The sequence below is a fragment of the Gottschalkia acidurici 9a genome (assembly GCF_000299355.1).
Lineage (GTDB): Bacteria > Bacillota > Clostridia > Tissierellales > Gottschalkiaceae > Gottschalkia > Gottschalkia acidurici.
This window is the reverse complement of record NC_018664.1, coordinates 2,133,842-2,191,512: the sequence shown is the minus strand read 5'-3', so window position 1 is coordinate 2,191,512 and position 57,671 is coordinate 2,133,842. Positions and strand designations below refer to the sequence as shown.

The window sequence follows — 57,671 nt, the reverse complement described above, 5'->3', positions numbered from 1 at the left end:
GAAGTGGCTAAAAGATACGGTGTAATAGTGGTTTTAAAAGGAAGTGGGACTGTAGTTTGTGACGGAAAAGATATATATATAAATACTACAGGAAATCCTGGTATGTCTACATCAGGAAGTGGAGATGTTTTAACAGGGGTTATAGCTAGTTTGCTAGGGCAAGGAATAGGTGCTCTTGATGCTGCTAAACTAGGAGCATATTTGCATGGATTAGCAGGAGACATAGCAAAAGAGGAAAAAGGGGAGTATGGGATTATAGCCTCTGACATAATTGATTATATACCTACGGCTATTAAAAAAATAACTTAATAACTTTAGGAGGTAATAATGAAACGTATATTGTTGGTAATTCTTTCTGTTATGATTGCGCTATACTTGAGTGGATGTAGAGAAAAAACTAAAGAAGAAGAGTTCAATGATATACAAAAAACTTTAAACAGTGTAATGACTTATACATGTGAAGCAGATATAACTGTAAAAGGTAACAAAAGTTCTAAGAGCTTTAAAGCTAAGCATATGTTTAAAAATCCTAATAAATATATTGCAGAAATAATAGAACCTAAAGAAAATGAAGGAAATAAAACCGTATATAATGGGAAACAAGCATATCTTCATAATAAACAAATAAATCAACATACTATACTAAAAGACTTTGAAATATCTGGAGAAGAAATGCTTTTTATAGGATACTTTCTTAAAAACTTAAATACAACAGAAGAAGTAACAATAGGAATTGACAAGATTGATGAAAAAGACTATTTAACTATAGAGGTTGATATACCAGGTAACAATAAACATAGAAAGTATGAAAGACTATGGGTAGATAAAAAGACTCATATTCCGTATAAGCTAGTAATTTTTGATGACAAAAATAATGAAGTTGTAAAAGTTATATATAAAGATGTAGAATATAATGTAGATATACAAGATGAAAAATTCACTATAAAGTAAAGAAGGTAATGATTATGAATACTTTAGAAGAGATTAGACCAGCATGGGCAGAAATTGATTTAGATAATTTATCTTATAATTTGAGTCAAATAAAAAAACTAGTTAGTGATTCAACTGAAATTATGGCAGTGGTTAAAGCAAATGCATATGGACATGGAGCTATAGAAATTAGTAAAGTTTTTTTAGAAGAGGGGGTAAATAAGTTAGCTGTTGCTACTCTCTCGGAAGCAATTGAACTTAGAAATGCTGGTATAGATGCAGAAATACTAATACTAGGTTATACTCCCAAAAGTCAACTTCGATCTATAATAAAATACAATATTACACAAACTATATATAACTATGAAGCTGCATATGAATTATCTGAAATTGCGAAAGAAATGAATAAAATTTGCAATATTCATATTAAAATAGATACAGGAATGAGTAGATTAGGGTATAGAACAGAAGATGAAGATATAAAAAATATTATAAAGATAAGTAAACTATCGAACATATTTATTGAAGGTATATTTTCCCACTTTTCTACTGCTGATGAAAGTGATAAGCTATTTGTTGAGCAACAATATAGAGAATTTATGTTAATGATTAATAATCTAGAAAAAAACAATATATATATACCAATAAAGCATATATCCAATAGTGCTAGTATAATAGATTTACCAGAATACAACTTAAATTTAGTAAGACCAGGTATTATACTTTATGGACTTTATCCATCTAATGAAGTTAAGAAAGACAACATTAAGTTAAAGCCAGTAATGACATTGAAAGCCAAGATATCTAATGTGAAAATAATTCCAAAGGAAACAGGAGTAAGCTATGGGAGGACATATATTACAGATAAAGAAACAACTATAGCGACTATTCCAATAGGCTATGCAGATGGATTTACAAGAATGCTTATAGATAAAGGAAGTATGTTAATTAATGGGAAGAAAGCTAAAGTGGTAGGTAGAGTTTGTATGGATCAGTGTATGCTAGATGTTACAGGTATAGAAGATGTATATATAGGTCAAGAGGTTATCATATTTGGAAATGATGAAAAAGCAAATAGTGTAGATGAAATAGCAGATGAATTAAAAACTATAAATTATGAAATTCTATGTATGGTTAGCAGAAGAATTCCAAGAGTATATAAAAAGCATAATGAAATAGTAAAGATTGTAGACTATTTAGTGCATTCTTAGGGCTATAATATCATATATATTGAAACTCTTATTTTAAATGATATAATGGTTGGTATATACTCAAAAAATAGGAATATAATATTAGTAATATGAAATAAATCTGGAGGTGAACTAATGGCCGAAACAAAAAAAATAATAATAAGTTTGCCCAACAGCTTGCTAGAAGAGGTAGACGATTTAGTGTCTATAGAAGAGGAAAATAGAAGTGAATTTATACGAGAGGCCATGAAATTATATTTAAGAGAACGAAAGAAAATCCAGGTAAAGGAGAGTATGAAAAAGGGATATTTAGAAATGAGTCAAATAAATGTTTCTTTATCTGAAATGGGTCTAGCAGAAGATATAAGAGAGCTATGTATTTATGAGACAACTTTGACGGGGTGTGAGAAACTGTGATAGTAAAAAGAGGAGATGTTTTTTATGCAGACCTAAGTCCTGTTATTGGCTCAGAGCAGGGTGGTGTAAGACCTGTACTAGTTGTACAAAATGATATAGGTAATAAGTATAGCCCGACCATAATAATATCAGCAATTACATCTCAGATAAATAAAGCTAAGTTGCCAACGCATGTAGAAATAACTGCACCAGAATATGGATTGCCTAAAGACTCAGTCGTATTACTTGAACAAATACGCACTATAGATAAGAAGCGATTGAGAGAAAAAATAGGACATTTTGATGATGGAATGATGGGAAAAGTAGATTGCTGTTTAAAAATAAGCATAGGATTGACAGATGTCTAAGATGGTTTATCGGAATAACCATCTTTTTTGTGTTTAAAAATATAAGGTTTTTCATATGATTTTATGATAATATAATACTATATGTCTATATATAAGAAGAATATAGCACTTAAATAAATTTGCTAAAGCTTAAGGAGGATGAAAGATGTTAAAAAAAGAGTAAAGTATACGTTGCTATTGCTTCAGTTGTTTTAATTACTACGTCACTGATAAGTACAACCAAGGCAAGTTTTTTGGACCTGGATCAGAAGAAGATCCTGTAGTATCAAAAAGTTATGTAGATAAAAAATATGAAGAATTAAAATCGTATATAGATACAGAATTAAAAGGCACTAGTGGGCCTTCAGACAATAAAGGCAGTGGTGATTTTGTAATTGTAGAGTTACAAAAAGGTCAAAAGATTATTGGTGGATCGAGTGCAGAGATTATAGTAAGATCCGGAATTGCAAAAGCTATAGTAAGTGATTTAGGAGGATTATCAGACTTAACACTAGGAAGAGATTTAACACAAGGCGAAAGAGTTGTAAGTAATCACTTAATACTTGTACCTAGAAATGATGGTAGAGGAATATATGCAGAAGCAAATGGAACATTTGTTATGGTAAGAGGAGACTATAGTATAGAGTAAATGTAAAAAGATACATAATAGCTTAAAGGATGTGAACTTATGAAAAAAAATAGAATATTAATTATATTTATATTAATAGGAATATTAGCCTCTTCTGTCTTATCTTTTAATAGGATGAGTGTTGAAGCTAAAAACAAAAATATAGATATAACTTTAGACTTAAAAGAGATTGAAAAGCTTTCAGAACAATCTAATCAAGATGTAAGTTGGTGGCTTAAAAACTTCAAAAAGTGGGGAGTAAATTCTGTTGCCCTTAATGAAGAATCTTTTGAACAAATGGTAGATGAGAACAAACCTATAGAAATAAAAGTTGTTGGAGATATAATAAAAGATATACACTGGAAAGATAAATATCCTAAAGAGTTAGTTAGTTATTTAGAAGAAAAAGATATGGATAGATACGACTTAGTTGCTACAACTAACTCAGAGTCACTTTACAAATTTATAGAGAAAGGTCTAGAAGAAAGATATAATCCTAAGAAGTACAAGATAATAGAATCCGGAGATGAGTATATCTTTGTATTAGATGGAACATCAAAAGAAGCTTTATATGAAAAAGGTTTAGTGTTAATAGATAGTAAAGGTAAACCATATGTAGAGCAAAAAGAGTTAGCAGGATCTAAATTAATGAAACTAGGACTTGGATATGACCCTGAAAAAGTAAAGATGATAAAAGACTCAGGTTTAGATGTAATAATAAGACCATTTAATTATAACCCAGGCTGGACTGGAAAAAAACATGTAGAGGCAAGTTTAAATGAATATAAAAAATTAAATGTAGAGCCTAAATACATGTTATTCACTGGAGAAGAAGTTTTAGGATATCCTAATAATATTGATATAGTCAAAAAATTTGTAAAAGATAATAATACGAAGATTGGATTAATCGAATCAGGAGTACAAAGAGGACATGTAAAGCAAAAAGGAATAGAAGATTTTACAAGAGAACTAAGTTATAACGCAGTGAGAACATTCAGTGTAGAACCATATATACAAGAACGATATAAGTATTATAACTATGAAGGTGCAGAGGAGATAGAAAATACATTATATAGAGCTGTAACGGAAAGAAATATAAGACTTATATATTTTAGACCATTTAAACATGATAGCACTACTTATGTAACAGATTATAAAGAATATGAAAAAACATTTAATGATTTTAAAAATAGAATAGCAGAACATGGAATGACACTAGGTGAAAGTAGTGTAATGGAACCTAATGTTACAAACTCTATACTAAAAATGCTTATAGCCTTAGGTGTTCTTGGTGGAGGAATATTATTAGTACAATATATTTTAAATATAAATGATAAATTCAAAACAATAAAAATAGTACTAGGAATACCATTTATAATAGCAATGTACTTGTTAATGCCTAGCTTTAGTGAAAAAATATTTGCTCTTTTAGCGGCAATAGTATTTCCATCATTGAGTATGGTTTACTTTTGTAGTAGACTAAAAACAGATTATCTAGATGAAAGTAAAAAAGGAACTTTGAAAAATAGCATAATATCAGGAATAAGAGATTTAATAGTTATGGTTTTAATATCTTCTATAGGGGCACTATTCGTAGCATCTACTCTTTCGAGCATAGAATATTTATTAGAAATGGGTATCTTTAGAGGTGTTAAACCTGCTCAATTAATGCCTATAGTAATCTACTTGATATTATTCTTAGGTTATTTTGGTTATAAAAAAGATAAGGATAAAAACAATAATAAAGTTACTATATCAGATTTAAAAGAACTGCTAATGGACAATATAAAGATACTATACGTGATATTAGGTGTGGGATTACTGGGTGTAGGTTATGTATATTTAGCTAGAACTGGTCATGAGACTAATATACAACCAAGTAATATAGAAATGATAGGAAGAAACTTTTTAGAGTTTAAGTTAATAGCTAGACCTAGAACCAAAGAGTTTCTTATGGCCTTTCCTGCAGTTATTATAGCTTGTGATATGGCGTTTAACAAAAGAAAACTAGGAGTATTTATAACTGGTCTTATGATAGTTCTTGGGCAAACTTCTATAGTAAATACATTTAGTCATTTAAGAACTCCTATGTATTTATCTATAATTAGAACTGGCTATGGATTATTGTTTGGAGTAGCTGTAGGTATTATTTACTTAATAATACTAAAAGCAATAGTTAAGACATTAGACACTCTGAGAGGAGAATTTTTTAATGAATAAAATAGTCATTTCAGGATATTATGGATTTAATAATATTGGAGATGAATCTATACTAACAGCGATTATTTCTAATTTAAAAGACAATATTGATGATATAGATATAACAGTGCTATCAAAAAATCCAGAATTGACTTATAATAAGCATAATGTAAATGCTATAGATAGAAAAAACATTTTTCAAATAATAAAGGAAATAAGAAAATGTGATATCTTAATAAGTGGAGGGGGAAGCCTACTACAAGATGTCACAAGTGCCAGAAATGTGATATACTATCTATCCATAATGATAATAGGAATATTATTTAGAAAAAAAGTTATGATTTACAGTCAAGGAATAGGACCTATAAATCGACCTATAAATAGATACTTAACAAAGATCGTTTTAAATAAAGTAGATGTTATAACTTTAAGAGATCATAAATCTGAAAAAATTCTTAGAGAAATAAACATTAAAAATAAGAATATAAATGTAACAGCAGATCCTGTAATAGGTTTAAAGAAAAGAGATACGAAACTAGGAAGAGAAATGCTAGTTAAATCGGGTATGAAAGACACAAACAAACCTATAATAGGATTTGCTATAAGAGGAAGAGATAGAGATCAAAATTTAATTGATGTTATGTCTAGTGTTTCAGATAAAATCATAGATGAAATGGGAGTAAATGTTGTATTTATTCCCTTTCATTATGGTGAAGATATGAAAGTATTGAGTGAGATAGAGCAAAATATGAAAAATAAAGCTATATTTCTTAAAGGCAAATATGATATAAATGAAATGCTAAGCATTATAGGAAATTTAGATTTATTGATTGGAATAAGATTACATTCACTCATATTTGGAGCTGTAATGAATATACCTATGATAGCAGTATCTTATGACCCTAAAATAAATAATTTTATGGAGTACTTAGATGAAGATGTATTTTGTAATGTTAGTGAGCTAGATGAAGATTCTCTTGTGTCAGAGATAAGAGATAAAATAAGTCATGAGGAAGAATATAAGCGTAAACTTTATGATAAGGTCGAATATTTAAAAGAAAGATTACATCAAAATGAAGAAATAATCTCTAAACTTCTAAAAAAAAGCAAGAAGTGAATTGTGAGGAGCTAAGAAAATGCGAGAAACTATAAGAATATTCGGAGTAAAAATAGACAAACTAACTTTAAATGAAGTAGTAAAAAAGGTTAAAGAACTTTTAGATGGTGATGAAACTAAAACTAGAACTATATATACTCCTAATACAGAAATAATAATGGAAGCTAGAAAAGATAGTAAGCTAAAAGATATACTAAATGATGGAGATCTAGTTATACCCGATGGAATAGGACTTATACATGCTTCTAGAATAAAAAAGAAACCACTGCCTGAGAGAGTCACAGGTTTTGACTTATCATTAAAATTAATAGAGTTATCAAATAAATTTGGATATAGCATATACTTTCTAGGAGGAAAAGAAGGTGTAGCATTAGAAGCAAAGAAAAAAGTAGAAGAGAAATATCCTAATATTAATATAGTTGGAATACAAAGTGGGTATTTTAAAGGAACTCACACTGGAAATGCTAATCATCCAGAGGAACAACAAATAATAGAGAATATAAACAATTCAAAGGCAGACATATTATTTGTAGGTTTTGGAGCGCCTAAACAAGAAAATTGGATATATGAAAATAAAGATAAGTTAAATTGTAAGATTATAATTGGAAATGGTGGAACAATAGATGTATTAGCAGAGAAAGTAAAGCGTGCTCCGGAAATATATCAGAAATTGGGAATAGAGTGGCTATATAGATTAATGAAGGATCCTAAAAGATTAAAAAGACAAATGTCACTCCCAATATTCGTACTTATAGTGCTTTTTTCCAGGGAAAAAGTAGTAGAATAATGGAGGAATGGTTTTGGAAAATAAAGTTTGGTATAAAAGTGTACTAGAATATATAGGAATAACATTAGGAACTGTAATTATAGCAGCTTCTATTAACCTCTTTATACAGCCTCATAACTTTGCACCAGGAGGAGTTACTGGTATAGGTATTATAGTAAAAGAAATGACAAATGGACTTATACCACTCTGGGTTACTAACTTGTGTATAGACTTACCACTATTTATAACAGGATTGATATTAGTAGGAAGAGTATTTGGTGCTAAGACTCTTTATGGTATATTATCTTTAGCATTTTTTATATGGTTACTTCCTATAGAGGACGTTACTAATGACTTACTACTTGCAGCTATTTTTGGTGGAGTACTTACAGGTACAGGTGTAGGTATAGTTTTTAAGTTTGGGGGAACAACAGGAGGAACTGATCTAGCAGGATTTATGCTAAACAAGTATTTTCCAGGAGTTAGTATATCTAGCTTTATGATGGCTATAGATAGTTTAGTAGTTATCGCATCTGGGATAGTTACTAGAGATTTAAAAATACCTTTGTATTCTATTATTTCATTATATATATCAACAAAAGTAATAGACTTATTATTAAATGGATTTAGTTATGCCAAAGCATTCTTTATTATATCGGAGTTTCCAGAGGAAATTGGTCAGCTCATACTAAAAGAACTAGATAGAGGAGTGACTGTACTAAAAGGAAGAGGATTCTATACAGGTAAAGATAAAGATATACTTTTATGTATAGTTAACAGATCACAAATAACTAGATTAAAAGAAACAGTACATTCTGTAGATAATAAAGCATTTGTAATGGTTACAGATGCAAATGAAGTTTTAGGAGAAGGATTTAAAGAATTGAAAAAAAGTTAGGAGGAATAAATTGTGGGAAATAATTGCGAATTTAAGAAAATAGCAACTACAATTAGAAAAGACATTATAAAAATGTTAAATGAATCAAAATCAGGACATCCAGGAGGATCACTATCTGCTGCTGAGATTTTAACAGCTCTATATTTTAAAGAGATGAATATAGATCCTAAAAATCCAAAGTGGGAAGATAGAGATAGATTTGTACTATCAAAAGGACATGCTTCACCAGTATTGTATTCTGTACTAGCCGAGAGAGGATATTTTCCAAAAGAAGAACTTATGAAGTTCAGAAAAGTAGGATCTATGCTTCAAGGACATCCAGATATGAAAGGAACTCCTGGAGTAGATATGTCTACAGGTTCACTTGGACAAGGGCTTTCTGCAGCTAGTGGAATGGCTCTAGCTGGAAAGATAGATAATAAAGAGTATAGAGTGTATGCATTAGTGGGAGATGGAGAAGTTCAAGAAGGAATCATCTGGGAAGCAGCTATGCTTGCAGCTCACTATAAGCTAGATAACCTAACTGTATTCTTAGATCATAATGGATTACAAATAGATGGGGAAAACACAGTAGTAATGAATGTAGAACCACTAGATAAAAAGTTTGAAGCATTTGGATGGAACGTTTTAAAAGTAGATGGTCATTGTTTTGATGAAATATTCAATGCATTAGAGGAAAGTAAAAAAACTAAAGAAAAGCCAACTATAATAATAGCTAAAACTATAAAAGGTAAGTGCGTATCTTTTATGGAAAATAAAGCAGAATGGCATGGAAATGCTCCAAATGATGAACAATGTAAAATTGCATTAGAAGAACTTGGAGGTGAAAACTAATGAGTATGGCAACTAGAGACGCATATGGAGAAGCGCTAAAGGAATTAGGAAAAACAAACAAGGATGTTGTAGTTCTAGATGCAGACCTTTCTGGATCTACAAAGACATCAGTATTTGCAAAAGAATATCCAGAAAGATTTATAAATGTAGGAATAGCAGAGCAGAACTTAATAGGAACTGCAGCTGGACTTGCTACGGCAGGTAAAATACCTTTTGCTAGCTCTTTTGCTATGTTTGCTACAGGAAGAGCTTTCGAAATAATTAGAAACTCTGTAGCATACCCTAAGTTAAATGTAAAAGTAGCAGCTACTCACGCAGGATTAACTGTAGGAGAAGACGGAGCATCACATCAAGCATTAGAAGATATAAGCGTAATGAGAACTATACCTAACATGGTTGTTATATGTCCGGCAGATGGAGTAGAAGCTAAAAATGCAGTATTAGCAGCAGCAGAATATGAGGGACCAGTATATATAAGATTAGGAAGAAGTAAAGTTCCTACTGTATTTAATGAAGAGAATTATAAATTTGAGCTAGGAAAAGGAATAGAATTAAGTGATGGTAATGATGTGACTATTATAGCTACTGGAGTAATGGTTTCAAAAGCACTAGAAGCAAAGGAAGAATTACTAAAGCAAGGTGTAAATGCTAGAGTTATAAATATTCATACAATTAAGCCTATAGATAGTGAAATAATAATAAAGGCAGCTAAAGAAACAGGAGCTATAGTTACTGCTGAAGAACATAATATTATAGGCGGATTAGGAAGTGCAGTTGCAGAAGTATTAGTAGAAAATAGTCCGGCTCCACTAGAAAGAGTAGGAGTTAAAGATACTTTTGGAGAATCAGGAAGTGGAGATTCATTACTTGAAAAATACGGATTAACTAAGGAAAACATAGTAGAATCTGCTAAGAAAGCTATAAGTAGAAAATAATATATAGGTACATGAAATAAAAAGTCTATTAGAAATTATATTTTAACTATAAATTCTAATGGACTTTTTTTATTTCAAGAACCTTTAAAGTCTATGTACATAAAATATAGTATAAAATATTAAGGAAAATAAATGAATTTCAAAACTTTTATTTTAAAGCATAAACTCCTCTATAATAGAGTAGTAATATATAAGGTGAGAATTGGGTTCTGAGAGGAGGTATTTAGTGAAAAAATTAGGCATAATATCTATAGTAATCTTAATGATTTTAGGAATAATTTTAATACCCAAAATAATAAAAAATGAAGGTGATCGACAAGTGAAGTTTAAAAGCATTGAAGTTAGCGAAGCACCAGAAAAAATACAAGAACTTATTCCAAGATACTTATCCGAAGAAAGAGCTCTAGCATGTAAGATAGATAATAGTATATATATAATATTAACAAGAGGCGAAAAAAGTACAGCAGGATATTCAGCAGGCTTAGAAAGAATAGAGCAAGTGAAAAATGACAAAAATTACAACTTAGTAGTTCATGCTAAATACACAGATCCAAAGCCTGATGAGATGGTAGCACAAGTCATTACCTATCCTGTTGTAGTGGTAAAGACTGAATTAGAAGGACTGCCAGATAAGATAAAATTAGAAGTTGATTATGAAGAGTAAATCACCAGTAATATTACTGGTGATTTTATTTTTTTTGAAAATAGCAGTCAATTTTTTTAGCGTTTGGAATATAGTAACAATAACAAAAGAAACAATCTCAGGAGGTGATTATTTGGGAGAAAAATTAAAAGTGCCATTGTACAAACTAAAAAGGAGATCTGACTTATCAAAGTACAAAATAGAAACCACCAAAGATGTAGCGATTTCTAGTAATATAATAGGTCAGAATCGTGGAGTTAACTCGTTGGAATTTGGACTTTCTGTTAATAAGAAAGGATATAATATATATGTTTCAGGCATCACAGGAACAGGAAGAACCAGTCACTCATATTCATTAGCACTAAGGCATTCAAAGAATAAAGAAACTCCAGATGACTGGTGTTATGTATATAATTTCATAAATCCTGAAACTCCTAAATCAATTAGATTAAAGGCTGGAGATGGTAAACGCTTTAAATATGAAGTAGAAAATTCAATAGAAAAAATAAAAGAATCCATCGAAGAATCTCTTTCATCTAAGGATTATGAGGATAATAGGGAATTAATATATAAATATTTTAAAAAGAAAACAGAAGAGGTTATAATTGAGTTAAATGAAAAAGCTAAAGAATATAACTTTACTTTTAAAAAAACAGAAGGTGGGCTAGTAAGTATTCCTCTAATCGATGGTAAACAGCTAGAAGATGAGGAAATAGAAAAACTACCAAAAAGAGAACTGTATTTAATACGAGAGAATTCTAATAGACTAGAAGCTAAAACTATAGAAATAGTAAAGAAAATTATAGAAATAGAACAATTATTGGAAGATAAATTAATAGAATTAGAGGAGCGAACAGTTTCAACTTTAATAGAGACTCACTTTAACCCTATATTAGATACATTCGGATATAATAAAAAAATAAAGAAATATTTAACTGAGATGAAAGAAGATATAATCTTAAATATAAACGAATTTATAGCAGATGATGAAAATAGTGAAGAAGTGAAAAAGATTTTAATTAGAAATAAAATAACAGATGACTTTTTTAAAAGATATCAAGTGAATCTTTTTATAGATAATAGTGAAAATAAAGGAGCACCTGTAATAAAGGAGATAAATCCAACATATTACAATTTGCTTGGTAAAATAGAATATTTTAATGAAATGGGATTTTTAAAAACAGATCATACAAGAATAAAACCAGGAGCTATACACTTAGCAAATGGAGGATATTTACTATTAAGCGCTAAAGATATACTATCCAATCTTTTGACTTGGGAAGGACTTAAGAAGTGTCTTATGACGAAACTAGGAAAGATAGAAAACATATCTAAAGATAGTGTAGTAGCAGAAAGCATAAAGCCAGAGGCAATACCATTAGATATTAAGATAATATTAATAGGTGATTACTATACCTACCAATTATTATATAATTATGATGAAGATTTTAAAAAGCTCTTTAGAATAAAAGCAGATTTTGACATAGAAATGGAAAGAAATGATGGAAATATAGAAAAGCTGCTTTCATTTGTAGCCAGCCATTGTAAAAGAGAAAACTTAAAACCATTTGATAGAGGAGCAATAGAAGAAATAATAGAATATAGCTCAAGGATAGTAGAACATCAAGACAAACTGACCACTCAATTTAATGAAATATTAGAGGTAATGTATGAGGGAGATGCTTGGGCGAGATATATGGGTTCAGATATAGTAAAAAGGGAAGATATAAGAAAAGCAATAGATGAAAAGATATATAGAAATAATAGATATGAAGAAAAAATACAACAAATGATTAAAGATGACAGTCTAATAATAGACACAGCTAGTCAGAAAATAGGAGAAATAAACGGTTTAGCAGTAATAGATATGGGAGAATACTCATTTGGAAAACCAAATAAAATAACAGCATCAACTTTTGCAGGTAGAGATGGTATAATAAACATCGAAAGAGAAGTCAATAAAAGTGGAAGTAATCATGATAAAGGAGTACTAATATTAAGTGGATTCATGGGAGAAGAGTTTGCTAAGAAAAAACCACTATCACTTTCAGCAAGCATAACGTTTGAACAATGCTATAGTGTAGTAGACGGAGATAGTGCATCGAGTACAGAGCTTTACGCACTTTTATCTAGCTTATCTGACTTACCTATAAATCAGGGGATATCTACAACTGGATCTATAAATCAAAAAGGCATAGTTCAGACTATAGGCGGAGTTAATGAGAAAATTGAAGGGTTTTTTAAGATATGTAAAGCAAAAGGTTTAACAGGAAATCAAGGGGTAATAATTCCTTACCAAAATGTAGAGAATCTTATGTTAAGAGATGAGGTATTGGAAGCTGTCAATGAAGGAAACTTCAACATATATGCTATAAAAAACGTAAAAGAAGGAATAGAAATATTAACTGGAGTTCCATATGGAACTAGAGATGATGATGGAAATTTCGAAGTAGGTACAGTGGGATACTTTGTTCAAAGAAAGTTAGAGGAATATAGTAAAAATACTTCTGAATATAGTTAAAATTAAGGGTGCAGACATTATAATATGCACCCTTAACAAATACTATCTTTCACAGTTAATTATTTCGTTTTCAGTTATAACTATATCTACAGGAACATCATGAGAATCAGGATAAGCATGATCTACCATTTGAAGATCGAAAGAAAGAGCTATTTTAGAAACATCTGGTCTTACTCTTTCAAGGAATCTATCATAGTATCCTGCTCCATATCCTATTCTAAAGCCTTTCTTATCAAAAGCAACCCCAGGTATTAAAACTAAATCAACTAATTTTGGATCTGTTTCTCTTATGAATTCTTTTTTAGGCTCTAGAATACCATATGCTCCAGACTCAAGTTCATTATCATAGTCTATTAGCTCTGATAAGATTAATTGTCTAGTCTCCACTACACTAATAGGAATAACTATCTTTTTACCATCTTTAACAGCTCTTTTAATAAGATTTTCAGTTTTAACTTCATTTCTAAAGTCAATATATGCCATTATAGTATTTGCATTTTTATAAGCATCTGTAGATACTAGGTAGTCAGTAACTTTATCACTTTTTAGAGAAACTTCATCTAAAGGCATAGATTTTCTTTTTTCTAAAGTTTCTTTTCTTACGCTATTTTTATCCATAAAAATCCCTCCATGAAATTATGTAAGTATTAAAATTTTATTGATACTAAAAATTACAACGTATTCATTATATCATTAAAAACTACTTTTATATTAATTTGTATTAAAAGTTTTTTAAATTAGAGACTTTTATTAATTTTCATAAAGAATTTAAATAAAATTGATATAATATATTGGGGTGAAAAATATGAAAAATATTTTAATCATTGAAGATGAGGAAAGTGTATCAGAAGTTTTAAAAGCCTATCTTGAAAAAGAGAAGTATAAAGTACATTGTGCTAAAAGAGGATTAGATGGAATAAAACTTTTTAAATCAATAGATTTTAAATTAGTAATACTTGACTTGATGTTACCAGATATTAGTGGGGAGGATATATGCAAAAAAATACGTGAGAGTTCAGGTGTACATATATTTATGTTAACTGCAAAAGGAACATTAGATGAAAGAATAGAGGGTTTAAATATGGGAGCAGATGAATACTTGGTTAAGCCATTCAGTCCAAGGGAATTAACGGCAAGAGTGAATGCTCTTTTTAGAAGATTAGACATGAATGCAAGATCAGATTCAATTTCTCATGATGGAAGACTGACTATTGATTATAATGAGAGAACAGTAAAGATAAATAATAAAGAGATACCATTTACACCTAGTGAATTTGATATACTATATGAACTTAAAAGAAATAAAGGTAGAGTTTTAACAAGAGAGCAATTAATAGAGCAAGTCTTCGGAATGGACTTTGATGGATATGATAGAACGATTGATGTACATATAAAAAACATACGTAAAAAGATAGAAGAAGATACTAAAAATCCTAAATATATTATTACTGTTATGAAAGTAGGATACAAATTTGGTGGTGAGGATTAATTGCAAACAATTAGAAAGAAACTTAGTATTATATTTTTCACATGTTCAATTATAGCAATACTCTTAATTATATTGTTCGTAAATATAACAATAAATAATAAGTTTAATAGGTATATGATTGAGAATCAGAATAAAAGATATGAAAGAATAGTTTCTTATTTTGAGGAAGTGTATAAAAGAGAAGGGAAATGGACTAATGATTCTGGAGTAGAGCTAGCACATGAAGCTTATATGGGTAATTATTGTTTAACACTCATGGATATAGATAAAAACTTTATATGGGGAATGGATCCTAAAGATATAAAAAATAATAAGCACCTAAATACTATGGTAGTGAAAGATAAGGGTATTTACAATGTAAAAACATTTGAGATTAAATCAGATGGAAAGATAGTGGGATATGTGGATGTTGGACAGTACTCGCCTATACTGTTATCAGAAGAGGATATAAATTTTAAAGTCTCTATAAATAAAAGTATTATTATAAGTGGATTTCTAGCTTTAATAATAATTACTATAGTAAGCCTTTATTTTTCAAGACAACTATCGATTCCCATGAGTGATGTTATTAATATGTCTGTAAATTTATCCAAAGGCGAATTTTATACACAGTCTAATGTAAAGAGTAATATTAAAGAATTAGAAGACTTAAGGAATAGTATTAATATACTAGCTGAGAAACTAAGATGTCAGGATATGCTAAGAAGACAGTTAGTTTCTGATATTTCACATGAGATAAGAACACCTCTAAATATACTCCAAAATAATCTCGAAGCTATGATAGATGGAATATTTCCTGTAACATCAGAAAGATTAAACTATCTCAATGAAGAGGTAGTTAGATTTGGTAAACTATTAAATAATTTAAATGAACTAAAAGAGTTTGAATCTGAAAGTATTAATCTTCATTTTGAAAAAATATCATTATCTGAACTAATGATGGATATATATAATGAATTCTATATGATAGCAAAAAGTGGAGATGTAGAACTAGACTATAAGATAGAGAACCAAATGAATAATTATATTATAACTGGAGATAGAGATAAATTGAAACAAGTCTTTATAAACCTTCTATCTAATGCTTTAAAGTTTACTGAAAAAAATGGGAAAGTAATGATAGATTTATATGAAAGTGATAAAAACATTATTGTAAAAGTTAAAGACAATGGCATTGGAATTAAGAAAGAAGATAGTCCTTTTATATTTGAAAGACTTTATAGAGGCGATAAAAGTAGAAATCAAATAGAGGGCAGTGGTATAGGATTAACTGTTGTAAAAAGCATATTACAACTTCACTATGCAAGAATAGAAATGGAAAGCGGAGAAGGAGAAGGAACAGTTTTTAAAGTTTACTTTAAAAAGGAGTAAACTTTAAAAACTGCTGTGATAATAAATATTAAATTATTAAAAGTATATTATTGAAAATGTCATATTAATACCTATCATAATAAGGATTTATTAATTAGAGGTTATTAATTTTAATAAAAGGCTCCGCTTTAAATCAATGTTAATATATGAGCATACTAAAAGTGGACAGATTAACTTGTCCACTTTTTTAAACACCATATAATATTTGCAATTAGTAAACCAAATATTAGACCAAAACCTGTACCACTTATTGCAAAGAAAGTGTTATTTCTCATAATTATCGAAAAAACAACACCTACAAATAAACCAATTATCATTCCAATGACAAGATATTTAGAAAGGTCATTATCTTTATTATTGTTCAAGTAAATACCTCCTATTATATAAATCATCAACAAATAATTAGAATACAATTATTCATTAGTTTATATTCTTATTATACATAGTATGTGGATTATAACTCCATTGAAAATATAAATTAAATATATAGACTGCTTTGGTTCCTTTATATGAATAGGCAAAAAATACTTCACATTTGCAATAAGGATATACTTTATCTTTAGAGAACCTTATTTCTTTAACTTCCATAACTGCTTATACCTACATCACAACCTAACTTTCAGAAAGTAATCAAATATCAACACTAAATTAAAGCAAAGCTTAATAAAAGATAAATTAACACAGCAGTTTAAATTATCTCCTTTATAGCACCCATAAGAAAAGGATGTATTTGATCAAAGAAAGTCTCAATTGGAACTTTTTTATTTTCGTTAATCCATAAACACGAAGCACTGCAAATAGAAGAAGCAAGCATAGTTGCAATCATTATATTTTGTTCTCTGTCCTTAGACTTTAAAAAGGTTACGATTATATTAACGACTATACGTTTAACTCTTTCTTCTGTTAAGGCAATTACAGTATTATAATTATGTTTAAAAGTTTCTTTTGATTCATCAGCAAAGTCACAAAATGAATAAACTAAAAGTCTAAGGGTATCTGAATCCAGATCTTCTTTATCTACAACTTGCTCAAATTTTTTATGGAACATCATTTGATCTACTATTTTTTCAAGTAGAATATACTTATCTGAGAAATGACTATAAAAGGTGGAACGGTTAATATTGGCTAAATTTGTTATATCTTTTATGGATATGCTATGAAAATCTTTCTCTTTTACTAGAGAAATAAAAGCATCTATAATAAGTTTTTTTGTTCTAAGAATACGGGGATCTTCTTTTAAGACAGCCACTTAGTTATCACTCCTTTTTATACAAATGTTATGATATGTTGTTTAAACAACACTATATACTTTTTAACCATTGTAAATAATAAAATAATTATATATATTTATTATAAACAACATGTGTTGTTTATTCAACTAATAGTTTACACTATTTAAATGAAGAAAAGTATTTAATTTTACTAAGGAGATGGTTGTATGAAGTGTGTAGCGACATATAAAGATGGACTAACAGTCCAATCTATATCAAGAGATCACAATCTAATTATGGATGTGTCAAAAGAAGATAGAGGTATGACACCTGGAGAAATGTTAATAAATGCATTAGCAGGATGTAAGCTGTTATCTTTTGTTTCTCTATCTAGATTTAGAAATATAAATTTTGAAAACTTATCTATAGAAATTAGTGCAGAAGCTGAAGATAAAGGATTTGTAGGAGAAACTAAAATTCCAGCAAAGTCTGTCAAAAGTATTCATATAATTTATAAAATAAAAACTACAAATACAAAAGAAGAAATAAGAGAATATTTAAAATTAGTTGATGAGCTTTGTGCAGTAGGAAATGCTTTGAGAGAAGATATTGAAAAAACAGAAGAAATAGTTATATTAGATTAAATCTCTAATAAAAACTATCTTATAGTTAATAGAGCATGATTAGAAGTAAAGAGAAGAAATGTTATATATGATTCTTCTCTTTATGACTTTTCATTTACATATTTGTTTCACAAAACGATTAGAAGTTCTCATAGATGATAACTCCTTTCTATTGAAATCTTTATATTTAACTTTTCCACAAATAATTAAATTTAGTTAATACAGTGAGTTAAACTAATTAATAATTCTACATACTATCTACATAACATTTATGTATAATATATATGAAGAAGTATAGATATTTCAAAATAAGTTTCAAAAGGGGAATATACTATGAAAAAAATAAAACAATTTTTAAAAAATTTCTTAAAAAAAATTGAAGAGCAAAATAACCAGTCTTTTGGTACTGGTAGACTTGATTGTTGCGATTTAAATAAGTCACCTAACGTTAACAAGAAGACAGTTAATAAAAATAAATAACTAAAGAATAATAAAAGAGAAGTCTTTATGATTTTTATCATATTCTTCTCTTTTATTATATTTAATATCTATTTCTTAATATATTTATCCCTCATTTCTTCTAAATCAACTGTACTTAAATCATCAACAACTTCAATTATGCCTAGAATACCGTTAGGGTTTAATACAGCATAAACACCAGCCTTGTCAGGAGTAAGTTCTATCTCGCTTACTTTATTTTCAGAATTAAAGGAATTAACCTCTTCCCCAGTGACTGTATCTACAATTAAGTACTCTCCTCCAATATTATCAAAATCATCTAAATTGAAAAAAAGTTTTGTCTTTAACTTATAGTCAGTAACTATTAATAGTGGCTGAAATTCATATCCAATACCCTTAAATTCAGCACTATAATATTTCCCAAGAGTGGAAGCTTTACTAATAAATTTTTCAGTTGGAACCTGAGATGTATCATCACCATAAATACTAGGTTCATTAGAAGGTTCAGAATCAGAGCTTTCGTCAACAGGACTTGCACAACAGCTTGGGCTTTTACTCGCAGGAGGTAGTGACGGATCTGGTTTTGATATATCAATAGCATCAAGATCATCTACAACTTTTATTACTCCTCTTAACATACCCATCCAACAGCTGAAATTTATATCTTTATCACCTGGATTGAACTCTATAATATTTTCTCCACTCTTTATTTTTTGTTCTTTATTTAAGGATTGTATCACAATAGCATTATTACACGAAGTAAGTTCCTTACCATCTATTATCCACTTAACGGGAATTCCTTTCTGAACATAAAAAGCATTAGGAGAAAAACCATTATTATCAGCAGTCATATTTATAATTTGAACACCATTTTCTATAGTAGCCTTAGCTACGTCTGAACTAGAAGAATTATTAGGATTTCCAAATAGAAGGTTACCAGATTTACTTCTAATTGATGACAAAGGATTGATATCTATACCTGCTAGAACAAATCCTCTATTGCCCATAATTAAGCCAAGAATGATTATAAGAACACCACTAAATTTAAGAATTTTTTTAGTATTTCCTTTACTTAAAAGACCTGAAAGTGCACCAAATGTTAACATGAGAGGCACGGTTCCCATGGAAAAAATGAACATCGATAAAGCACCTTTTGCTGCACTGCCTGTACCTAAAACGAAAAGCTGCATAGTTTGAAGTGGACCACAAGGCATGAGACCATTAAAAAAACCAACAATAAATGGAGATGTAGAATTAGTTTTAGTTCTGCATAAAAAATTTGGTAGTTTGATATGAAATCTTCTGAACATACTAAACCCTGACATGTTTAATCCCATAATAATCATGAATATACCAGCAAATATTTGTATAGCAGCTTTTGTTACAATTGAAAAAGAAAAAACTGAACCAAGAGCACCTATTATTCCACCAATAATAGTATAAGATATAACTCTTCCTAGATTATATAAAAGAGATGGCTTAATAGCTTCAAATTTGTTTGTACTTTCTGTTGACAAACTTTGAGAAATCATAATACCACCGCACATTCCTATACAGTGAATTGAAGTGAGGACTCCGATCGCGAAAATCACCACAAAGGAGGCATTACTAAGTTTCTCTTCCATGTCAAACCCACTAGTATTTAATCCAAGGAGTGCTATAGCAGCTACTATTACAAGAATTCCAACAAATTTGTAACTACCCGAATTTTGTGTAGTATATCCAGCATTCTCGATATAAGTTTTAATTTGCTCTAACCTACATAGTCCATCAACATATTCAACTTCAACAAATTGATAACTATAACTAGCTTTTACACTTAAGACTCCATCTAGCTTTTTTATAACTTTTTCAATCCTATTTTCGCAAGATGGACATGTCATTCCATAAACCTTAATCTTTTCTACCTTAATATCCATAAAATTCCCCCTATATATTTAGAAATAAAAGTTGACTTGTTGAATAACTAAATCTAGGTAAAATAAAGCAGGAAAGTATTAATATTTTATGTATTATAAACTTCTTGAAAGTTTTATAGTAAATTAAAATAAGCTTTTATCTCAATATTGGTAAAAATAGTTATTCAACAATTTAATAAAATTATATAAAAAATATATGTTAATTGTATGAAGATACTATAGTCTAATTAAAGTCATATTAATTAATTCTATTCTCTATAGAATGAGTAAATAACTATAAAAGATGATATAAATTATTAGATTTTAAGAGTTAACAATTACATAAAACTTAAGTAAAAATTTAAAAAATAGGAAGATATCTTTAGTTAAATTATTATCTCAGTTAAACCTTAGGAGTGTTTTAAATATCATATTAATGATTTAGTAATTTGAATTAAGATAGATATATTCATAATTCCTCCACAAACTCAGAGTATCATATAAATAGATAATGAAATAAATTGGGAAAAGGAGAGATTGTAAATGAAAAAAAGACTTTTAGCAATAATGACTATAGCTATATTAACTATAGGATCGGTAACTGCTGTATATGCAAATAAAAATAATACAAATGAAAATAATAACTTTTATAAAAATTGCAATTTTGAAAATAGCTCTAAAGTTACAGGGAGTAGGGACTTTAATGAAATGAATAAATTTATGAACAATATGACTGATGAGCAATATGAAAATATGATAGAAGGTATGAGAAATAGAGGATACAAAGATAGGGCTAATATGATGAACTCTATAAGCAGAGAAGAAATGATTAAAATGCATAATTCTATGATGGGAAGATAATTCAAAAAACCAGAACTAATGTATTTTACATTAGTTCTGGTTTTTTAATTAAGACAATATATCTGGAATTTCAACTGTAAAAGTGGTACCATGGTTTATCTTACTTTCCACATATATTTTTCCACCATGAGCTTCAACAAAAGCTTTTGTAATAGTAAGCCCTATACCAGAACCACCAGTGTTTTTATTACGAGACAAATCACTTCTATAAAAACGTTCAAATATAAAGGGTAAGTCATCTTCAGAAATTCCTATGCCATTATCAACAACTTTAATTACAATATTTTGTTTTTCTTTTTTTAGTATAACTTCTACTTTTCCATTTGGCTTTAGATAATTATAAGAATTAATAATTAGGTTATACATAATTTGCTTAAACTTATCTCGATCTACTATTGATTCTAAACTAGGCTCTATAAAGCTAATTAATTTATAATTCTTTTTAACATATAGAGGTTTAAAAGTATCAATAATATTTTCTAATTCACTAGAAATATTGATTTTACTCTTATTTAAATTTAGGTTAGCCTGCTCTAGCTTTGCTAGATTACGAATATTATCTACCATTTTTGTTAGCCTTTCTATTTCTTCATAAAAGGCTTCAAACCTTTCAGGAGTAGGACTCCATACGCCATCAATAAAAGCTTCGATATGCGTTTTTAGTGTGGTTAATGGAGTTCTTAACTCATGAGCCATATCAGAAGTTAGCTTTTTTCTAAGCATTTCTTGCTTATTTAAAGTTTCAGCTAGATAATTAATAGAATTAGATAGCTCATATATTTCTTTGGTATTTGTGTTGAATATAGCTCTAACTTCAAGATTTCCAGATCTCACTTTATTTGCTGTTTCAGTTATCTTAACGAGTGGTTTTGAAATCTGTCTTGAAATAACTATACTGATTATGAGACCGAAGATTAAAGCTATGATACCAGATAATATAAAAGAATTATTTAAGGTACTCATGAAAGTAACTGAAGCAGAAGATAAGTAAGAAGTTCCAAAATAACCGATGATTATAGAACCTACTTTCTTATTGGCTATGAGTAGTGGATACTTATCTTCTGTATAGTTACCAACTTCCATCTTAGATGATCCGTGCATCATAGGATTCATCATATCTCCCATCATTTTTTTATGACGCAAGTGAGCACTACCTGAAGAGTAGATAATGTTGTTGCTCGAGTCTATAACTTGAATATATAAATCTTGTAACTGTGCATATCTTTGTACCTCTTCTTTGCTCATATCAGAAAATCCACTTTGACTATCGTATAAATCATTAATGATTTTTACTGCATTCTTTATTTTGGTGTTATGTTCATCTATTAAGTAATCTTTGAATTTTCTATCTACTATATAATTTGATATAAAGCTTGTTAAGATGATAGAACCTAAAACTGCTAGAAGAAATCCTAAGGATAATTTTTTCATTAAAGATATTTTCATTACTTGACCTCATTAGGGCTTGAAATAAATTTATATCCAATTCCATAAACCGTTAGTATATACTTTGGATCTTTTGGATTATCTTCTATCTTGTGACGGATATTTTTAATATATGTGTCTACTGTTCTATCAAAAGCTTCATAATCAACTCCAAAAGCTTTATCTATCAATTGCTCTCTTGAAAGTACCTGATTAGGATTTGTAAGTAGAACTGTTAGAACTTTAAACTCATTTGTCGTTAAACTTATAAATTCTCCATGTTTTTTTGCTACCATACTTTTCACATCAAATTCTAGATTTCCATGATCAAATGTTAAAATATCAGCCATAGGCAAAGTGTTTTTATATGTTCTTCGTATTAAAGCTCGTATTCTTACTATAAGTTCTCTTACACTAAAAGGTTTAGTTAAGTAGTCATCAGCGCCGATAGATATTCCCTCTATTCGTTCATCTTCATCAACTTTAGCAGTGAGCATAATGATCGGAACACTGGAAGAAGAGCGTATGTTACGACATACTTCTTCACCAGATAGCTCTGGAAGCATTAGGTCAAGAATTATGATATGAATAGTTTCTTTATTAAATATATTAAGTGCGGTTTTACCGTCCATTGCAGTAAGTACTTCAAAATTTTCTTTTTCAAGATATGCTTTAACTACATCTAATATCTTTGGTTCATCATCTACCACTAAAACTTTAAATTTATTACCCAAATATATCACCTCATAATATTATAATTACAAAATTATCAAAATTTATTAAATATTAAAAAAACTAGGGCATATAAATCCCTAGTCTTTTTGAGAAAGAATTGATTTTCTCTTTAAATATTCTTCTTCGCTTATTTCTCCACTAGCAAACTTTTCATCAAGTATTTTCATTGTATGATTAGAGTTATCAGTATATTTTTTAAACAGTTTAAAAGAAAGAAAAACTAAACCTACAAACGCTAACAGCCTAATTCCCATAGCAAAAAACATCCATGAGCCACCTAAGCCTGAAGGGCCAAAACCGCTACAAAACATAAAAGACTCCTCCTTTATTATTTCTTTACAATATAATTATACAAAGTATTTATGAACGAATTATGAAGAAAGGAAAAAAATATAATAAATATAAAAAAAGAAGCTAAAGAGCAACACTTTGTTTAGAATATTAACCAATAATAAACAGATAAAATCAATATAGGACTATGATTTTCAAAGTTATCTTATGAATATATATTTGATTCAGTATAGAAGGAAACATATTTGCTTTAAGATTTTATAAATTGCAAAAATATACTAAAAAAGTAATATGTCATGTAGTTGAGTTTTTGTTAATGATATAATATGCTCGATTATTCTCATAATTATAGAAAAACAAGAGGATTCTATAGCAAAAGGAAGAATATAAACTGTAACTGGTTATATAGTGTGAATTTAAAGTTACAAAACTGTAACAAAAAAGTATTATAATAATGTATAATGATATTTAGAGATTAAACTTGAGATAGGTGATGTTGAATAGGAGATGAAATAGTGATAGAATATATAAACGTCAATAAAGAGTATAAAAATGGTGTTCATGCACTATCAAATATAAATGTAAGAGTAAAAAAAGGTGAATTTGTTTTCGTAGTAGGGTCAAGTGGAGCTGGAAAGTCTACACTTATTAAACTACTGATGAAAGAAGAAGAACCTACAAAGGGTAAAATAAAATTAAATAATATTGATATAACTAAAGTAAAAGGTAGAAATATACCATACATACGAAGAAATTTAGGAGTTATATTTCAGGATTTTAGATTGCTACCAAATAAAACAGTATTTGAAAATGTAGCATTTGCAAAAGAAATTATAGGAGCGTCTCCAAGAGAAATAAGAAGACAAGTTCCAGCTGTACTGAGCATGGTTGGGCTAGAAGGGAAGGAGAAAAGTTATCCTAACCAATTATCAGGAGGAGAACAACAAAGAGTTTCAATAGCTAGGGCTATAGTGAATAATCCCTCTATACTTATTGCTGATGAACCTACAGGAAATTTGGATCCAGATACAGCATGGGAGATTATGAAATTAATAAAAGACATAAATATAAAAGGAACTACCGTGATAATGGCCACTCATGCTAAAGAGATAGTAAACTTTATGAAAAGAAGGGTTATAGCGTTAGATGGAGGAAAGATTGTAAGAGACGAAGAGAAGGGTGTGTACGGTTATGATTCTTAGACTGTTTAAGACTATGACTAAGCAAAGTATTCAGAGCATTTGTCGTAGTAAAAACATGAGCATTGCATCTGTTGGATCAGTTAGCGCCACCTTGGTAATACTTGGAATGATACTTATATTGATATTAAATATAAATAATATGGCTAATACAACGAAAGAACAGTTTGATCAAATTCAGATATATCTTTCGGATGATTTAAATCAAAAGCAGATACAAAGTTTAGGACAAGCAATAGAAAAAATAGATGGAATATCAGAAGTACAATTAGAAACTAAAGATAAAGCACTTGAAAATATGAAAGAAAGACTTGAGGAGAAAGGCGATATGCTTGATGGGTTAGACAAAAACCCATTTCAAAATTCATATATCGTATATTTAGACGAGCTAGAGAAAGCAGATAGTGCAGTTAAAGAAATAAAGAACTTAAATGGAATTGACGATGTAATATACTATAAAGATATAATGGATAAGCTTATTAGCGTTGCTAGTTCTGTTAGAATAGGTGGTATTATCCTTATAGTAATACTACTTCTGATATCAGTATTTATAATATCTAATACTATAAAAATTACAGTTGCGGCTCGACAAAGAGAAATAAGTATAATGAAATATGTTGGAGCAACAAATGGATTTATAAGGGGTCCATTTATAATAGAAGGTGTACTATTAGGATTTGTAGGATCTGTATTATCCATATTTATGGTTATATACGGATATAAATATATATTCTCGGCTGTAAATAATAACCTATATGATATATTTACAATATATATGATATCTCCAAAACTATTGACTATAGATATAATAATCATATTTATATCAATGGGAGTGGGTATAGGAATGCTTGGAAGTATATTATCACTTAGAAAGTTCTTAAAGGTATAAAATAAATGAGGATAAAATAGCAAAGGAGAAAACTATATGAAGAAAAGAATAGTATGCTCGCTGCTAGCTTTTTCAGTATTTGCTGGTAGTGCAATATCGTATGCAAATAATGAACAACAAAAACTTAACGATACAAATAAGCAAAAAAAAGCTATACAGACGGAGATAGATAAAAATAAAAAGCAAATGAATACTGTTGCTCAGGAAATAGAGCAATTAAGTGGACAGATAACTAAGACTAATACTGAGCTCTCTAAAGTAGAAGCAGAGCTTAATAATCTGAATAATGATATAGCAATTACTAAGACAGAATTAAAAAAGTCAGAAGAAAATTTAGCTAAAAAGAATGAAGCATTTGGAACTAGATTAAGGGTTATGTATAAAAATGGAAACATAGGATACATAGAAGTTCTATTAGGATCTGAAGATATAAGAGATTTTTTCACAAGGCTAGACATGGTTAAAACCATAGTGAAAAATGATACTGAATTATTAGAATATATGAAGGCTGAAAGAGATAATATAGAGGAAAAAAAGAAAAAGTTAGAAGTTCAGCAAATAAACGTGGCATCAGTAAAAAGAGAAGTAGAAGCTAAGAAAAGTGAATTAACTGTTGCTACAAGAGCTAAAGAAGGTCTGATGAGTAAATTAGAATCAGACACTGCTAGAATGGAACAAGAATATGATGAACTAACAAATCAGGCAAATAATTTAACTAATATAATAGCACAGAAGCAAAGAGAAGCTGCAGCAGCACGAGGAAGTAGTGGTGGTGGAAGTGTAGCAAGTGGAGATGTAACAGTTTCTGCGAGTGGTATGGTTTGGCCAGTACCAGGATATAGTACAATAAGTTCACCTTTTGGAACTAGAGTCCATCCTATATTTGGAACTCAAAAAATGCATACGGGTATAGATATACCTGCTCCAACAGGAACACCTATAGTAGCTGCTTCAGATGGAGTAGTACAACATTCAGGAAGTTTAGGTGGATATGGAAACGCAGTAATAATCGACCATGATGGAGTAATAGCAACTTTATATGCTCATAACTCCACGTTACTAGTAAGTGTAGGGCAAAAAGTAACTAAAGGACAAGTAATAGCAAAGGCAGGAAGTACAGGATATTCAACAGGACCACATCTTCACTTCGAAGTGAGAAAAAATGGTGCTTATGTAAATCCAGTACCTTGGGTTAGATAAAAATAAGGGTATATACCCTTATTTTTTTGTCAACAATTATAATGTTAGAATATGTTTTTTATGATATTAACAAGAAGAATATTGACTGGTATTTTAATTGGTATAATGATAATATGAAATTAATATAATAGACTACAGACTACTACTGAGGTGAAAAAATGATATCTAAAAGAAAAGTCGCACTAGGAGCGGCCACACTAGTATTGGTAACCAGTGTATCAACATTTATGATTAGTAATGCTATTCAAATACCTATAAAAGATAAATTAATAGTTAGTAGAAAAGAATATGAGGCTTTAGTGGATGTATATGAGAAGCAGTCAAAGGCAGTTGCACTAGAAGAATTCATAGAAGAAAATTATATAGAAAAGATAGATGAAAAAAAGTTAGAAGATGGTCAACTGAAAGGAATGTTTGAAGCTATAAAAGATCCTTATTCAGTATATATGAATAAAGAAGAGTTCAAAAGTTTCATGGAGCATACAGAAGGAACTTTTGGAGGTATAGGTATAGTAGTTAAACTAGGTGAAGATAATCTTTTAACAATAGAAAAGACAATAGAGGGAGGCCCTTCTGAAAAAGCAGGACTTAAAAGAGGAGATAAGATTGTAAAGGTAAATGAAAAAGAATATAAGCCTAGCGACTATAGCAATCCTATGATTATGAGAGAAGAAATTGTAAAAGCAATGAGAGGGGAACCTGGAACTACAGTAAAAGTCACAATTCTTAGATTGGATGAAAATAAAAAAGAACAATATATAGAGAAAGAAATAAAAAGAGAAAAAATAAGAATGAATACCGTAGAGTCACAAGTACTAGAAGATAATATAGGTTATATAAATATAAGTTCATTCGATGAAATAACTGCAGATGATTTTAAAAAAGAAATAAAAAAATTAAAGAAACAAGGAATAGAAGGATTAGTGATAGACCTTAGATACAATCCTGGAGGCATTTTAGAAATATGTGCTGAAATAGCGGATGAGCTGATGGGAGAAGGAACTATAGTATATACAGAAACTAGAGATAAGGAAAGAAAATATATAAAATCAGATAGCAAAAAATTAGGGTTGCCTTTAGCAATAGTAGTAAACGAGGAAAGTGCCAGTGCATCTGAAATATTAGCAGCAGCAATACAGGATACTAAAGAAGGAACTATAGTAGGAACTAAAACTTTTGGAAAGGGTATAGTTCAGACTGTAAAACCATTATCAGATGGAACGGGAATTAAACTTACAGTATCCCAATACTTCACACCAAATGGAAGAAGTATTCATAAAAAAGGTGTAGAGCCAGATATAGTAGTTAAGCTACCAGAAGATATAGAGCAAATAGGACCTGAAAATTTAAAAGAAGATACACAGCTTAAAAAAGCTCTAGAAGTAGTAAAAAGTAAAATTAAATAAATAATAAATAAAATCGCTATCTCTAAAAATTTGATAGCGATTTTAAATTCTATGAATATAGCTAGTTAATCGAGGTGATGAGGTGGAACAGTTTATACAGTTAATTAATATCCTGGTATTAAATATATTAGGCTGTATAAAATCCGAAATATCTTTAGTCGTAGTTATAATTTTATTTATTCAATATAAAAATATAGGAAAGCTGGAAAAAAAGATTATAGGTATAAATAAACAAACTACATATAGCAGGGTATTTACATCAATTGTATGGGGGATCCTGGGTGGAATAATAGGAAGCTTATTAATCTTATGGCTAGGAATTACTATAGAAAAAAGTGACTTTAGTTATGTACTGATAGTGTCAATAATACTTATGCTTATACACCCAAGGTTTATATGCTTATCTTACTCAGGAGGGTTAATTTCTTTAGTAAGTATATTTACAGGGTATACAAAGATTAATGTTCCTAACTTAATGGCTGTTATAGCTATACTGCACTTAGTAGAAAGTCTTCTTATATTAATAGATGGTTCTAAGTCTAAGATACCTATGTTCATAGAACGAAATGGAACTGTAGTTGGAGGCTTTACTATGACTAAGTATTGGGCAGTTCCATTTACTATACTTGTAGCGACTAGTATGGACACGTCTGTAAATACTTTGCATATGCCTACATGGTGGCCTCTACTAAGCATAGATATAATGGGAAACAATATTACATACTTTATGACAGGAATAATAGCTGTTTTAGGATATGGAGATAGTGCTGTAACCCAATATCCAGAAGAAAAAGCAAAAGAGTCAGCTAAGGCTCTAGTGATATTTAGTATCAGCTTACTTATATTATCTATTGTGGCAAATAAGATACATGGTTTTGAAGTAATAGTTGCATTATATGCACCTATAGCTCACGAGCTTATAATACATATTAGTAAAAAGAAAGATCAAAAGGGTGAACCCGTATTCACTCCAGTAGATAATGGAATAAGGGTATTAGACGTTATGCCTAAGAGTATAGGAGAAAAGTTAAATATAAAACCTGGAAATATACTAAAATCTATAAATGGAAAAAATGTATACGATAGAAAAGATATAATTTATGTTTTATTATCAGAGCCGAGAAGTATTATAGTAGAGTATTATGATAATAAAGGAAACCTTATAATAAAGCAGCATAAAGGAAAGAAAAAAGATGCGTCTAGCCTAGGTTTATTAGTAGTAAACAAGTATTCTAACTTGGTATTTCACCTAGAAGAAGACAGGGGAATAATTCAAAAATATTTAAAAATTTACAAGCTAACGAAAAAGTTATTAAAGAATAACCTATTCGCTAGCTTGTAAAGCATCATTATTTAATAAGTGTATTATATTATTTTTTGAGGTATTAATAGGTGATTCGATATTTATATATACTTTGTTGCTAGAGTTATCGTAAAAGAAAAAGTCATCAATATTTTTTAGTATAACATTACTTGAATTGTCAGTTATATTATATGATACCAATGAATATCTTGAGTCACCCTTAAGTTTAGTTTTAAGAAAAATAGAATCATCCTTAGTAAAGAAGCTAAAGACGTCACCATCAAATAATTGTGATGTCTTTTTAGTATTCAAATTATACATCCATAGCTTGTTAGAATCTTCCTTTTTTTCGTATTTCTTATACACAATATTATCCTTGAAAAACATTCCATTTAGACCCTTATCTATTTTAGTTAAGTTACTTCCATCACTAGTCAAATATAAGTTAGAATCCTGAACGTCTTTATCAAAAGTACTAAGTAAAAATTTATCGTTATAAATATCAATACTAGATATAGTTTTATCTACTGAAAATAAAAAGTTACTTTCATTAGTGTCTCCATTATAGAGTATAACAGAAGAGGAATCAGTCTTAGTGTTATCGGTAATATAAAGATTTGTACCGTTCCAGCTCATGGCAAATGCATGTCTATACTTTGAGTCAGAAGCTTTTTTCACTGAACTGTCATCAAGATTAATAATAAATACATCAGACTTATCTTTATTGTTTTCTATAAAAGCAATTTGTTTAAAGTCAGGACTTATCTTTGCACTTGAGATAGAATTTTTTGTATTATATAGTTGATTTTTAGTATTATTTAAAATATCATATATCCATATAGATTCCTTGCTTACATTATCAACTGAATTCTTTTGCGAATAAACTATGAATTTATCACTCTTGAAGTCTAATATAGTACCTTTATCTATGACTGTAGATACAACTTTAGATTCAGAATCAATAATAGCTCCAGAGTCTACATCAACTTTACCACTAAAATTAATTAAGGGAGAAAGAGGATCATCTTTCTTCAATGCATTAAAAATCGAAATATGCCAATAAAGTTTTTCATTCTCTCTTACAAGGTTACTATCAGAAACATATTTAGAAACAATTCCAAACTGAGCTTTAATATTGTTAGTAGCCTCTTTCATATCATAATTCAGAATTAAAGGTTCATAATTAGTATTAACTATGTTAAATTTCAAATCATCTAAAACTATGTTATCAATATTATCCACTTGTACTAGAAATTGAGGAACATATATGTCGAGTTGTTTATCTTCGGTAACTTTGCTAGTATATATATTTATTTCATTGTTGGACCTAGTAATTTTATCTATTTTAACGTTATTACATTCTACAATTCCTAAATTAACTAAAAATGAAAGAACCTTTCCTTTACTATTAGTTACCTCTACATTAGGTGATGTGGACTGATAACCCTTAGAGAGAATACTTTTCTTTATAGCAAAGTTTACTGGAACCTCCTTTAACGACTCTGAGTTAGTATCAAAGTTGTTAACAGTGTTTTTTAGTTTATTTGGAGCACAGGATGTCAGAGTTAATGCTATAGACAATATTGCTATAGTTTTTTTCACTAAAATCTCTCCCAACTTTTATAATATAATTAGCTTGTATAGTATTAATCTAAAACATATAATTAATAATAATATGTACGAACTAATGTTATTATAACCAAAAAATCAATAAAGTAATTATATCATATTTTACTTTAAACTCAACATTAGAAAGAATAGGTGATATTAATGAACAAATTTAAAATAAAATCAGAATATAGCCCAACAGGAGATCAACCTCAGGCTATAGAAAAACTGAGCAATGGAATATTCGAAGGAACCAAACATCAAACCCTACTAGGGGTTACAGGATCGGGTAAAACCTTTACGATGGCAAACATAATAGAAAAAGTGCAAAAACCTACGATAGTAATAGCTCATAACAAAACGTTAGCTGCACAATTAACTAGTGAGTTCAAAGAATTCTTTCCAGATAATGCAGTTGAGTATTTCGTAAGTTACTATGACTACTATCAACCAGAAGCATATGTACCTCATACGGATACTTATATAGAAAAAGATGCGTCTATAAATGATGAAATTGATAAATTAAGACACTCTGCAACTGCATCACTATTTGAACGTAAAGATGTGATAATAGTAGCTAGTGTTTCGTGCATATATGGACTGGGAGACCCAATAGACTATGAGAACCTAGTGCTGTCAATAAGACCTGGCATGGAAAAAGATAGGGATGAGGTTGTAAGAAAGTTAATAGATATTCAGTATGAAAGAAATGATATAAACTTTACAAGGGGAACATTTAGAGTTAAAGGAGATATAATAGAGATATTTCCGGCATCATCTGATGAAAACACTATAAGAGTAGAGTTCTTTGGGGATGAGATAGATAGAATAACAGAGGTAAATTATCTTACTGGGGAGATAATAGGTGTTAGAAATCACGTATCGATATTTCCAGCATCTCACTTCGTTACATCTCAAGATAAAATTGAAGTAGCTATAAAAGGTATAGAAGAAGAACTGGAAGAAAGACTTAAAGAATTAGAAAGTCAGGATAAGCTAGTAGAGGCACAAAGATTAAAACAAAGAACAATGTATGATATAGAAATGCTTAGGGAAATGGGATTCTGTCAAGGTATAGAAAACTACTCTAGACATATAAGCTCTAGACCACCTGGAAGTAAGCCTTACACACTAATAGATTACTTTCCAGAAGACTATCTTATGATAATAGATGAGTCACATGTAACCTTGCCACAAATAAGAGGAATGTATGCAGGAGATAGATCAAGAAAAAATACCCTTGTGGATTATGGATTCAGACTACCATCCGCACTAGACAATAGACCACTGAAATTTGATGAATTTGAAAATCATATAAATCAAATACTATATGTAAGTGCTACCCCAGGGCCTTATGAAATAGAACATACACAAAGAACAGTAGAACAGATTATAAGACCTACGGGGCTGTTAGATCCAATAATAGATGTAAGGGGAACTAAAAATCAAATAGATGATTTGATAAAAGAAATTAACTTGAGAGTAGAAAAAGATGAAAGAGTATTAATAACTACACTAACTAAAAAGATGTCTGAAGATTTAGCTAATTATTTCAAAGAAATCGGAATAAAGGGAAAATATCTTCACTCAGATATTAAAACAATAGAACGTATGGAAATAATAAGAGACTTAAGGTTAGGAAAGTTTGATGTGTTAATAGGAATAAACCTTTTAAGAGAAGGACTAGATATACCAGAAGTTTCTTTAGTAGCTATACTAGATGCAGATAAAGAAGGATTTTTAAGGTCAGAGACTTCAATGGTACAGACCATAGGAAGAGCAGCAAGAAATTCAAACGGGAAAGTAATAATGTATGCAGATAAGATTACAAATTCAATGGACAGAGCAATAAATGAAACTAATAGAAGAAGAATAATACAAATGGAGTATAACGAAGAACATGGAATAGTTCCTAAAACTATTCAAAAAGGAGTAAGAGATGTTATAGAAGCAACTAAGGTAGCAGAAGAAGTTGAGAAATATGGAGTAGATACTAAAACTAAACTATCAGAAGAAGAAATCAAAACTACTATAGCTAACTTAGAAATTGAAATGATGGAAGCTGCAGAAAGTTTACAATTTGAGAGAGCCGCCGAACTTAGAGATAAAATAGAGGAACTTAGAGGTAAGTTAGATTAAGATAAAAAATTATTTTAAATAGAGATTGAATTATTTTATAAATAAGTATAAAATAAAGACATGACATACGAACTAATGTTCTTGATATAATTGATAAAGTGAGGCGACATTAATGCTTAAAGATAAAATTATAGTAAAAGGAGCTAAGGAACATAATCTTAAAAATGTAGATTTAGAGATTCCAAGAGATAAGTTCATAGTATTTACGGGATTAAGTGGATCAGGAAAATCATCACTAGCATTTGATACTATATATGCAGAAGGACAGAGACGATATGTGGAGAGTCTCTCTGCATATGCTAGACAATTCTTAGGACTTATGGAGAAACCAGATGTAGAATATATAGAGGGCTTATCCCCAGCGATATCTATAGACCAAAAAACTACAAGTAAAAATCCAAGATCAACAGTGGGAACAGTAACAGAAATATATGACTATCTAAGACTACTATTTGCTAGGGTAGGAACTCCACACTGCTATAAATGCGGAAAGGAAATAACTTCCCAAACTATAGATCAAATGGTAGATCAAATACTGGAATTAGAAGAAGGTAGTAGAATACAACTGTTATCTCCAATAATTAGAGGAAGAAAAGGTGAGCATGTAAAAGTTCTTGAGAATGTAAAAAAAGAAGGATTTGTAAGAGTTAGAATAGATGGAGAGACTAGAGACTTAGGAGAAGAAATAAAGTTAGAAAAGAATAAAAAGCACAATATAGAGGTAGTAGTAGATAGAATAATAGTAAAAGAGGGAATAGAAAAAAGACTTACAGATTCTCTTGAAACAGTATTAAAACTATCTGATGGAATTGCAATAATAGAAGTTATAGATAAAGAAGAGTTGCTTTTTAGCCAAAAATTTGCATGCTCAGACTGTGGAATAGGCATAGATGAAATATCACCAAGAATGTTTTCATTCAATAGCCCATTTGGAATGTGCTCTAGTTGTAATGGTCTAGGAAGCCACATGAAAGTGGATCCAGAACTAGTTATACCGAATGAAAATTTATCTATAAATGAAGGGACTATAGCTCCGTTTGCGAGTACTTCAGAGGAAACTTATTATTTTCAGATGTTTAAAGCAATAGCAGACTATTATAAATTTGACTTAGATACTCCTATAAAAGAAGCACCAAAGGAACTTATAGATGAAATTTTATACGGAACTGGATATAGAAAAGTGAAGTTTGAGTTTGATAGTAGATTTAGTGGCTGGAGAACATTTGAGGGTACATTTGAAGGAGTAATTTCAAATTTAGAAAGAAGATATGGAGAGACATCATCTGAACAGATGAGAGACAAAATAGAAGGTTTTATGAGCGTTAAGTCTTGTCCGACTTGTAGTGGGAATAGATTAAGACCTGAGAGTTTAGCGGTGAAGATAAGTGGAATAAATATAACTGAATTTACTGAATACTCAGTAAGAAAGGCGTTAGAATTTATAGAAAATTTAAAACTAACAGAAAAACAAGAAATTATAGCTAAACAGATACTAAAAGAAATAAGAGAAAGATTAACTTTTTTAATAGATGTTGGACTAGATTATCTTACACTATCAAGAAACGCAGGGACTCTTTCGGGAGGAGAAGCTCAAAGAATTAGACTTGCTACTCAAATAGGAGCTAGTTTAGTAGGGGTACTTTATGTACTAGATGAACCAAGTATAGGACTTCATCAAAGAGATAATGACAGATTATTAAAAACTCTTAGAAATCTTACAAGCTTGGGAAATACACTAATAGTGGTAGAACATGATGAAGATACAATGTATGCAGCGGATCATATAGTAGATATAGGACCAGGAGCAGGGGTTCATGGCGGATATATAGTTGCACAGGGAAATCTAGATGATATAAAAAATAACGAGAATTCTATAACAGGACAATATTTAAGTGGTAGAAAGAAAATTGAGACTCCAGAAGAAAGAAGAAAGCCAAAAGAAAATTGGTTAGAAGTAATAGGAGCAAGTGAAAACAACCTAAAAAATATAGATGTGAAAATACCTTTAGGAGTATTTACATCCATAACAGGGGTATCAGGATCTGGAAAGAGTACACTTATAAATGAAATACTCCATAAGGGAATAGCTCAAGTGCTTCATAAAAGCAAGAATAGACCAGGTAAACATAAAGAGATAAAAGGTATAGAAAATATAGATAAAATAATAGATATAGATCAGTCACCGATAGGAAGAACTCCAAGATCAAATCCAGCTACTTATACTGGAATGTTTGATCTTATAAGAGATGTATTTGCAATGACACCTGAAGCAAAAGCTAGAGGATATAAAAAAGGTAGATTTAGTTTTAATGTAAAAGGTGGAAGATGTGAATCTTGTAGTGGTGACGGAATTATAAAAATAGAAATGCACTTCCTACCTGACGTATATGTACCATGTGAAGTGTGTAAAGGTAGTAGATATAATAGAGAGACACTACAAGTAAGATACAAAGGAAAAACTATATCAGATGTGTTAGATATGACTGTAGAAGAAGCTCTAGAATTTTTTGATAGTATTCCTAATATAAAAAGAAAACTTCAAACTATGTATGAAGTAGGACTAGGATATATAAAGCTAGGTCAACCATCTACACAATTATCAGGTGGAGAGGCACAAAGAATAAAGTTAGCTACTGAACTAAGTAAAAGAAGTACAGGTAAAACTATATATATATTAGATGAACCTACGACTGGACTTCATATAGCAGATATTCATAGACTTATAAAAGTATTAAATAGATTAGTAGATGCAGGAAATGCCGTAGTGGTTATAGAACACAATCTTGACGTTATAAAGACATCAGATTATATAATAGACCTAGGTCCAGAAGGTGGAGATAAGGGTGGAACTATAGTTGCAATAGGTACACCAGAAGAAATATGTAAAGTAGAAGAATCTCACACTGGAAGATTCTTAAGTAAAGTTTTGAAGTAAGTAAAATAGTTAGGGTAGAATTTTATAGAGTAGATGTATGTCTTCTAAATGACTACATCTTCTTTTTTATTTTTTGTCATGAAAAAATGATTTAAAGTTTTGAGAGAAAAGTAAACATGAGTGCGTAGTAATATATATGAGGATGTGAATAAATTGGAATATTCAGAAACAGAACTTGTAGAAGGAATAAAAAATAAAGACTTACTTGCCTATGATTATTTAATAAATAAATATACCAAAACGATTTACTGTTTAGCATATAATATTTTACATCAATCATTTAAAAAAGAAGATATAGAAGAGTGTGTATCAGATGTCTTGTTAGATACCTGGCTCAAAATTGACGAATTCAAAGACGAAAAAGGAAATTTTAGAACATGGATATTAATTCTAACAAAGTATAAGGCTCTTACATATAAACGAAAAAATAAATTAGAGAATGTAGTCTATATTGACAAATTGGAAGTAAAAGATGAGTATGAGCTAGAGAAACAAGTAGTCTTAAGACAAGATCAAGAAAAGGTTATAGATACTATCAATTCATTTAACAAAATAGATAGAGAAATATTTTTTAGAAGATATTTTTTCAACGAAAAAATAAGTGATTTGGCTAAGTGCTTTAAGTTATCTAGGTCAGCTATAGATAATAGGCTTTTTAGGGGGAGAAAAACTATACTGGAGGTATTAGATGATGAAGGAAGAAAAATTAATTGAATTATTAAATAGTTTTGATGATGATTTAATTGACCAAGAAATTGATAAATTATTAGAGGGGACTGAAGTAGATATGAAATCAATAAAAGAAAAGGCTTATAAAAAACTAAATGGTAATAAAAAAATTAAAAAAGAAAAACTACCATATATAGCTGCTGCATGTATAGGTATTCTAAGTATATCTACTGTATATGCAAGTGAAATTTCTGAAGCCTTAAAATCGTTTTTAAATAAGACACCAATATACTCAACTATTGTCGATGGTGATGGTTATTATCTTAAAGAAAGTTATAAATTAGACGATAAAATTAAATTGGAAAGTGTAATGGTCTCAGATAGAGTGTTAGAGATGGAGTTAAGTGGCTTAAATGAAAGTGAGCTAGATATGGAAGCTATAAGTGTTATATCTAAAGATGATACTAATACAGTATATCATCCTGTAGGATACTCTATAGAAAAAGGAAAGCACTTCTTTAGTTTTGCTAATAAGACAGAGAAAAACTATAATATAAAGCCTTTTAAGGACTTTAAGCTTATAATTGGAGAAAAGTCTTATGACATTTCCTTAGAAAAAGCTAACAAATTAAATTTAAGCGGTAAAATTTATACTGATAACTCTGGAAAAAATGGTATGAAAGGTGTAAACATAGGGGCTAAGTTAGTGGATAAAAATCGAAAAACAAATCTTCAAATTGTTACCTCACTTGAAGATAAGGATTTAAAATTATCTCGCTTTGGTAGACCAAATGAATCAAAACTAATATCCGAATATGAAAATTTAGGTTCAAAAGGCATAAATAGTAGTGCTAAAAATGCTGAAACAGATAAAATATATGTATTTGATGAAAATAATAATAAATATGAGCTTAAAGTTCCAGAAGATTCAAAAGGTACACCTGTGACCATATTTGAAACAGATGCTCCAAAGGATAAAAATCTAACATTAAAAATTCCTTCAGTTATTGCATACTATGAAAAAGAATTTGACTCTTTTAATATTAATATTCCTAAAGAAGGTGAGATAGCCTTAAACAAAGAAATTGATTTTAAGATGCAAAAAGTTGTGGCTAAAAGTATTAAAAGAACATCTCCAACATCTGCTGAAATAGAATTTGATTTAAATACTATGGAGAATAAGAATATAAATATAAGAACATTTGACTTCTATAGTGGAGATATTAAAAAAATGTATAGTGAATTTGAAGGGAACAAAGCCATAATGAAAATAGAGTTTGATAAAGATATTGATAAAGCTAAAATTAAATTATCATGGCCTGAATTTGAGATGAATGGAAATTGGGAGATTGAAATGAAATAGTAGCAACAAATTGCTCAAGCAAAAAAGTCTAAAACTTATCTATTGTTTTTAATAAGAAGACCCTTTATAAAAAATTAACTTTTTATAAAGGGTCTCCTTATTGCTTTAAATTAAGGGAAATTAATATCGTGACTTTATAGGATATGTTAATTGTTTTGGGAAAATTTGATATAATGAAAGTCTAGATAAGAATTATAAAGAAGTTTAAGGTCACTGTAATATTTATACTTTTAAAAGTAGAACAGAGAAATTCGCTAATATTAATGAATAAAGAACTAATAGGTTTTTAAGTGGATTCATAAGAATTTGATTCTACATATTTCTATAAGTAGGAGAGTTTAAACAATATTTTGAAGGGAGAAATATATAATGAAAGATATAGATAACATTCATCCAGGAGTTGCAATCATTATTTTTGATAAAAATAAAAAAGTTTTGCTACAAAAACGTGCTGATGTAGAGCTTTGGGGAATACCTTCAGGACACGTAGAAATAGGAGAAAGTGTAATGGAAGCTGCTATTAGAGAGGTAAAAGAGGAGACTGGACTAAGTATTTGCATTACTAGATTAATTGGTATTTATTCAGACCCTAAGTCTCAAGTTTTTGAGTATCCTAACGGAACTACAACGCACTTCATAACCACATACTTTGAGGGGGAAGTGATTGAAGGAGAAATAAATTGCTCTTCTGATGAAACTCTTGAACTATGCTACTTTGGGATAGAGGCGTTGCCAGAAAATATTTTGCCAATGCATCCTCAATGGTTGAAGGACGCTTTATGCCAACAAGATAGAGCTTTTATTCGTTAAACAATATAAGTTATATCAAAACAGGTTGTATATATAGATTTTAAAGCATGAAAAAACAGCTATCGAAAATTTAAAAAATTTATAATGTAAAAGTCTAACTTTTAACTAAGATAATATATAGGCTTCGTAAATAGAGTTATTTAATATGCACTATGACACTAAAGGAGAAAAAGATGAACTGGCAAAATGTGTTTGAAAAAGAATATTTCAAGAATCAGGGAGCATCAAAAGAAGAAATAGAAAAATTTAAAAAGACATGGAATAGTGAACTAACAAAGATAGAGATAATAGATATAAATTCTAGACAGAAAAATCCATTTCATAAAAGTGATAAGAATTATGAACTTTATAAGCCATTTAATCTTTTACAATGGAAGATACCAAAGAATACTTTGCCAGATAGTTATATTGAATTCTTGAAATATTCAAATGGAGGAGAATTTCAAAATGGTGATAGATACTTTCAAATTTTTAGCACCAGTGATTTTAGACAAATGAATATAGAATACGAATTTCCTGAATACATGGAAGGATCTATATCGTTTGCTATGGATGGCAGTGGAAATCATCTAGTATTTAATATGAGAAAAAAGAGGAATAATGGTGAATATCCTATACTATCTATACATTCAGGAAGTTTAGGTTATGATGATTGTAAGCTTATAGGTAGTTCATTTATTGAAGTATGTACGGGAAAAACATCAATTTATTAGGAGAGTTCGTGATAAAAATAAAATTCCATTTGTACATATAGAGAAAAATAATAGTGGATCTATGAAGCTAGTAACTAGCTCAGGATAAAAAAGATAAAGTAGTCAATTGGTTTGAAATAGGCTAATTGTTGATAGTGACTTTAGTAAGAAATTGTTGTCTATATACGAAGATAGGGTTCTGTATATCTGAAAGGAGATAAAACTTTGAATCTATATTTTAATGAAATTGCTGGTTCAGATAGCTGGGAGATAATAAAACCAATTAATAAAGGTTGGTCAAATGATAAAAAATACTATATAAAAACTAGAGATGGAAAAGAGCTATTACTTAGAGTAACAGATGTAAATCAATATGAAAATAAGAAAACAGAATTTGAAAATTTAAAGCTACTCACTAACATGGATATAGTAATGTCACGCCCTATTAGCTTTGGGATTTGCAATGAAAGTCAGTCAGTTTACTCTTTACTTACTTGGATTAATGGAGAAGATGCTGAAGTTATGCTTACTAAACTTGATGATAAAGAGCAGTATATTTTAGGTACTAAGGCCGGACAATTCCTAAAGCAAATACATAAGATCTCTGCTCCTAAAAATATACCTGATTGGACACAAAGATTTAATCGTAAAATAGATATGAAAATAGCTGATTATATATCTTGTGGTATTCAGCTTGATGGTGCTGATAAAATAATTGATTATATTGAACAAAATCGTTCTCTTTTGACAAATCGACCACAGTCCTTTCAACATGGAGACTATCATGTTGGAAATATGATTATTACACCAGAAAAGGAGCTAGGTATAATTGATTTTAACAGGATGGATTATGGAGATCCATGGGAAGAATTTAATAGGATTACATGGTGCGTAGATGTAAGTCCTATATTCGCATCAGGATATATCAATGGATACTTCGATAATAATGTACCTGAATTGTTCTTTAGGCTAATGGCACTGTATATTGCTAATAATCAGATTTCGTCGATACCTTGGGCTATTCCTTTTGGAGAGAAAGAAATTAATACAATGATAGAACAGGCACAAAATGTTCTAAAATGGTATGACTATTTTGAAACGTACATACCCAGCTGGTATATGAGCAGTTATAAATAACAATTGTATATTTAAAATGTAAAAAATAGATTGAATGATGTCGAGAATAATAAAAATTAAGAATAACTTGATAGCATAATTTTTACTTGTATTTGATTCTATTTAAAAATCAATAAAAATGAGTAAATTAAAAAATAGCTAATATATTGTAAACTCGTTGTAGTAATTAAATTAGTAAGTAGGAGTGTTAATAAAAAATGGTTAGATATATAGATTTAAGTCATAATATTGTCAATAATATGCCTGTTCATCCATATGACGATCCAATTAAGCTTTATCAAGATAAGTTTCTAGAGACCGATGAATATAATAACTTTAAACTAGAAATAGGTATGCACGCTGGAACTCATATTGATACACCTATGCATTTGACTAATAGCGATACATTTATAAATGAGATCACTTTAGATAGATTTATAGGTAAAGGATGTATATTAGATGTTAGAAATGAAAATTTAATTGGATATAAAGAAGAATATTCAGACATTGTATGTGAGAATGATATTGTACTAATTTATACAAATCATAGCGAGAAATATGGAACAGATGACTACTTTATAAATCATCCTATTATAGACGAAAAATTAATTGATTTTTTCATAGCGAAAAAGATAAAAATGATAGGAATAGACTTGCCATCGCCTGATAAACATCCATTTGAAATACACAAAATGCTTTTTAAGCATGACATAATGATAATAGAAAATATGAATAACTTATCAGAATTATTAAATGTAAAAAGCTTTGAAATAATAGCATTTCCTTTAAAAATAAAAGCAGAAGCATCAATGGTAAGAGTTGTAGGAAAAATTATAACTTAAATAGTGATGTCAAATATATAATACTTTTCAGAAAATAAAGATAAGTATTTGAATATTTGTAATGATACAAATATTGATAACATTGAATGTTATATTTAATTAGACTATTAAAAAGTTATGAATATGGTAGGATAAGAAAGCTAAATAAATTCAATTTTAATTTTGAAATGAAGGTTTCTTATGAAAAATAAAAATAAGATTAAACTAACCAAAGAAAAAAGGAAGTATATGATTTCTGCAATAAAGAACTATTTTTCTACTGAAAGAGATGAGGAACTAGGTGAACTAGGCTCAAGTCTGATTTTAGATTTTATTATAGAAGAATTAGCAACAGAATTTTATGATCAAGGAGTCTATGACTCTTATAACTATATGAATGATAGATGTGAAGATTTACTGTCGATTCAAAAAGGAAATAGATAATAAGCTGTAATAAATAAAATTCATTTGTCTACTGTAAGACTAGGATAAAATCATATATTCAGATATCATGAATGAAAGGATGAGGATATGTTAGTTAAGAGAAATAGTTTAACTTATCTTACACTGGCAATTACTATTATGATATTAGGATTAAGTGTAAGGCATTTTTCAACATACCTACCAAAATGGATTAATTTATATCTTGGAGATATTTTATGGGCAACTATGATTTTTTTCTTACTTGGACTCATAATTAAAAATAAAGAGACTAAATATGTAGCAGCAATTGCTGTTTTGTTTACTTTCAGTATAGAAATAAGTCAGTTATATCACTCACAATGGATTGATACTCTTAGACAGACAAGGATAGGGGGATTAGTTTTAGGCTATGGATTCTTATGGAGTGACTTATTTTCATATACAATTGGTATTGGAATAGGTGCACTTGTTGAAAAGTTTATCATCTTAGATTCTCATATTTATAAGAAGTTTTAGAAGGGAAGATATAACATATGGAAAGTCTAATGAATTACATATGCAAGCATATATGGGAAAATAAAAATTATATTATAGGTATAGATGGTGGAACTGGAGCAGGTAAAACAACTTTAACTGATGAACTAAGTCATAGATTAAAAGCAATAGGACTAAGCACTCTAACTTTACATATAGATGATTTTATTCATAAAAGAAATATACGTTATGACAGTTCAAAAGATGAATGGCTTTGCTTTTATAGCTTGCAGTGGAGATATGATTATCTAATAAATGAGATATTAAGTAATGTAAAAAACAAGCAAAGCATAAACAAATATATAGAAATGTATGATAAAAAGATAGATGAATACAAAGAGATTAAACTAGTAGTAGAGTCACCATATATTATTCTTTTAGAAGGTGTATTTTTACAAAGAAAAGAACTGAGAAAGTTTCTTGACTATACAATTTTTATAGATGTACCTAGAAATGTGAGAGATTAAAAAGGGTATTAAGTAGGGATACATACATAGGAAATAAGGATGAAATATATATAAAATATAAAAGAAGATACTTTCCAGCAGAAGATTACTATAATAAAAAATATAATCCTATAAAAATAGCTGATTTTGTTTTCAAAATCTATTAAGAAATTATAGTATGAATAAAGTAATATAGATTAAGTTACTAAATATATAAACTATAATATTGAAAAATGGACATAAATTAATAAACACTTGAACTTTATTAAAGAGAGGCATAAACTATTAAAAATTATAACGAAACAATAAATTACTGGCAAACAGTATTTGGACAAGCTTCAAAATACAATCCCACAAAAATTATAGAAGTAGAAAAGATTGAAAAGGGAATCAGATGGATTGCTGACAACAGCGAATCTATAATACATTTAATTGGAGGAAAACAAGGATGTTAGACAATATAGGGTTTGATTTATGGGCAAATGAATATGATAAAAGTGTAAATCTTAGTGAAGAAAACAATGAATATCCATTTGCAGGCTATAGAGACGTGTTAAATTATGTTTACAATAAAATTATGAGTGAAAGAGAAAGTGACTTAAATATTCTAGATATCGGATTTGGAACAGGCATTTTAACTGAGCAACTATATAATAAAGGACATAAAATTACAGGAATAGATTTTTCTAATAAGATGATAGAAATTGCAAGAGGAAAGATGCCTCAATCTACATTAGTAAAATGGAACTTTTCTAAAGGTTTACCAGAGGAAATTAAAGACTATAAATTTGATTACATAATTAGTACATATGCAATACATCACTTAACAGATATAGAGAAAGAAGACTTTATAAAATCACTTGCTTGTAACTTAACTACAAATGGTAGAATTATACTTGGGGATGTTTCTTTCGAAACAAGATTGGATTTAGGAGAATGTAAAAATAAATACAATAAGTATTGGGATAATGAAGAAATTTATTTTGTAGGTGAGGAAATGATCGAAAAGCTAAAAAATGAATACATGTGTGAATATATTAAAAAATCTCACTGCGCTGGAATACTGGTAATTTCTAAATAAAGATAAAAGAGAAACTACTTAATAGATATGATTGAAACTGTTCAAACATATATTTAAATATGAAATAGCTAATAGAATGCAAAACAAGATCAAATAGAGTAACACTAATATAAAATATAAGTATTACAATTTGTATAAAAATTGGAAGGTGAATAAATGAAAGTGATACACAATAATATTAAAGGCACTTTGAATATCAGAAAAGCGATAAAATCAGATGCTTCATCATTAATTGAATATCTTAATATCATTGGTGGGGATTCAGATTTCTTAACGTTTGGACTTGATGAATTTGAAAAAAGTATTGAAGAGGAAGAAAAGTTTATTGAAAGCACTTTTGAAAGTAAAAATGATTTGTTTATTATAGCAGAAATAAATAGCAAAATAGTTGGGAATTTAAACTTTTCCGGAGGGTTAAGAAAAAGAACTGCTCACACAGGGGAATTTGGTATAAGTGTCCTTAAGGAATATTGGGGTAAAGGTATAGGTGAAGAGTTAATAGGATATTTAATCAATTGGAGCAATACTACAAAAATAATAAGAAAAATTAATTTAAGAGTTAGAACTGACAATATAAGAGCAATTAATCTATATAAAAAGCTTGGTTTTTTAGAAGAAGGAGTAGTAAAAAGAGAGTTTTTTATTAATGGAAAGTTTTATGATTGTTTATTAATGGGGCTACTTATTAACTAATTATAGGTAAAAAATATATAAATAAATTTTAGTAACTATGGAGGCATCATATTAAATGTGGAATATTTTTATTGCTTTAATAATGATATTTATAACTATCTATCTTTCAGTAAAATTAGCAATTAGACCACTATTAAACAAATCAGATGTAGCTACTGTAAATGATCAAGAGTCGGAATTAATTAAACTTAGAGATATGGAAATAATAAGTAATATAGAGCTAGAAGATTTAATTAATTTTTATAAGAAAGAGGATGAAAAAAGAGATAATTATATACAATATAAAAAATATGAAAAGATTTTAGAAGAATTAAGAAATATAAAATATCTTAAAGATGAAGAATATTTTATAAAAATAAATAAACTTAAAAGTTACTTTAACATTGGATGTAAGTGAGAATTTATGTTAAATAATAATAAATATAGGGTATAACGTTATAAGGGGGAGTCTACTAATTAAAACTAGGGGGTATTTTATGAATGAGCAAAAAGCTATAAATAAAGATCATGATAATGATGAGCAAGTAACTCATCATAAATCATCAAAGATTATCTACATATGCAAAGCGATACTTACAGTACTATATTTATCTTACTTAGCAATTAATGATGATATTTATTCAAGAATTCCTTTAGTAATGATACTTATTACATCTTTCATTATCGGTACAATGATTTATTTTATTTTCGGATACATCTACAAGTATGATAAATTTCACATCATACCAGGATATAATAAAAAAGTAGAATACAATACATATACATTAAAAAGTATGCTAGCAAACATAGAGTTAAATATAATGATTACATCTATGTTGTTCAGTGTCATTCACATTATGACAACTAACATAAATGCTTCAAATATTATTAGAAGTCCACTTGTGTTAAGTTATGCCTTTAGTATACTTTCTGGGAACATATTTTATAATTATAAATATAGAGATAAATTATTTAAAAAAGAAAAAGATAAAATACGAGCTAAGAACACTGGATTCATAGTTACAGTTTCTTTGATTTCGATATCACTTTTAGTAATGGATAACACTTTATCATTGATTTACCTTGAACTAGAAAATAATAGAATTCCAATAATGCAAATTTTACTAATGCTGTTACCTTGCGTTACAATAGGTACCGGATGGATTTTATAGAAGTTAAAATTATAAGAATAGTAGATTTATAGCTAACGAATATATGATCAAATAGAAAATGTAGTAAAAGCTCTCTATAGTAAGTGCTTACTATAAGGAACTTTTATCTATATAGAAACGATCTAAAATAAGTGTAGGGATATAGTAATGCAAAACAAACAAAAGATAATGCAAGTAATTCTATATTTTAAAACATATTAAATACTAATGTTTTAAAGTATAGAATCGTATCTTATGGGTAAAGTAATGGGACAACTCCTTTAAACTATAGTAAGACATAAAATATACAATGGGTAGATTATAGAGTAATTTCTATAGTCTACTCGGTTTTTTATTTAAATGCTTTTAACAAAGTACTTTCTTGTTGGTAAGATAAATATTAAACTTATAAATCCTGAAATAATACCTTGAATAAAGTATTCTTTTCCACTTATAAAAAATATGATATATATTACTAAAAAGAATATATTCATAGATGTTACTATCCAATATCCCCAAAGCTTAAGTTTTAAGTATCCATAAGATGCCACTAAAAGAATGGCAATCATTATAATTCGAATCATAGGATTTGAAATAATAGGCAATGGAGTAAGTTCGATTCCAAATCCTTGAATGAATTTAGGAAATAGTGATACGATATAAAACAAAGCGTAAAAAAAAGTTAAGTCCCCAATAAGTGTTACTATTAAAGGCCTCTTTCCATTCATATAAATCACTCCAAATAGTTAAAATATGTAGCAGTTATTTACATTATATAAAAGTCTGATGCATATTTTCAAATATAATTTTAATATATTAAATTTTGGAATTTAAATGACCTTTACTTAAAACTACTAACTTGATATGAAAGTTCTCCCCAGAAACTATACCTTCTATTGAGATTATAACATTAACTTTTAATAAATTTATATAATGTCCTAGATTATAAACTGCACCATATACTTGTGTTACCGTATCATGATTTAACTTAGAGATAAATAAGTTTCATAAATCACACTAAACCTTACAGTCCCGAACATATGCAGATTTCACCTTGACATTAAAGAACGTTAAATTACAGTGCAATATTAATTTCAACAAGATCAAATTGATGAAACTCAAAAAAGACTGCATATAGCAAAAGTAAAAAAGCTTAACACTAAATAACTTATTGATGCTATAATAATGTTATATAAAGAAAAGATAACTTAAAGGGGGTCTACATATTATGTTAATGAATAATTTCTTAAGAGACAGAAAGTCAGTTAGAGAATTTAGAGATAAAAAAGTTGACAGCAAAACATTGGACAAAGTTCAAGAAAGTATCAACTTAGTCTTAGAAGAAGCTAAAGGTGAGAATATAGGCCTTAGTTTATATATGAATGGAGTAAATATATATGAGGAATTAAAAGATATAGGTGGATATTCAGGAACAATGATAAAAAGTCCACACTATATAGGGTTAGAATTAAAAGATAGCCAAGATAGAACACAAATTTATGGAGCATATTATACTGAGAAGCTTATAACTAGTATAAACAAGCTAGGATTAGAAGCTTGCTGGGTAACTTTAAGTCACGTAGATAAAGAGAAAAGAAATTCTGTATTTGGAAATTTGGGTGAAAAAACAGATTATATCTTATCTATAGGATACCCACCACGTAGAAACCCTTTTGCAATAGAAAAGCCAGCTAGTGCAAGACATGGAGTAGAAGAAATCGTATTCAAAGATCAAATAGAAAATCCAGTGAGTATGGATGAATTAGAAACTAGAGCGATAGATGACTTGTTTTATTATATAAGATTTGCTCCATCAAGCCGTAATAGTCAACCTTGGAGATTTTTATTAGAAAAAGATAAGGTTACTTTACTTTTAGCTTATGATGAAGATAAAGATCTAACATTAGTAGATGCAGGGGTAATAATGTACTACTTTGAAGAGATGATTAAGTCTCTAGGTATAAGTAGAACATGGAAGCTTATAGACGGTAACTTTGAAGGGAAAGAATCTAAATATAAATATATTGCAGAATTTGAAATATAATTTAAAATATATGTTAAAAAAACTCTTCATAAGAGGTCAATTCTTATGAAGAGTTTTTTTATTAAAAATCAAGTTTTAACGAGGTAAATAAGATTAAATATATGATATAATAAATTGAATCAACTTTGTATACGAGCACACGTAAATACATATCATCCTTGAAAGGAGAGATAAGAAGTTGTCAAATGATTCTAAAATTAAAATAATAACTCCAGTCAATATCATAGGATTTATTCTTGTAATGATGGCTGGATGGATAGATACAGCAGGATTAAAGCTTTTTCTTAACGAAAGAGTTTCTTTTATGACAGGACGCGCTGCTGAACTAGGAGAGTGGCTTGCTAAAGGAGAAATTGGACAATTTGGATTTGTAGTGTTGATAGTAATAATGTTCATTACTGGATCTGCTATTTCAGCAATAATTACAAGACGTTTAGGTCTTATGGGAGGATTGACTTTTGCTGGGATACTATTACTTATAGCTGCTCTTTGCATATATAAAGGTAATATGGACTTTGCCGGAATAGCTATACCTATGGCTATGGGTGGACAGAATGCAGCTACAAGTTTAACATCTATTAATCGTACTACACATTTAACTGGTCCGGCTACCGATATAGGCTTAAATATAGCTTATGGAAACTGGGATGGTGTTATCTTTTGGTCTCTTCACTGGGTTGCATTTCCGATCGGATCATTTATAGGTTATAATTTCATCCAAAAAGCTAAACTAGATAGCTCTATACATGTATCATTAACATTAGTAATTCCAGCAATAATTATCATTTTAACTGGTCTTATTCAGAAAATAATAGTTGATATTCCGTTAATAATACAGCAAAAGCCATTGAAAAAAGAAAAAGATAAATAGATGTAAGTTAAATAAATAAACTGTTTCAGAATCGAATATTTTGAAACAGTTTATTTATTTGATATAATGAAATAGTAAATATAATTAAGCTTATTGGAAAAGTATAAGATTTCTATAGGATGATTAGAAAATTAATAAAGAATGAAGAAAAATAAAAAAGAAAACTAAACAATGTTATTATAAAGTTTATTCTATCTTAATTTAAAAGGATGATAATATGTTTAATATAAATGACGAATTAAAAAAATTACCAGATAAACCTGGTGTTTATATAATGAAGAATAGTGAAAATGCTATCATTTATGTAGGTAAAGCTATTTCATTAAAAAAAAGAGTGAGACAATACTTTCAATCATCGAAAAATCATCCACCTAAAGTAAACGCTATGGTTAAAAATATAATTAAGTTTGAATATATTATAACTGATAATGAAGTAGAAGCACTTATATTGGAATCAAACCTTATAAAGAAACATAAGCCTAAATATAATATTTTATTAAGAGATGACAAATCTTATCCATATATAAAAGTTACTGTAAATGAAAAGTATCCTAGAGTAATAAAGACTAGAAATATAGTCAAAGATGGTAGTAAGTATTTTGGACCATATGTAAGCTCAGGTGCTGTAAATGACACATTAGAAATTATAGATAGTTTATATAAATTAAGGACTTGCAAGATGAATTTAAATGATGGACCTAAGCTAGAAAGACCATGTTTAAATAACTTTATAGGAAAGTGTTTAGGACCATGTTATCAATACGTAGATCATGAAGAATATAAAAGTATGATAGATGAAGTTATCATGTTTTTAAATGGAAAAGAACAAAAATTAGTTGAAATAATTGAGAAAAAGATGAAAAATGCTTCAAAAGGATTAGATTTTGAAAGTGCAGCTAAATATAGAGACCAATTAGTTTCTTTAAATCATATATTAGAAAAGCAAAAGATAGTATCTACAACTAACATATCAGATCAAGACATAATAGGAATGGCTAGGGGAATAGATGAAGTATGCATTCAAGTATTTTTTATAAGAACAGGAAAAGTTATGGGAAGAGAACACTTCATAATTAAAGATACTGATGATATAGATAGAGGAGAAATAATACAATCATTTGTTAAGCAGTTTTATATAGGAACTTCTTATGTACCCAAAGAAATATTAGTAGGAGATAACTTTGAAGATATAGAGGTGGTTGGTAGTTGGTTAAGTAGTAAGAGAGGATCTAAAGTGAATATAAAAATTCCTAAAAGAGGCGAGAAAAATGAGTTAATGGAATTAGTAAGAAAAAATGCTATAGAGATACTTAATCAACGTAGAGATAGAGTAAAGAAAAAGACAGAAGACACTCAGAAACCGTTAGTAGAAATAGCTGAAGCATTAAAATTAGAAAGAGTTCCTAATAGAATAGAGGCTTTTGATATATCCAATACTCAAGGAGTACAATCTGTAGCTTCTATGGTCGTATTTGAAAATGGAGAAGCTAAAACAAGAGAGTATAGAAAGTTTAAAATCAAGTGGGTTGAAGGGCCAGATGATTATAGTAGTATGGAAGAGGTTATTTACAGAAGATTTAGCAGGGGATTAGAAGAAAAAAAATTAATTTCGGAAAACAAAGTAAGCATAGAGAATTTTTCGATATTTCCAGAATTAATAATGATAGATGGAGGAAAGGGACAGGTAAATGTAGCTAAAAGAGTGTTAAAGAAGTTAGGAATAGATATACCCGTATGTGGTCTAATAAAAGATGACTTTCATAGAACTAGAGGGATAATATACGAGGATGAGGAAATAACACTTCCTTTAAGTAGCAGTGGATTTAAATTAATAACTAAAATACAGGACGAAGCTCATAGATTTGCTATAACTTATCATAGAAATCTAAGAACAAAAGATTTAGTAAAATCAGTGCTAGACAGTATACCTGGAGTTGGAGAAAAGAGAAAGAAAAATTTATTAAAAGAATTTAAGACTATAGAGAATATAAAAAAAGCAACTATAGAAGAAATATCTTCTGTAGATGGAATGAATAAAAAAGTAGCGGAAGAGATATATAATTTCTTCAGAAAAAATTAGGAAAGGAAGGGAACTATGAAAACGATCTCAATACATGAGTTAATACAAAACATGAAATTAGAGACTGTATATATGCCAGATACTATAAAGGGCATAAATATAAGTGGAAGTGAAGCGAGTAGACCGGGACTACAGTTGACAGGCTTTTTCAAAGTTTTCCCCCATGATAAGATACAAGTTTTAGGACATCAAGAAATAGAGTATATGATGTCCTTAGACTATGATTTAAGGGTGAAAAGGCTTAGAAAGATATTTGAATATCCAATACCTGCTATGATAATAACTGGTGACCATAAAGTACTTCCAGAAATAATAGAATTTGCTAAGGAATTTGAGAGGCCACTTTTTAAAACCGAGCTACCAGCTACTAAGTTTATAAGTAAGCTCTTAGCTTATCTTGATGATTTACTAGCACCTAGAACTACTATACATGGAGTTTTAGTTGAAGTTTTTGGTATGGGAACTCTAATAATAGGAAAAAGTGGTGTAGGAAAAAGTGAAACAGCTTTAGAATTATTAAAAAGAGGACATCGTCTAGTAGCAGATGATGCGGTAGAAATAACTAGAGTAGATGAAATGTTAAAGGGAACTTCTCCAGAATTAATAAGACATTTCATGGAAATAAGAGGTATAGGGATACTAGACATAAAAAGGTTATACGGGTTTGGTGCCGTAAAAAAGTGGGAAGCAGTAGATTTAGCTGTAGAGCTTGAACACTGGGATGAACAAAAAGAATATGATAGGGTAGGTCTTGATGAAAATTATATAGAGATATTAGGACTAAAAATACCTAAAGTAACAGTACCAGTAAAACCAGGAAGAAACTTAGCTATGATAGTAGAGGTAGCTGCAAGAAACAATAGACAGAAGCAGTTTGGATATAATGCTGCAGAGGAATTGGATAAAAAATTAAAAGAAGAATTGGGAAAAAAGAGAAAAGAACTAGAAGAACAAAGAAGTTAGTAAGAAAAACGGATTTATAAATAATAAAATCAAGATATACTAAGGAAAACGTTTGTATACAAAACTAATTCTAATTTTAAAAGGTAATATAAGAAACTATATTTATTGACAATATAGAAGATATTTTATATACTTAATATATGTTTGAGCTACAGAAAAAATATTGTATACAGTATATATATGTGAGAATCATTTTTTACATTTATATTATATATACTTTAGTATGTACTTTTAATGGGAGGTATTTATATGGCAAAAGTTATGAAATCTATGGATGGAAATACAGCTGCTGCATATAATTCTTATGCATTTACAGAAGTAGCAGGGATTTACCCAATAACACCATCTTCGACTATGGCAGAGCTAGTAGATGAATGGTCAGTTCAAGGTAAGAAAAATATATTCGGACAGACAGTTAAAGTAGTAGAAATGCAATCAGAGGCAGGAGCAGCTGGAACAGTTCATGGATCATTAGCAGCAGGTGCTTTAACAACTACTTACACAGCATCTCAAGGTTTATTACTAATGATACCAAATATGTACAAAATGGCTGGAGAATTATTACCAGGAGTAATTCACGTAAGTGCTCGTTCTCTTGCAAGTCATGCATTAAATATATTTGGAGATCACCAAGACGTTATGGCTTGTAGACAAACAGGTTTTGCAATGCTTGCGTCAGGTAGTGTTCAAGAAGTTATGGATTTAGGAGGAATAGCACACTTAGCGGCTATAAAATCTAGAGTACCATTCTTACACTTCTTTGATGGATTTAGAACATCACATGAAATTCAAAAAATTGAAACTATAGATTATGAAGATCTTGCAAAATTAGTAGATTATGATGCTATAAATGAATTTAGAAAAAGATCATTAAACCCAGAGCACCCAGTAACAAAAGGTACAGCTCAAAACCCTGATATATTCTTCCAAGCTAGAGAAGCAAGTAACTCTTATTACAATGCAGTTCCAGACATTGTAAACGATTACATGAAAGAAATAAACAAAATAACAGGAAGAGACTATAAACCATTTAACTACTATGGTGCAGAAGATGCGGAAAATATAATAGTTGCTATGGGTTCAGCAACAGATACTATAGAAGAAACAATAGATTACCTACTAGCTAAAGGTGAAAAAGTAGGTCTTATAAAAGTGCGTTTATATAGACCATTCTCAGCTAAATATTTCTTTGATGTATTACCATCAACAGTTAAGAAAATAGCTGTATTAGACAGAACTAAAGAGCCAGGAGCTATAGCGGAGCCATTACACTTAGATATTAGCTCATTATTTGTTGGAAAAGCAGATGCTCCACTTATCGTAGGTGGAAGATTTGGATTAGGATCAAAAGATACTACTCCATCACAAATAAAAGCAGTATATGACAACTTAAAATTAGATGAGCCTAGAACTGGATTTACAGTAGGTATAGTGGATGATGTAACTAATCTTTCACTAGATGTTAACGAACACATAGTTACAGAACCAGCAGGAACTGTAAGATGTAAATTCTGGGGACTTGGATCAGATGGTACTGTTGGAGCTAACAAAAGTGCTATCAAAATCATCGGAGACAACACAGATATGTATGCACAAGCATATTTTGCATATGACTCTAAAAAATCAGGTGGAATTACAGTATCTCACTTAAGATTTGGTAAAGAAAAAATCAGATCAACATATTTAATAGAAGAATCAGACTTTGTGTCATGTTCTAACCAATCTTATGTAAATCAATATGATTTATTAAAAGGACTTAAAAAAGGTGGATCATTCCTATTAAACTGCATTTGGTCGAAAGAAGAAGTTGAAGCACATTTACCAAATAGTATGAAAAAATACATGGCTGACAATGATATAAACTTCTATACAGTTAATGCTACGGGAATAGCTAGAGAAATAGGTTTAGGAAACAGAATCAACATGGTAATGCAATCAGCATTCTTCAAACTAGCTGACGTTATACCAGTTGACGAAGCAGTTAAATATCTAAAAGATGCTATTGTTAAATCTTACGGTAAAAAAGGTGAAAAAGTAGTTAACATGAACTATGAAGCCGTAGATAAAGGAATAGAAGCTTTAGTTAAAATAGATGTACCAGCTAGCTGGTCAGACTTAAAAGATGATGCTGAATGTTCTGAAAAAGAAATTCCAGAATTCATCAAAAACGTAGTAATCCCAATGAATGCTCAAAAAGGTGATGATTTACCAGTAAGTACATTTGCTAATATTGCAGATGGAGTATTCCCTAACGGAACTACAGCTTATGAAAAACGTGGTATAGCAGTAACAGTACCAGAGTGGATATCAGAAAACTGTATCCAATGTAACCAATGTTCATTTGTATGTCCTCATGCTACAATAAGACCATTCTTATTAAATGAAGAGGAAAAAGCAAATGCACCAGAAGGACTTGAAACATTAAAAGCTAGTGGTAAAGGATTAGAAGGACTAGAGTATAGAATGCAAGTAAGTCCACTTGACTGTGTAGGTTGTGGAAACTGTGCTGACATATGTCCAGCTAAAGAAAAAGCATTAGTTATGAAACCAGTTGAAGAACAAATAGAATTAGAAGCAGGAAACTGGGACTATGTAACTGAAAAAGTATCTTATAAGTCTAACTTAATGGGATTAAATACAGTGAAAGGTAGTCAATTCTCTCAACCATTACTAGAGTTCTCAGGAGCTTGTGCAGGTTGTGGTGAAACTCCTTACGTTAAAACTATAACTCAATTATTTGGAGATAGAATGATAGTTGCAAATGCTACAGGATGTTCATCTATCTGGGGAGGATCAGCTCCATCAACTCCATACTGTAAAAATGCAGAAGGTAAAGGACCAGCTTGGGCTAACTCATTATTCGAGGACAATGCTGAGTTTGGACTTGGTATGCATGTAGCAGTTAAACAAATGAGAGAAAGAATAGAAATATTAGCTAACGAAATAATTGAATTAAATGTTTCAGATGAAATAAAAGAAGCATTTAAATCATGGTTAGATAGTAAAGAAGATGGAGAAGCATCAAAAGCTGCTTCAGCTAAAGTTGTAGCTATACTAGGTAGCGAAGTATCAGATGAAAGAGCAAAAGCTATCTTAAAAGAAGTAAAAGAAAAAGAAGATTTCTTAGTTAAAAAATCTGTTTGGATATTCGGTGGAGACGGATGGGCTTATGACATCGGTTACGGCGGATTAGACCACGTACTGGCTTCAGGAGAAAACGTGAACGTATTAGTAATGGATACAGAAGTTTACTCAAATACTGGAGGTCAAGCTTCGAAATCTACTCCAACTGCTGCAGTTGCGAAATTTGCTGCTTCAGGTAAGAAAACTAAGAAAAAAGATCTTGGATTAATAACTCAAACATACGGATATGTATATGTTGCTCAAGTAGGTATGGGAGCAGATAAGAATCAATTTATGAAAGCTTTAATAGAAGCTGAAAAATATGATGGACCATCACTAATCATAGCTTATGCTCCATGTATAAACCATGGTATAAGAGAAGGTATGGGAAGAACTCAAGCCAACACTAAGCAAGCTGTTGATTGTGGATACTGGCACTTATATAGATTTAACCCAGAGTTAAAAGAAGCGGGCAAAAACCCATTCATATTAGACTCTAAAGAGCCAAAAGATTCATTCCAAGACTTTATAAGAGGTCAAGTAAGATATACTTCATTAGCTAAAGCAAACCCAGAGATGGCAGAAGAGTTATTTGCTGAAACTGAAAAACAAGCTAAAGAAAAATATGAACTATACAAAAGCTTAGCAGATAAATAATAATAAAATTAACCATAGAAACCCCAAGTACGAAAAAGTTACTTGGGGTTTTTTATGGTTAATTTTAATAATTTTAGGATATAAAATTATGGGTATATATTTAAAGAGGAATGATAAAACTAGAATGGAGGAATTACATGTGAAAATCTCAAGGTTTTTAAAAATTATGGGAGCAGTATTTATGGCATTATTAATAGGTATTACAGCAAGTTTATTTTTATTGAACAATGCGTTTAAAGAATCGAGAGAATCAACACAGCGAGAGATAAAAGCTAAAGAACTTGGCAGTGAACTAAAATTTTCCTCAAGCTATTTAACAGAACAAGTACAAAATTATGTACAATTTGGTGAGAAAAAATATTATGATACTTATTGGAAGGAAGTTAATGAAACTAAAAGAAGAGATAAGATTTTAGAAAATTTAAGAGAAATCAATATACCAAATGAACTAGTAGATATGGTAACGAAGGCAAAGACAAACTCAGATGCTTTAGTAAAGTTAGAAGAAGAAGCTATGATAATAGCAGAAGAAGGAGATTTTGATAAGGCAAGAGGTATTATATTTAGTTCAAACTATGAGTCAGAGGTCGCAAAAATAAATGATCCTATAAATGAGTTTCTAGACAAAATGAATACATTTGTTGCTGAGGAAACTGAAAAATCTACAAAAAGATTAAATAACATAATAATTATTATAACTATACTAGTAGTTATAATATGCGTATTTATAATTTACATATTTGCAACTTTAATTAAGAAGATAAATAAATTAGTGGAAGTTTCTAAAAGATTAAAAGAACTTTCGAATAATGAAGGAGACTTAACTGCAAGGTTATCTGTAGATAGTAATGATGAAATAGGAGAAATATCTTTGTCATTTAACAATATGCTAGAAAGTCTACAGCAATTAATAAAAGATGTTAACTATACTAGTAATGAAGTGAATATCAAGAGTGAAGAATTTCGAAACATGACAGGTATAGCTAGTGAAGGAAATGAACAAATAGCGGCTACTATGGAAGAATTAGCAGCTGGATCTGAGGAACAAGCAAATTTATCAAGTCACGTATCTCACTCTACCTCAGAATTAAATAGATTTATAGAGCTACTAAAATTAGATGGGAATAATTTAAGGGATTCGTCAGAAGACATACAAAGTATAACTGAAGATGGCTCTTTACAAATGAAAAAAACTATAGAACAAGTAATAATTGTAAATGATTTAATAAAAAATGCAACAGACAATATTATAAGCTTAGAAACAAAATCAAAAGAGATCTCAAAATTAATACAAGTTATAAATGATATAGCAGAACAAACAAATCTTCTATCACTTAACGCAGCTATAGAAGCAGCTAGGGCTGGTGAATCTGGAAAAGGATTTGCAGTTGTAGCAGAGGAAATAAGAAATTTATCTGATCAAGTAGGAGAATCTGTAGACGATATTACAAGAATAGTAGATAATATTCAAATTGAAACAAGAAATATGACAGAGGTATTGGGAAAAGGTTATCATGAAGTAGAAGAGGGAACAAATCAGATAAAAATTACAGGACAAACCTTTGAAAATATAAATGAAAAAATAAGTGACATGGCAAACAAAATACAGGAAATATATGATGGACTAGAAACTATGTCTAGTAATAGTTCAGAAATTAATAGCTCTATAGAGAATGTAGCAGCGATAATACAAGAAAGTACGGCTGCCA

At 29.4% G+C, this 57,671-nt stretch carries 53 protein-coding genes (2 of these 53 running past the window's edge); 44 read left to right on the top strand and 9 right to left on the bottom strand.

Going from position 1 to position 57,671, the window contains the following annotated elements; genetic code table 11:
• From CURI_RS10435 to CURI_RS10375, 13 genes are all read left to right on the top strand, one after another.
• Window positions 1-309, top strand: the final stretch of a protein-coding gene (locus CURI_RS10435; RefSeq protein WP_014968224.1) for an NAD(P)H-hydrate dehydratase. It extends 915 nt beyond the left edge of the window; 309 of the gene's 1,224 nt are visible here — the last part of the coding sequence; its start codon lies off the left edge, out of view; the stop codon is at window positions 307-309.
• Window positions 310-327: 18 nt separating this feature from the next.
• On the top strand, window positions 328-951 hold the full coding sequence (locus CURI_RS10430; RefSeq protein WP_014968223.1) for an outer membrane lipoprotein carrier protein LolA: 624 nt from the start codon (window positions 328-330) through the stop codon (window positions 949-951).
• Window positions 952-965: 14 nt separating this feature from the next.
• On the top strand, window positions 966-2,141 hold the full coding sequence (alr, locus tag CURI_RS10425) for an alanine racemase (protein WP_041701777.1): 1,176 nt from the start codon (window positions 966-968) through the stop codon (window positions 2,139-2,141).
• A gap of 114 nt (window positions 2,142-2,255) precedes the next feature.
• Window positions 2,256-2,537 (top strand): CopG family ribbon-helix-helix protein, encoded by a 282-nt coding sequence (locus tag CURI_RS10420; protein ID WP_014968221.1) that lies wholly within the window; start codon window positions 2,256-2,258, stop codon window positions 2,535-2,537.
• On the top strand, window positions 2,534-2,884 hold the full coding sequence (locus CURI_RS10415; RefSeq protein WP_014968220.1) for a type II toxin-antitoxin system PemK/MazF family toxin: 351 nt from the start codon (window positions 2,534-2,536) through the stop codon (window positions 2,882-2,884). The genes CURI_RS10420 and CURI_RS10415 overlap by 4 nt, the downstream gene beginning before the upstream one ends.
• Window positions 2,885-3,551: 667 nt before the next feature.
• The gene (locus CURI_RS10410; RefSeq protein ID WP_014968219.1) at window positions 3,552-5,711 is read left to right on the top strand and encodes a DUF5693 family protein; all 2,160 of its coding nucleotides are present in this window, start codon (window positions 3,552-3,554) and stop codon (window positions 5,709-5,711) included.
• Entirely contained in the window at window positions 5,704-6,807 is a 1,104-nt protein-coding gene (gene csaB / locus CURI_RS10405; protein ID WP_014968218.1) for a polysaccharide pyruvyl transferase CsaB, read from the top strand. Before CURI_RS10410 ends, csaB begins: the two co-directional genes overlap by 8 nt.
• Before the next feature lie 19 nt (window positions 6,808-6,826).
• Complete coding sequence (locus tag CURI_RS10400; RefSeq protein WP_014968217.1) at window positions 6,827-7,594, top strand: WecB/TagA/CpsF family glycosyltransferase; 768 nt, start codon at window positions 6,827-6,829, stop codon at window positions 7,592-7,594.
• Window positions 7,595-7,601: 7 nt separating this feature from the next.
• Window positions 7,602-8,471: a YitT family protein gene (locus tag CURI_RS10395; protein ID WP_014968216.1), complete on the top strand. Its 870-nt coding sequence runs from the start codon at window positions 7,602-7,604 to the stop codon at window positions 8,469-8,471.
• A gap of 12 nt (window positions 8,472-8,483) precedes the next feature.
• On the top strand, window positions 8,484-9,305 hold the full coding sequence (locus tag CURI_RS10390; protein WP_014968215.1) for a transketolase: 822 nt from the start codon (window positions 8,484-8,486) through the stop codon (window positions 9,303-9,305).
• Window positions 9,305-10,240 (top strand): transketolase family protein, encoded by a 936-nt coding sequence (locus tag CURI_RS10385; protein WP_014968214.1) that lies wholly within the window; start codon window positions 9,305-9,307, stop codon window positions 10,238-10,240. The genes CURI_RS10390 and CURI_RS10385 overlap by 1 nt, the downstream gene beginning before the upstream one ends.
• A 226-nt stretch (window positions 10,241-10,466) precedes the next feature.
• On the top strand, window positions 10,467-10,904 hold the full coding sequence (locus tag CURI_RS10380) for a protease complex subunit PrcB family protein (protein WP_014968213.1): 438 nt from the start codon (window positions 10,467-10,469) through the stop codon (window positions 10,902-10,904).
• A 112-nt stretch (window positions 10,905-11,016) separates the two neighbouring features.
• Entirely contained in the window at window positions 11,017-13,404 is a 2,388-nt protein-coding gene (locus CURI_RS10375) for a Lon protease family protein (RefSeq protein ID WP_041701776.1), read from the top strand.
• Window positions 13,405-13,446: 42 nt separating this feature from the next.
• On the opposite strand, the gene CURI_RS10370 is transcribed toward CURI_RS10375, so the two are convergent.
• The gene (locus tag CURI_RS10370) at window positions 13,447-14,022 is read right to left on the bottom strand and encodes a 5-formyltetrahydrofolate cyclo-ligase (RefSeq protein WP_014968211.1); all 576 of its coding nucleotides are present in this window, start codon (window positions 14,020-14,022) and stop codon (window positions 13,447-13,449) included.
• A 187-nt stretch (window positions 14,023-14,209) separates the two neighbouring features.
• Here CURI_RS10370 and CURI_RS10365 point away from each other — a divergent pair, with 187 nt between their 5' ends.
• Together CURI_RS10365 and CURI_RS10360 are read left to right on the top strand one after the other, a co-directional pair.
• Entirely contained in the window at window positions 14,210-14,893 is a 684-nt protein-coding gene (locus CURI_RS10365) for a response regulator transcription factor (protein ID WP_041701775.1), read from the top strand.
• Window positions 14,894-16,264 (top strand): sensor histidine kinase, encoded by a 1,371-nt coding sequence (locus tag CURI_RS10360; protein WP_014968209.1) that lies wholly within the window; start codon window positions 14,894-14,896, stop codon window positions 16,262-16,264.
• 170 nt (window positions 16,265-16,434) lie between these two features.
• On the opposite strand, the gene CURI_RS10355 is transcribed toward CURI_RS10360, so the two are convergent.
• Together CURI_RS10355 and CURI_RS10350 are read right to left on the bottom strand one after the other, a co-directional pair.
• The gene (locus CURI_RS10355; protein ID WP_014968208.1) at window positions 16,435-16,629 is read right to left on the bottom strand and encodes a hypothetical protein; all 195 of its coding nucleotides are present in this window, start codon (window positions 16,627-16,629) and stop codon (window positions 16,435-16,437) included.
• A gap of 323 nt (window positions 16,630-16,952) precedes the next feature.
• Window positions 16,953-17,513, bottom strand: a complete 561-nt coding sequence (locus tag CURI_RS10350; RefSeq protein WP_014968206.1) for a TetR/AcrR family transcriptional regulator — start codon at window positions 17,511-17,513, stop codon at window positions 16,953-16,955.
• 189 nt (window positions 17,514-17,702) lie between these two features.
• Here CURI_RS10350 and CURI_RS10345 point away from each other — a divergent pair, with 189 nt between their 5' ends.
• Both CURI_RS10345 and CURI_RS15900 read left to right on the top strand, forming a co-directional pair.
• The gene (locus CURI_RS10345; RefSeq protein ID WP_014968205.1) at window positions 17,703-18,119 is read left to right on the top strand and encodes an OsmC family protein; all 417 of its coding nucleotides are present in this window, start codon (window positions 17,703-17,705) and stop codon (window positions 18,117-18,119) included.
• Window positions 18,120-18,431: 312 nt separating this feature from the next.
• On the top strand, window positions 18,432-18,578 hold the full coding sequence (locus CURI_RS15900; protein ID WP_187287439.1) for an LDCC motif putative metal-binding protein: 147 nt from the start codon (window positions 18,432-18,434) through the stop codon (window positions 18,576-18,578).
• A gap of 68 nt (window positions 18,579-18,646) precedes the next feature.
• Here CURI_RS15900 and CURI_RS10340 read toward each other — a convergent pair whose 3' ends face one another.
• Window positions 18,647-20,476, bottom strand: a complete 1,830-nt coding sequence (locus CURI_RS10340) for an urease accessory protein UreH domain-containing protein (protein ID WP_014968204.1) — start codon at window positions 20,474-20,476, stop codon at window positions 18,647-18,649.
• 522 nt (window positions 20,477-20,998) lie between these two features.
• On the opposite strand from CURI_RS10340, the gene CURI_RS10335 reads away from it, so the two are divergent.
• On the top strand, window positions 20,999-21,316 hold the full coding sequence (locus CURI_RS10335; protein WP_014968203.1) for a hypothetical protein: 318 nt from the start codon (window positions 20,999-21,001) through the stop codon (window positions 21,314-21,316).
• A gap of 48 nt (window positions 21,317-21,364) precedes the next feature.
• Here CURI_RS10335 and CURI_RS10330 read toward each other — a convergent pair whose 3' ends face one another.
• The 3 genes from CURI_RS10330 to CURI_RS10320 all read right to left on the bottom strand — a co-directional run bounded on the left by CURI_RS10330 (window position 21,365) and on the right by CURI_RS10320 (window position 23,787).
• The gene (locus tag CURI_RS10330; protein ID WP_014968202.1) at window positions 21,365-22,762 is read right to left on the bottom strand and encodes a sensor histidine kinase; all 1,398 of its coding nucleotides are present in this window, start codon (window positions 22,760-22,762) and stop codon (window positions 21,365-21,367) included.
• Entirely contained in the window at window positions 22,762-23,475 is a 714-nt protein-coding gene (locus tag CURI_RS10325) for a response regulator transcription factor (RefSeq protein WP_014968201.1), read from the bottom strand. The genes CURI_RS10330 and CURI_RS10325 overlap by 1 nt, the downstream gene beginning before the upstream one ends.
• A 78-nt stretch (window positions 23,476-23,553) precedes the next feature.
• Window positions 23,554-23,787: an SHOCT domain-containing protein gene (locus CURI_RS10320; protein ID WP_014968200.1), complete on the bottom strand. Its 234-nt coding sequence runs from the start codon at window positions 23,785-23,787 to the stop codon at window positions 23,554-23,556.
• Window positions 23,788-24,282: 495 nt separating this feature from the next.
• On the opposite strand from CURI_RS10320, the gene ftsE reads away from it, so the two are divergent.
• The 5 genes from ftsE to CURI_RS10295 all read left to right on the top strand — a co-directional run bounded on the left by ftsE (window position 24,283) and on the right by CURI_RS10295 (window position 29,803).
• Complete coding sequence (ftsE, locus tag CURI_RS10315; protein ID WP_014968199.1) at window positions 24,283-24,969, top strand: cell division ATP-binding protein FtsE; 687 nt, start codon at window positions 24,283-24,285, stop codon at window positions 24,967-24,969.
• Window positions 24,959-25,855 carry a permease-like cell division protein FtsX gene (gene ftsX, locus CURI_RS10310; RefSeq protein ID WP_014968198.1) on the top strand — a complete coding sequence of 299 codons (897 nt, stop codon included), beginning with the start codon at window positions 24,959-24,961 and terminating at the stop codon, window positions 25,853-25,855. The genes ftsE and ftsX overlap by 11 nt, the downstream gene beginning before the upstream one ends.
• A 36-nt stretch (window positions 25,856-25,891) precedes the next feature.
• Entirely contained in the window at window positions 25,892-27,055 is a 1,164-nt protein-coding gene (locus CURI_RS10305) for a murein hydrolase activator EnvC family protein (RefSeq protein ID WP_014968197.1), read from the top strand.
• A gap of 158 nt (window positions 27,056-27,213) precedes the next feature.
• Window positions 27,214-28,461, top strand: a complete 1,248-nt coding sequence (locus CURI_RS10300; protein ID WP_014968196.1) for a S41 family peptidase — start codon at window positions 27,214-27,216, stop codon at window positions 28,459-28,461.
• Between the two features lie 82 nt (window positions 28,462-28,543).
• Window positions 28,544-29,803, top strand: coding sequence for a PDZ/DHR/GLGF domain-containing protein (locus CURI_RS10295; protein ID WP_014968195.1), 1,260 nt, complete (start codon window positions 28,544-28,546; stop codon window positions 29,801-29,803).
• Here CURI_RS10295 and CURI_RS10290 read toward each other — a convergent pair.
• Window positions 29,786-31,366 carry a beta-propeller domain-containing protein gene (locus CURI_RS10290; RefSeq protein WP_014968194.1) on the bottom strand — a complete coding sequence of 527 codons (1,581 nt, stop codon included), beginning with the start codon at window positions 31,364-31,366 and terminating at the stop codon, window positions 29,786-29,788. The genes CURI_RS10295 and CURI_RS10290 overlap by 18 nt on opposite strands.
• Before the next feature lie 168 nt (window positions 31,367-31,534).
• Between CURI_RS10290 and uvrB the strand changes: the two genes are divergently transcribed.
• From uvrB to CURI_RS10215, 15 genes are all read left to right on the top strand, one after another.
• Window positions 31,535-33,511, top strand: a complete 1,977-nt coding sequence (gene uvrB, locus CURI_RS10285; protein ID WP_014968193.1) for an excinuclease ABC subunit UvrB — start codon at window positions 31,535-31,537, stop codon at window positions 33,509-33,511.
• Window positions 33,512-33,623: 112 nt separating this feature from the next.
• Complete coding sequence (gene uvrA / locus CURI_RS10280) at window positions 33,624-36,446, top strand: excinuclease ABC subunit UvrA (RefSeq protein WP_014968192.1); 2,823 nt, start codon at window positions 33,624-33,626, stop codon at window positions 36,444-36,446.
• A 144-nt stretch (window positions 36,447-36,590) separates the two neighbouring features.
• On the top strand, window positions 36,591-37,160 hold the full coding sequence (locus tag CURI_RS10275) for a sigma-70 family RNA polymerase sigma factor (RefSeq protein WP_420805119.1): 570 nt from the start codon (window positions 36,591-36,593) through the stop codon (window positions 37,158-37,160).
• The gene (locus CURI_RS10270; protein ID WP_014968190.1) at window positions 37,138-38,478 is read left to right on the top strand and encodes a hypothetical protein; all 1,341 of its coding nucleotides are present in this window, start codon (window positions 37,138-37,140) and stop codon (window positions 38,476-38,478) included. The genes CURI_RS10275 and CURI_RS10270 overlap by 23 nt, the downstream gene beginning before the upstream one ends.
• A gap of 369 nt (window positions 38,479-38,847) precedes the next feature.
• Window positions 38,848-39,288: an NUDIX domain-containing protein gene (locus CURI_RS10265; RefSeq protein WP_014968189.1), complete on the top strand. Its 441-nt coding sequence runs from the start codon at window positions 38,848-38,850 to the stop codon at window positions 39,286-39,288.
• A gap of 173 nt (window positions 39,289-39,461) precedes the next feature.
• The gene (locus CURI_RS10260) at window positions 39,462-40,001 is read left to right on the top strand and encodes an SMI1/KNR4 family protein (protein ID WP_041701772.1); all 540 of its coding nucleotides are present in this window, start codon (window positions 39,462-39,464) and stop codon (window positions 39,999-40,001) included.
• Between the two features lie 204 nt (window positions 40,002-40,205).
• Window positions 40,206-41,117 (top strand): aminoglycoside phosphotransferase family protein, encoded by a 912-nt coding sequence (locus tag CURI_RS10255; protein ID WP_014968187.1) that lies wholly within the window; start codon window positions 40,206-40,208, stop codon window positions 41,115-41,117.
• A 197-nt stretch (window positions 41,118-41,314) separates the two neighbouring features.
• Window positions 41,315-41,938, top strand: a complete 624-nt coding sequence (locus tag CURI_RS10250; protein ID WP_014968186.1) for a cyclase family protein — start codon at window positions 41,315-41,317, stop codon at window positions 41,936-41,938.
• Window positions 41,939-42,118: 180 nt separating this feature from the next.
• Window positions 42,119-42,361, top strand: a complete 243-nt coding sequence (locus tag CURI_RS10245; protein ID WP_014968185.1) for a DUF2164 domain-containing protein — start codon at window positions 42,119-42,121, stop codon at window positions 42,359-42,361.
• Window positions 42,362-42,448: 87 nt separating this feature from the next.
• Complete coding sequence (locus CURI_RS10240; protein ID WP_014968184.1) at window positions 42,449-42,856, top strand: ribosomal maturation YjgA family protein; 408 nt, start codon at window positions 42,449-42,451, stop codon at window positions 42,854-42,856.
• A gap of 17 nt (window positions 42,857-42,873) precedes the next feature.
• A complete protein-coding gene (locus tag CURI_RS10235; RefSeq protein ID WP_014968183.1) occupies window positions 42,874-43,341 on the top strand; it encodes a nucleoside/nucleotide kinase family protein in 468 nt (155 codons plus the stop codon).
• A 427-nt stretch (window positions 43,342-43,768) separates the two neighbouring features.
• Entirely contained in the window at window positions 43,769-44,401 is a 633-nt protein-coding gene (locus CURI_RS10230) for a class I SAM-dependent methyltransferase (RefSeq protein ID WP_014968182.1), read from the top strand.
• Between the two features lie 156 nt (window positions 44,402-44,557).
• Window positions 44,558-45,094: a GNAT family N-acetyltransferase gene (locus CURI_RS10225; RefSeq protein ID WP_014968181.1), complete on the top strand. Its 537-nt coding sequence runs from the start codon at window positions 44,558-44,560 to the stop codon at window positions 45,092-45,094.
• Window positions 45,095-45,149: 55 nt separating this feature from the next.
• On the top strand, window positions 45,150-45,491 hold the full coding sequence (locus CURI_RS10220) for a hypothetical protein (RefSeq protein WP_014968180.1): 342 nt from the start codon (window positions 45,150-45,152) through the stop codon (window positions 45,489-45,491).
• A gap of 79 nt (window positions 45,492-45,570) precedes the next feature.
• Window positions 45,571-46,245: a hypothetical protein gene (locus tag CURI_RS10215; RefSeq protein WP_014968179.1), complete on the top strand. Its 675-nt coding sequence runs from the start codon at window positions 45,571-45,573 to the stop codon at window positions 46,243-46,245.
• A gap of 335 nt (window positions 46,246-46,580) precedes the next feature.
• Here CURI_RS10215 and CURI_RS10210 read toward each other — a convergent pair whose 3' ends face one another.
• A complete protein-coding gene (locus tag CURI_RS10210) occupies window positions 46,581-46,952 on the bottom strand; it encodes a hypothetical protein (protein ID WP_014968178.1) in 372 nt (123 codons plus the stop codon).
• A 500-nt stretch (window positions 46,953-47,452) separates the two neighbouring features.
• Here CURI_RS10210 and CURI_RS10205 point away from each other — a divergent pair, with 500 nt between their 5' ends.
• The 6 genes from CURI_RS10205 to CURI_RS10180 form a co-directional block, all read left to right on the top strand.
• On the top strand, window positions 47,453-48,268 hold the full coding sequence (locus CURI_RS10205) for a nitroreductase family protein (RefSeq protein WP_041701771.1): 816 nt from the start codon (window positions 47,453-47,455) through the stop codon (window positions 48,266-48,268).
• Window positions 48,269-48,446: 178 nt separating this feature from the next.
• The gene (locus CURI_RS10200; RefSeq protein WP_041701770.1) at window positions 48,447-49,139 is read left to right on the top strand and encodes a YoaK family protein; all 693 of its coding nucleotides are present in this window, start codon (window positions 48,447-48,449) and stop codon (window positions 49,137-49,139) included.
• Between the two features lie 217 nt (window positions 49,140-49,356).
• Window positions 49,357-51,219 (top strand): excinuclease ABC subunit UvrC, encoded by a 1,863-nt coding sequence (gene uvrC / locus CURI_RS10195; protein ID WP_014968175.1) that lies wholly within the window; start codon window positions 49,357-49,359, stop codon window positions 51,217-51,219.
• A 15-nt stretch (window positions 51,220-51,234) separates the two neighbouring features.
• A complete protein-coding gene (gene hprK, locus CURI_RS10190) occupies window positions 51,235-52,182 on the top strand; it encodes an HPr(Ser) kinase/phosphatase (RefSeq protein WP_014968174.1) in 948 nt (315 codons plus the stop codon).
• Between the two features lie 249 nt (window positions 52,183-52,431).
• Complete coding sequence (gene nifJ / locus CURI_RS10185; protein WP_041701769.1) at window positions 52,432-55,962, top strand: pyruvate:ferredoxin (flavodoxin) oxidoreductase; 3,531 nt, start codon at window positions 52,432-52,434, stop codon at window positions 55,960-55,962.
• Between the two features lie 88 nt (window positions 55,963-56,050).
• Window positions 56,051-57,671: the 5' portion of a methyl-accepting chemotaxis protein gene (locus CURI_RS10180; protein ID WP_051003990.1), read on the top strand. Its footprint extends 128 nt past the window's final position; only the first 1,621 of its 1,749 coding nucleotides appear in the window; it begins with the start codon at window positions 56,051-56,053; the stop codon falls past the right edge of the window.

Coding starts and splice junctions, on each gene's coding strand:
- nifJ (WP_041701769.1), top strand. CDS start 52,432: ATGGCAAAAGTTATGAAATCTATGGATGGAAATACAGCTGCTGCATAT.
- CURI_RS10330 (WP_014968202.1), bottom strand. CDS start 22,762: ATGAAAATATCTTTAATGAAAAAATTATCCTTAGGATTTCTTCTAGCA.
- CURI_RS10245 (WP_014968185.1), top strand. CDS start 42,119: ATGAAAAATAAAAATAAGATTAAACTAACCAAAGAAAAAAGGAAGTAT.
- CURI_RS10320 (WP_014968200.1), bottom strand. CDS start 23,787: ATGTTTTGTAGCGGTTTTGGCCCTTCAGGCTTAGGTGGCTCATGGATG.
- CURI_RS10220 (WP_014968180.1), top strand. CDS start 45,150: ATGTGGAATATTTTTATTGCTTTAATAATGATATTTATAACTATCTAT.
- CURI_RS10230 (WP_014968182.1), top strand. CDS start 43,769: ATGTTAGACAATATAGGGTTTGATTTATGGGCAAATGAATATGATAAA.
- CURI_RS15900 (WP_187287439.1), top strand. CDS start 18,432: ATGAAAAAAATAAAACAATTTTTAAAAAATTTCTTAAAAAAAATTGAA.
- CURI_RS10235 (WP_014968183.1), top strand. CDS start 42,874: ATGGAAAGTCTAATGAATTACATATGCAAGCATATATGGGAAAATAAA.
- CURI_RS10430 (WP_014968223.1), top strand. CDS start 328: ATGAAACGTATATTGTTGGTAATTCTTTCTGTTATGATTGCGCTATAC.
- uvrC (WP_014968175.1), top strand. CDS start 49,357: ATGTTTAATATAAATGACGAATTAAAAAAATTACCAGATAAACCTGGT.
- CURI_RS10340 (WP_014968204.1), bottom strand. CDS start 20,476: ATGGATATTAAGGTAGAAAAGATTAAGGTTTATGGAATGACATGTCCA.
- CURI_RS10420 (WP_014968221.1), top strand. CDS start 2,256: ATGGCCGAAACAAAAAAAATAATAATAAGTTTGCCCAACAGCTTGCTA.
- CURI_RS10370 (WP_014968211.1), bottom strand. CDS start 14,022: ATGGATAAAAATAGCGTAAGAAAAGAAACTTTAGAAAAAAGAAAATCT.
- CURI_RS10305 (WP_014968197.1), top strand. CDS start 25,892: ATGAAGAAAAGAATAGTATGCTCGCTGCTAGCTTTTTCAGTATTTGCT.
- CURI_RS10225 (WP_014968181.1), top strand. CDS start 44,558: ATGAAAGTGATACACAATAATATTAAAGGCACTTTGAATATCAGAAAA.
- CURI_RS10260 (WP_041701772.1), top strand. CDS start 39,462: ATGAACTGGCAAAATGTGTTTGAAAAAGAATATTTCAAGAATCAGGGA.
- hprK (WP_014968174.1), top strand. CDS start 51,235: ATGAAAACGATCTCAATACATGAGTTAATACAAAACATGAAATTAGAG.
- CURI_RS10400 (WP_014968217.1), top strand. CDS start 6,827: ATGCGAGAAACTATAAGAATATTCGGAGTAAAAATAGACAAACTAACT.
- CURI_RS10240 (WP_014968184.1), top strand. CDS start 42,449: ATGTTAGTTAAGAGAAATAGTTTAACTTATCTTACACTGGCAATTACT.
- CURI_RS10345 (WP_014968205.1), top strand. CDS start 17,703: ATGAAGTGTGTAGCGACATATAAAGATGGACTAACAGTCCAATCTATA.
- uvrB (WP_014968193.1), top strand. CDS start 31,535: ATGAACAAATTTAAAATAAAATCAGAATATAGCCCAACAGGAGATCAA.
- uvrA (WP_014968192.1), top strand. CDS start 33,624: ATGCTTAAAGATAAAATTATAGTAAAAGGAGCTAAGGAACATAATCTT.
- alr (WP_041701777.1), top strand. CDS start 966: ATGAATACTTTAGAAGAGATTAGACCAGCATGGGCAGAAATTGATTTA.
- CURI_RS10250 (WP_014968186.1), top strand. CDS start 41,315: ATGGTTAGATATATAGATTTAAGTCATAATATTGTCAATAATATGCCT.
- CURI_RS10335 (WP_014968203.1), top strand. CDS start 20,999: ATGAAAAAAAGACTTTTAGCAATAATGACTATAGCTATATTAACTATA.
- CURI_RS10395 (WP_014968216.1), top strand. CDS start 7,602: ATGGTTTTGGAAAATAAAGTTTGGTATAAAAGTGTACTAGAATATATA.
- csaB (WP_014968218.1), top strand. CDS start 5,704: ATGAATAAAATAGTCATTTCAGGATATTATGGATTTAATAATATTGGA.
- CURI_RS10410 (WP_014968219.1), top strand. CDS start 3,552: ATGAAAAAAAATAGAATATTAATTATATTTATATTAATAGGAATATTA.
- CURI_RS10385 (WP_014968214.1), top strand. CDS start 9,305: ATGAGTATGGCAACTAGAGACGCATATGGAGAAGCGCTAAAGGAATTA.
- CURI_RS10205 (WP_041701771.1), top strand. CDS start 47,453: ATGTTAATGAATAATTTCTTAAGAGACAGAAAGTCAGTTAGAGAATTT.
- CURI_RS10210 (WP_014968178.1), bottom strand. CDS start 46,952: ATGAATGGAAAGAGGCCTTTAATAGTAACACTTATTGGGGACTTAACT.
- CURI_RS10365 (WP_041701775.1), top strand. CDS start 14,210: ATGAAAAATATTTTAATCATTGAAGATGAGGAAAGTGTATCAGAAGTT.
- ftsX (WP_014968198.1), top strand. CDS start 24,959: ATGATTCTTAGACTGTTTAAGACTATGACTAAGCAAAGTATTCAGAGC.
- CURI_RS10215 (WP_014968179.1), top strand. CDS start 45,571: ATGAATGAGCAAAAAGCTATAAATAAAGATCATGATAATGATGAGCAA.
- CURI_RS10270 (WP_014968190.1), top strand. CDS start 37,138: ATGAAGGAAGAAAAATTAATTGAATTATTAAATAGTTTTGATGATGAT.
- CURI_RS10265 (WP_014968189.1), top strand. CDS start 38,848: ATGAAAGATATAGATAACATTCATCCAGGAGTTGCAATCATTATTTTT.
- CURI_RS10300 (WP_014968196.1), top strand. CDS start 27,214: ATGATATCTAAAAGAAAAGTCGCACTAGGAGCGGCCACACTAGTATTG.